The 44,984-nt window shown below is 53.9% G+C and carries 44 protein-coding genes, 1 pseudogene and 1 other annotated feature (1 of these 46 cut by a window edge); of the genes and pseudogenes, 13 read left to right on the plus strand and 32 right to left on the minus strand.

What is annotated here, in order from left to right:
* Nucleotides 1-2,514 carry the 5' portion of a magnesium-translocating P-type ATPase gene (mgtA, locus tag ACLJQD_RS19760; RefSeq protein WP_017442029.1) on the minus strand. The gene continues 213 nt to the left of window position 1, outside the view, so only the first 2,514 of its 2,727 coding nucleotides appear in the window; its start codon is at nt 2,512-2,514; its stop codon lies off the left edge, out of view.
* Nucleotides 2,515-2,733: 219 nt separating this feature from the next.
* Nucleotides 2,734-3,429: an MgtC family protein gene (locus tag ACLJQD_RS19765; protein WP_000392698.1), complete on the minus strand. Its 696-nt coding sequence runs from the start codon at nt 3,427-3,429 to the stop codon at nt 2,734-2,736.
* 505 nt (nt 3,430-3,934) lie between these two features.
* On the opposite strand from ACLJQD_RS19765, the gene ACLJQD_RS19770 reads away from it, so the two are divergent.
* Entirely contained in the window at nt 3,935-4,837 is a 903-nt protein-coding gene (locus tag ACLJQD_RS19770) for an EamA family transporter (protein WP_000535970.1), read from the plus strand.
* A 42-nt stretch (nt 4,838-4,879) separates the two neighbouring features.
* Here ACLJQD_RS19770 and ACLJQD_RS19775 read toward each other — a convergent pair whose 3' ends face one another.
* The 8 genes from ACLJQD_RS19775 to dagR all read right to left on the minus strand — a co-directional run bounded on the left by ACLJQD_RS19775 (nt 4,880) and on the right by dagR (nt 13,582).
* Nucleotides 4,880-5,809 (minus strand): Rpn family recombination-promoting nuclease/putative transposase, encoded by a 930-nt coding sequence (locus tag ACLJQD_RS19775; protein WP_000749536.1) that lies wholly within the window; start codon nt 5,807-5,809, stop codon nt 4,880-4,882.
* Between the two features lie 236 nt (nt 5,810-6,045).
* The gene (gene dagF, locus ACLJQD_RS19780; RefSeq protein ID WP_017442030.1) at nt 6,046-6,789 is read right to left on the minus strand and encodes a 2-dehydro-3-deoxy-phosphogluconate aldolase; all 744 of its coding nucleotides are present in this window, start codon (nt 6,787-6,789) and stop codon (nt 6,046-6,048) included.
* Nucleotides 6,776-7,885, minus strand: coding sequence for a D-glucosaminate-6-phosphate ammonia lyase (dgaE, locus tag ACLJQD_RS19785; RefSeq protein WP_017442031.1), 1,110 nt, complete (start codon nt 7,883-7,885; stop codon nt 6,776-6,778). The genes dagF and dgaE overlap by 14 nt, the downstream gene beginning before the upstream one ends.
* A 3-nt stretch (nt 7,886-7,888) precedes the next feature.
* Entirely contained in the window at nt 7,889-8,749 is an 861-nt protein-coding gene (locus ACLJQD_RS19790; RefSeq protein ID WP_001526325.1) for a PTS system mannose/fructose/sorbose family transporter subunit IID, read from the minus strand.
* On the minus strand, nt 8,746-9,495 hold the full coding sequence (locus ACLJQD_RS19795) for a PTS mannose/fructose/sorbose/N-acetylgalactosamine transporter subunit IIC (RefSeq protein ID WP_000380259.1): 750 nt from the start codon (nt 9,493-9,495) through the stop codon (nt 8,746-8,748). Before ACLJQD_RS19795 ends, ACLJQD_RS19790 begins: the two co-directional genes overlap by 4 nt.
* Nucleotides 9,496-9,640: 145 nt before the next feature.
* Nucleotides 9,641-10,126, minus strand: a complete 486-nt coding sequence (locus tag ACLJQD_RS19800) for a PTS system mannose/fructose/N-acetylgalactosamine-transporter subunit IIB (RefSeq protein ID WP_001284295.1) — start codon at nt 10,124-10,126, stop codon at nt 9,641-9,643.
* A gap of 10 nt (nt 10,127-10,136) precedes the next feature.
* Complete coding sequence (locus ACLJQD_RS19805; protein ID WP_000214106.1) at nt 10,137-10,562, minus strand: PTS sugar transporter subunit IIA; 426 nt, start codon at nt 10,560-10,562, stop codon at nt 10,137-10,139.
* Between the two features lie 221 nt (nt 10,563-10,783).
* Entirely contained in the window at nt 10,784-13,582 is a 2,799-nt protein-coding gene (gene dagR / locus ACLJQD_RS19810; RefSeq protein WP_017442032.1) for a transcriptional regulator DagR, read from the minus strand.
* Between the two features lie 196 nt (nt 13,583-13,778).
* Here dagR and ACLJQD_RS19815 point away from each other — a divergent pair, with 196 nt between their 5' ends.
* A complete protein-coding gene (locus ACLJQD_RS19815; RefSeq protein WP_017442033.1) occupies nt 13,779-14,072 on the plus strand; it encodes a YicS family protein in 294 nt (97 codons plus the stop codon).
* A gap of 105 nt (nt 14,073-14,177) precedes the next feature.
* Nucleotides 14,178-15,560, plus strand: a complete 1,383-nt coding sequence (locus ACLJQD_RS19820) for a glycoside hydrolase family 1 protein (protein WP_017442034.1) — start codon at nt 14,178-14,180, stop codon at nt 15,558-15,560.
* A 59-nt stretch (nt 15,561-15,619) separates the two neighbouring features.
* Here the strand turns inward: ACLJQD_RS19820 and nepI are convergent, their stop codons facing one another.
* A complete protein-coding gene (gene nepI / locus ACLJQD_RS19825) occupies nt 15,620-16,813 on the minus strand; it encodes a purine ribonucleoside efflux pump NepI (RefSeq protein WP_001004796.1) in 1,194 nt (397 codons plus the stop codon).
* A 215-nt stretch (nt 16,814-17,028) separates the two neighbouring features.
* Here nepI and ACLJQD_RS19830 point away from each other — a divergent pair, with 215 nt between their 5' ends.
* A complete protein-coding gene (locus tag ACLJQD_RS19830) occupies nt 17,029-17,388 on the plus strand; it encodes a type II toxin-antitoxin system RelE/ParE family toxin (RefSeq protein WP_017442035.1) in 360 nt (119 codons plus the stop codon).
* Nucleotides 17,372-17,695: a helix-turn-helix domain-containing protein gene (locus ACLJQD_RS19835; protein WP_001274842.1), complete on the plus strand. Its 324-nt coding sequence runs from the start codon at nt 17,372-17,374 to the stop codon at nt 17,693-17,695. The genes ACLJQD_RS19830 and ACLJQD_RS19835 overlap by 17 nt, the downstream gene beginning before the upstream one ends.
* Nucleotides 17,696-18,151: 456 nt before the next feature.
* Here ACLJQD_RS19835 and ACLJQD_RS19840 read toward each other — a convergent pair whose 3' ends face one another.
* The 8 genes from ACLJQD_RS19840 to rbsK all read right to left on the minus strand — a co-directional run bounded on the left by ACLJQD_RS19840 (nt 18,152) and on the right by rbsK (nt 27,128).
* Complete coding sequence (locus ACLJQD_RS19840) at nt 18,152-18,604, minus strand: DUF1198 domain-containing protein (protein ID WP_001519640.1); 453 nt, start codon at nt 18,602-18,604, stop codon at nt 18,152-18,154.
* 192 nt (nt 18,605-18,796) lie between these two features.
* Complete coding sequence (uhpT, locus tag ACLJQD_RS19845; protein ID WP_000879180.1) at nt 18,797-20,188, minus strand: hexose-6-phosphate:phosphate antiporter; 1,392 nt, start codon at nt 20,186-20,188, stop codon at nt 18,797-18,799.
* 142 nt (nt 20,189-20,330) lie between these two features.
* On the minus strand, nt 20,331-21,659 hold the full coding sequence (locus ACLJQD_RS19850) for an MFS transporter (RefSeq protein WP_000948173.1): 1,329 nt from the start codon (nt 21,657-21,659) through the stop codon (nt 20,331-20,333).
* 9 nt (nt 21,660-21,668) lie between these two features.
* On the minus strand, nt 21,669-23,171 hold the full coding sequence (gene uhpB / locus ACLJQD_RS19855) for a signal transduction histidine-protein kinase/phosphatase UhpB (RefSeq protein WP_017442037.1): 1,503 nt from the start codon (nt 23,169-23,171) through the stop codon (nt 21,669-21,671).
* A complete protein-coding gene (gene uhpA, locus ACLJQD_RS19860; protein WP_000633672.1) occupies nt 23,171-23,761 on the minus strand; it encodes a transcriptional regulator UhpA in 591 nt (196 codons plus the stop codon). Before uhpA ends, uhpB begins: the two co-directional genes overlap by 1 nt.
* A 74-nt stretch (nt 23,762-23,835) precedes the next feature.
* Nucleotides 23,836-24,849 carry an aldose 1-epimerase family protein gene (locus ACLJQD_RS19865; protein ID WP_017442038.1) on the minus strand — a complete coding sequence of 338 codons (1,014 nt, stop codon included), beginning with the start codon at nt 24,847-24,849 and terminating at the stop codon, nt 23,836-23,838.
* Between the two features lie 11 nt (nt 24,850-24,860).
* The gene (fucP, locus tag ACLJQD_RS19870) at nt 24,861-26,177 is read right to left on the minus strand and encodes an L-fucose:H+ symporter permease (RefSeq protein WP_000998359.1); all 1,317 of its coding nucleotides are present in this window, start codon (nt 26,175-26,177) and stop codon (nt 24,861-24,863) included.
* Between the two features lie 30 nt (nt 26,178-26,207).
* A complete protein-coding gene (gene rbsK, locus ACLJQD_RS19875) occupies nt 26,208-27,128 on the minus strand; it encodes a ribokinase (protein WP_000350272.1) in 921 nt (306 codons plus the stop codon).
* A 324-nt stretch (nt 27,129-27,452) separates the two neighbouring features.
* Between rbsK and ACLJQD_RS19880 the strand changes: the two genes are divergently transcribed.
* Nucleotides 27,453-28,238 (plus strand): DeoR family transcriptional regulator, encoded by a 786-nt coding sequence (locus ACLJQD_RS19880; RefSeq protein WP_000448642.1) that lies wholly within the window; start codon nt 27,453-27,455, stop codon nt 28,236-28,238.
* A gap of 1 nt (nt 28,239) precedes the next feature.
* Here the strand turns inward: ACLJQD_RS19880 and ilvN are convergent, their stop codons facing one another.
* The 3 genes from ilvN to ivbL form a co-directional block, all read right to left on the minus strand.
* Entirely contained in the window at nt 28,240-28,530 is a 291-nt protein-coding gene (gene ilvN, locus ACLJQD_RS19885; protein WP_001171826.1) for an acetolactate synthase small subunit, read from the minus strand.
* 3 nt (nt 28,531-28,533) lie between these two features.
* The gene (ilvB, locus tag ACLJQD_RS19890; protein WP_000168439.1) at nt 28,534-30,222 is read right to left on the minus strand and encodes an acetolactate synthase large subunit; all 1,689 of its coding nucleotides are present in this window, start codon (nt 30,220-30,222) and stop codon (nt 28,534-28,536) included.
* 106 nt (nt 30,223-30,328) lie between these two features.
* Complete coding sequence (gene ivbL / locus ACLJQD_RS19895; RefSeq protein WP_001541152.1) at nt 30,329-30,427, minus strand: ilvB operon leader peptide IvbL; 99 nt, start codon at nt 30,425-30,427, stop codon at nt 30,329-30,331.
* A gap of 522 nt (nt 30,428-30,949) precedes the next feature.
* Between ivbL and ACLJQD_RS19900 the strand changes: the two are divergent.
* The 4 genes and pseudogenes from ACLJQD_RS19900 to emrD all read left to right on the plus strand — a co-directional run bounded on the left by ACLJQD_RS19900 (nt 30,950) and on the right by emrD (nt 33,490).
* Nucleotides 30,950-31,064 (plus strand): annotated as a pseudogene (locus ACLJQD_RS19900) (hypothetical protein).
* A complete protein-coding gene (gene tisB, locus ACLJQD_RS19905) occupies nt 31,061-31,150 on the plus strand; it encodes a type I toxin-antitoxin system toxin TisB (protein WP_000117642.1) in 90 nt (29 codons plus the stop codon). Before ACLJQD_RS19900 ends, tisB begins: the two are co-directional and overlap by 4 nt.
* Before the next feature lie 92 nt (nt 31,151-31,242).
* Nucleotides 31,243-32,103, plus strand: a complete 861-nt coding sequence (locus ACLJQD_RS19910; protein ID WP_001531658.1) for a DMT family transporter — start codon at nt 31,243-31,245, stop codon at nt 32,101-32,103.
* A 202-nt stretch (nt 32,104-32,305) separates the two neighbouring features.
* Complete coding sequence (emrD, locus tag ACLJQD_RS19915) at nt 32,306-33,490, plus strand: multidrug efflux MFS transporter EmrD (protein ID WP_000828737.1); 1,185 nt, start codon at nt 32,306-32,308, stop codon at nt 33,488-33,490.
* Here the strand turns inward: emrD and ACLJQD_RS19920 are convergent.
* Entirely contained in the window at nt 33,417-34,502 is a 1,086-nt protein-coding gene (locus ACLJQD_RS19920) for a cellulase family glycosylhydrolase (protein WP_017442039.1), read from the minus strand. The genes emrD and ACLJQD_RS19920 overlap by 74 nt on opposite strands.
* 63 nt (nt 34,503-34,565) lie before the next feature.
* Nucleotides 34,566-35,489 (minus strand): DNA-binding transcriptional regulator DsdC, encoded by a 924-nt coding sequence (gene dsdC / locus ACLJQD_RS19925; protein ID WP_001541637.1) that lies wholly within the window; start codon nt 35,487-35,489, stop codon nt 34,566-34,568.
* 225 nt (nt 35,490-35,714) lie between these two features.
* On the opposite strand from dsdC, the gene dsdX reads away from it, so the two are divergent.
* A complete protein-coding gene (gene dsdX / locus ACLJQD_RS19930) occupies nt 35,715-37,052 on the plus strand; it encodes a D-serine transporter DsdX (protein ID WP_000543317.1) in 1,338 nt (445 codons plus the stop codon).
* A 17-nt stretch (nt 37,053-37,069) separates the two neighbouring features.
* Nucleotides 37,070-38,392, plus strand: coding sequence for a D-serine ammonia-lyase (gene dsdA / locus ACLJQD_RS19935; protein ID WP_017442040.1), 1,323 nt, complete (start codon nt 37,070-37,072; stop codon nt 38,390-38,392).
* 81 nt (nt 38,393-38,473) lie between these two features.
* Here the strand turns inward: dsdA and ACLJQD_RS19940 are convergent, their stop codons facing one another.
* From ACLJQD_RS19940 to ibpA, 7 genes are all read right to left on the minus strand, one after another.
* Complete coding sequence (locus ACLJQD_RS19940) at nt 38,474-39,004, minus strand: radical SAM protein (RefSeq protein ID WP_017442041.1); 531 nt, start codon at nt 39,002-39,004, stop codon at nt 38,474-38,476.
* A complete protein-coding gene (locus ACLJQD_RS19945; RefSeq protein WP_001113454.1) occupies nt 39,001-39,363 on the minus strand; it encodes a DUF202 domain-containing protein in 363 nt (120 codons plus the stop codon). Before ACLJQD_RS19945 ends, ACLJQD_RS19940 begins: the two co-directional genes overlap by 4 nt.
* A complete protein-coding gene (locus tag ACLJQD_RS19950) occupies nt 39,353-39,700 on the minus strand; it encodes a YidH family protein (protein ID WP_000703964.1) in 348 nt (115 codons plus the stop codon). Before ACLJQD_RS19950 ends, ACLJQD_RS19945 begins: the two co-directional genes overlap by 11 nt.
* Before the next feature lie 119 nt (nt 39,701-39,819).
* The gene (locus ACLJQD_RS19955; RefSeq protein ID WP_162267435.1) at nt 39,820-40,107 is read right to left on the minus strand and encodes a hypothetical protein; all 288 of its coding nucleotides are present in this window, start codon (nt 40,105-40,107) and stop codon (nt 39,820-39,822) included.
* Nucleotides 40,108-40,143: 36 nt separating this feature from the next.
* Nucleotides 40,144-41,805 (minus strand): putative transporter, encoded by a 1,662-nt coding sequence (locus ACLJQD_RS19960; protein ID WP_001279781.1) that lies wholly within the window; start codon nt 41,803-41,805, stop codon nt 40,144-40,146.
* Nucleotides 41,806-41,993: 188 nt separating this feature from the next.
* Nucleotides 41,994-42,422 carry a small heat shock chaperone IbpB gene (gene ibpB, locus ACLJQD_RS19965; protein WP_001246919.1) on the minus strand — a complete coding sequence of 143 codons (429 nt, stop codon included), beginning with the start codon at nt 42,420-42,422 and terminating at the stop codon, nt 41,994-41,996.
* Between the two features lie 109 nt (nt 42,423-42,531).
* Nucleotides 42,532-42,945, minus strand: a complete 414-nt coding sequence (gene ibpA / locus ACLJQD_RS19970) for a small heat shock chaperone IbpA (protein ID WP_001532742.1) — start codon at nt 42,943-42,945, stop codon at nt 42,532-42,534.
* Nucleotides 42,939-43,012: a sequence feature (ROSE (Repression Of Heat Shock gene Expression) occurs in the 5'-region of heat shock genes and acts as an RNA thermometer to modulate expression.), on the minus strand. (Overlaps the previous gene by 7 nt.)
* Before the next feature lie 242 nt (nt 43,013-43,254).
* Here ibpA and ACLJQD_RS19975 point away from each other — a divergent pair.
* Nucleotides 43,255-43,587 carry a YceK/YidQ family lipoprotein gene (locus ACLJQD_RS19975; protein ID WP_001581211.1) on the plus strand — a complete coding sequence of 111 codons (333 nt, stop codon included), beginning with the start codon at nt 43,255-43,257 and terminating at the stop codon, nt 43,585-43,587.
* A gap of 1 nt (nt 43,588) precedes the next feature.
* Here ACLJQD_RS19975 and ACLJQD_RS19980 read toward each other — a convergent pair whose 3' ends face one another.
* Nucleotides 43,589-44,815, minus strand: coding sequence for a DUF3748 domain-containing protein (locus ACLJQD_RS19980; protein WP_017442044.1), 1,227 nt, complete (start codon nt 44,813-44,815; stop codon nt 43,589-43,591).
* Nucleotides 44,816-44,984 lie beyond the last annotated feature (169 nt).

Below are 44,984 nucleotides of genomic sequence, written 5' to 3' on the forward strand. Positions count from 1 at the left end.
GATAAACGGTATTTTCTGCGTCCTTAGCATATGCACGACCAGTGTCTGCGAGAGCAGCCCCTCAATAAACCAGCCGGACTGAAAGAGCGCCTGCGCCTCTACGTTATTAGCCGCAAAAACGTACCACATCAGCGCAAAGGTTGTGATATCGAAAATAGAAGACGTTGGGCCAATCCATAGCATAAAACGACCAATATTTTTCGCGTCCCATTTCCGCGGCTTACGCAGGAACTCTTTATCCATTTTGTCCCACGGCAACGACAACTGCGAAATATCGTACATCAAATTCTGGATCAACAGATGAATCGCCAGCATCGGCAGAAACGGAATAAACGCGCTGGCTACCAGTACCGAAAAAACATTGCCGAAATTAGAGCTGGCGGTCATATTCAGATATTTAATGATATTGCCAAAGGTTTCCCGCCCTTTGATAACGCCTTCCTCAAGCACCATGAGATCTTTTTCCAGCAGAATAATATCTGATGACTCTTTAGCAATATCGGCGGCGCTATCGACGGAAATCCCCACATCCGCATCACGAAGCGCGGGCGCGTCGTTGATCCCATCTCCAAGAAAACCAACGGTATGACCATTTTTCTGTAGCGCTTGCAAAATACGCGTTTTTTGTAACGGCGTCAGCCGGGCGAATACTGCGCGTTTCTCCACTTCAGACCCTAGTTCGGCATCTGACATCGCCTCAACCTGGGTTCCGGTCAGGATATCGTGCGTATCAATACCCACTTCCAGACAGATACGCGCCGTCACGACCGGATTATCGCCGGTGAGGACTTTGACCGCCACGCCGTTATCCCGCAACGCGGCAATCGCTTTACCGGCGCTCTCTTTCGGCGGATCGAGAAAAGTGAGCATCCCTTCGATGGTAAGTTCGGTCTCATCCTCCACACTTAATGTCGGATTGTTCCCGGAGCCATCCAGCTTACGTGTCGCTATCAGCAATACACGGAATCCCTGCGCATTGTAATCTTCGGTTTTCGCCAGCAGCAGCTCGCGGCGTGTTTCCGTCAGCGCCACCACACGATCGCCTTCGCGAAGATGAGTGGCTACCATCATCATCTCTTCAACTGCGCCTTTACAGATCAGGCATCTGTCTCCATGCTGCGCATCCTCCACCAGGACCGATACCCGGCGACGTACAAAGTCGAATGGCAGTTCATCGCGTTTAATGAAGCGCGCTTTTGTCGATGGTGCGATTCGATCCTCGCCAAAACGCAGTATGGCGCGATCCATCACATTCCGGGCGCCGCTCTGGCTGCTACTATTCAGCCAGGCCAGCATCAATACCCGGCTGCTTTTTACACCGCTCACATCCAGATGATGCTCCAGAAAAATATTGTCCTGGGTTAAGGTGCCGGTTTTATCTGTACACAGCACATCCATCGCGCCGAAGTTTTGAATAGCGTTCAGGCGCTTGACGATCACTTTGCGCCGCGACATCGCAATCGCGCCTTTTGCCAGGTTGGAACTGACAATCATGGGCAACATTTCCGGCGTCAACCCCACCGCAACCGCCAGCGCGAACAGCGAAGCCTCTACCCAGTCTCCCTTACTGAAACCATTAATCAGCAGGACAACCGGCACCATGATCAGCATAAAGCGTATCAACAGCCAGCTCACGCTGTTGACTCCGCGATCGAAAGCCGTCTGGGTACGCGTACCCACAATGGATTTCGCCAGCGAGCCGAACCAGGTACGGCTTCCCGTCGCAACCACGACCGCTTGCGCTCTGCCGCTGGTTACATTGGTTCCCATCAGACAGATATTGCCCAAATCTAACAGGCTTTTATCTTTGTCAGGCAATTGCTCGCTGTCTTTACCTGCCACATCAGCCATAACATCGTATTTTTCTACGGGTAATGATTCACCACTAAGAATTGACTGACTGATAAAGAGATCGCGCGACGCCAGCAGTCGGACGTCGGCGGGCACCAGATCGCCTGCGGCCAGAAAAACCACATCGCCCGGCACCAGTTCTTCAATGGGAATCTCTTCCTGCACCGCGCCTATATTGCCCGGCCCACGACGCAACACCGTGGCGGTGGTGCGCACCATCTTTTTCAGCGCCTGTGCTGCTCTGTTAGTGCGAAACTCCTGCCAGAAACGCAATAACCCGCTCAAACTGACCATCGTCAGGATAATCAGCACGCCGGTGAGATCGGTCTCTTCACCACGGCGTAACGGGAGCCAGTAATCCGTGATGAAACTGACCCCTGCCAGTGCCATCAGAACGTAAATAAACGGGTTATTGAATGCCTGCAGAAGCTGAACCAGCACCGGAGGAACTTGCTCATGCGCCACTTCATTGCGCCCATACACTTTCAACCGTTCGCTGGCCTCCTCCGTCGTGAGGCCCTGACGATGGCTGTTCAGCCGCGCCAGTGTCTCCTCCGGGCTATGAAAAGCTTCCGCTTCGATCGGAAATACTTTTTTATGCTGCTTATCATTTTCTGACGCCGGGCGATTGAGTTTCCGGTTTTCAATGTTCATGTCAGTCATGATGAATCCCCAAAATTAAGGTGTAGTGTTTCCTGCATATCACGCCCAGGGAATAGTAAACTCACGATTTGAAGGTGAATGCCCGGGAGAATTATCTATGCATAAAAAAGAGTTATTGCTTACTCACTATTTTGAGTGGGTTTTATTTTATCGACTCGGGAATATCCATCATTCCCTCCTTATACGCCTGGCGTAATGTTAAAATTGAATAAAAAACTATTATTGACTATCAATGCTCCAGTGAATTGCGGTGATATTATCGTTATCACCTATTCTGGATATAATCAGTTCTCGCGTTTTACGATAATCAGCATGATCCACGAGCTCGGCACGAATTTCTTTATAGCCCTGTTCCTGAGCGGGGACCGAACCTAACCCTTGTAAACAGATCGCGGCCTCTTTTACGATATTCAGTAACCACTGACGAACCGCGCTCTCATCTTCTTTATTACAGGTTACTTTCAGGATATAACGTTTTTCTCCCTCGGCGGATACCGGGAGTTGATTTATACGCTGCGCCGCTTCACGCAATAAAATATTGGCACAAAGAATAATGATCGTCGCCGCCAGCGCATTTTTGAACTGCCCTAAGCCGCATAACACGCCGATGCCCGCCGAACACCATAGCGTTGCCGCAGTGTTCAGTCCGCGCACATTCATCCCTTCGCGCATGATGACGCCCGCCCCCAGAAAGCCAATACCAGAGACAATCTGCGCCGCAATTCTCCCGGGACTGTCTGGCGATGTCGTCATGGAGCTCAGAATAAAAACGGCGGCGCCTGTCGCCACCAGCGCATTAGTGCGTAATCCCGCCATACGTTGACGCCATTGTCTTTCCGCGCCAATCAGCGCGCCCAACAGCATAGCGGCCAGTAAATTCAAAATATAAGGAAACATTAACATACGTTCCTCCATTTTTTCTGGAAGAATAAGTACGTGCTATATTTAGCACACGACAAATTTCTGCCCTGAGGCAATTAGCGTCGTGTTGACGGCGGAGGAAATAAAGCGTGTTTAAACATGAACATGACGATTACCTCGCGACAATGCGCGTGTTGTAACATTATTGGGATGACAATCGTCACAAGGGGAGATTGCTGCCCACCGGTTCGGCAAGCAGCGCAGGAATAGCGTGCGTTAACTTGCCAGATGATTTACGTAAAAGTGACTGTCCAACATATTACTCCTGCATGAATTTGCGCTTATTATAGTCAGTCAATATGTTCTGTAAAGTGCAAAGGCGGGGATAGTGACGATTTGTTTAAGTTTGTTTGATATTTCCTATGGCAAAAAAATGACAATATTATGTCAATAACAGGCTCGTCTGAAATCATTAAACAATAAATTCCTGCTTAATACCGACGATAGCTCTGTTATGATGCCTGCACGTAAAAAAATAAAACAACATGACGAGGAAAAAATGGGTTCCACCAGAAAAGGGATGCTAAACGTCCTGATTGCCGCCGTATTGTGGGGGAGTTCAGGCGTTTGCGCGCAGTACATCATGGAGCAAAGCCGTATGTCGTCACAGTTCCTGACGATGATACGTTTGTTATTCGCCGGGCTGATACTGGTGACATTCTCCTTTATGCACGGCGATAAGATATTTTCAATTCTTAAAAACCGCAAAGATGCCCTGAGTCTGCTGATTTTCTCCGTGGTGGGCGCGCTCACCGTTCAGCTAACCTTCCTGCTCACGATTGAAAAATCCAATGCCGCCACCGCGACAGTGCTGCAATTTTTATCGCCGACCATTATTGTAGCGTGGTTTGCATTAGCGCGAAGAACACGACCAGGCATTCTGGTCTTAACCGCCATTCTTACATCGCTTATCGGCACCTTTTTACTGGTGACTCACGGCAATCCAACATCGCTGTCGATCTCTTCAGGCGCGCTGTTCTGGGGTATCGCCTCCGCATTTGCCGCCGCCTTTTATACGACCTGGCCTTCCAGGCTAATCGCCCAATACGGCACGCTGCCAGTGGTCGGCTGGAGTATGTCCTTTGGCGGCCTTATTCTGCTGCCCTTCTACGCTAAAGAAGGAACGCACTTTGCGGTGAGCGGCAGTCTGATTCTGGCCTTTTTCTACCTTGTGGTGATCGGTACGTCGCTGACGTTCAGCCTGTATTTGAAAGGCGCGCAACTGATTGGTGGCCCCAAAGCCAGCATTTTAAGCTGCGCGGAACCGTTAAGCAGCGCCCTGCTGTCGCTACTGCTGTTGGGGATTAGTTTTACCTTGCCGGACTGGCTGGGCACGCTGCTCATTCTCTCGTCAGTGATTCTGATCTCCCTCGATTCCCGTCGACGCGCGCGGGCCGCTTAACGCCGTTGATAATCACGATGACCGGGCGGAAGAGGGAAAAGTTTAATGGCGCTTTGCCTTAATCTCTTCGTCAGAAAGCCCGGTAATCATCAGCACCATCTCTCGCTCGATCCCCTGTTCCAGCATCGTATGCGCAATACGCAAGGCTTCCTCCTGCTTACCTTGATGTATACCTTGTTGCACGCCTTCACGCTTACCTTTTCTGCGCCCCGATTCACGTATTCTGTCTACGATCGTCATTAATCTCTCCTTGTGTTGGGGAACACGACGCGCCACCTCGCGGATAAACTTGCCAAAACGAGGCGTGCTGCCATGCTGTATTAGCAAATAATTAAACAGCGCTTTTAGCTGACTGTCATTAGCGTTTCCCGTAATCAGAAGTACCGCTAAGCGCTCGACCAATCCCATCAAGTCGCGTTGACGTATATGCTTTTGTACCAGCTCCAGCATCGCGATACGTCGATGCTGCATAATCTCGTTATCCGGCACCACCGTAATGTCTACCAGTGGAAATGCCGTCGCATAAAGCTGACGCGCCAGTGCAGGATCGTCAAACTCATCCAGCCAGCACAGCGAAAAGGGATACGGGCTTTTCGCGCCATGGTAAAACAGCATGGGAATCACCAGCGGTAACGTTTTATGGCCAGCATCCAGATGGCGCTGCATCGCGGCAGTCGCGTAACGCATTAACCGGAACGCCATATGCGCGTCCGGCGTACTCTGATGCTCTATAACGACATAGATATAACCGTCGCCTTCACACGTTTTTAGTGACCAAAGGACATCGGAATAAAACGCGCGTAAATTTTTCTCGATAAAACTGTCCGGCGCCAGTTTCAACGTCGTCAGATCGCAACGTATTCTTAGCGAATGGGGAAGATGAATATTGAGAAAATCCCGCGCGGTATCCGGATGGCGTAAAAACGTTTTAAATACCGCATCATGAGGCGTGGACGTGGGGCTTTTTTTCATGGCGATCCGTCACCTGAGGAATAAGATGACGCCACTGTACTCGCCAAAAATACAGACAGCATTCAGGAAAATTTAACCCTGCGAGGAGGCTCGAAAGGGAATCACTGACGGCTGCAATACGTACATTTTTTGCCCAGCCTGCTACGCATTATCGCCCGGTAGCGTAACGCTAACCGGGCCTACAAATACACGTCATCTGTAGGCCAGGTAAACGTAGAGCTCTTCGGCGATAAATCTCACACCAGCGCTTTGACTATCTCCATCAACCGAATGATGTCTTCGGGGCGCGTATTGCCGGTTTGCGGATCGATAATCGAGCTGTAAACATGCGGCATGACGCGCGGCACGCCTGCTTCCAGGCAGGTTTGCAGGATAATACCGAAATTATCCGGTGAGATACCACCGGTCGGCTCGATGAGCGTCATGCCGTGGCGGGCGGCGGTTGTCGCCAGCGCATAGAGTTCCGGTAACGACTTTTCGCCGCCCATCGGGAAAAACTTCGCCGCATGTGCGCCCATATCCTGCATCATGCGTACCGCCGCTTCACAGGAAACGCGGGCTGGCGTTCCCTGGCTGCTGCTGACGCCGGTAGAAATCACCACCTCGCCAGGCGTTCCCGTCGGGCTGACCAGGGCGTTAATATGTGTTTGCTCGCCGCCTGTCGCCGCCAGTGCGCCCGCTGCGAAGCCGCTGCCGGTAAAGGTCTGGTTAACGTGGGCCGGGTGAGTATGGGCGGCAATCATCGCCGCTTTGTAGTACTGCGCCGGGTCGCCTGCGCCCAGACCCACTGAGATAGACGGCACCTCCGCCATCCAGCGTTTCACCTCCGGCACGCCCTCTTCTACCGTAGCGAACTGCGCGGAAAGTACGCCAATGACCGCATGGCCTTCGGCGGCTTCATAGATAGCCTTCGCGTTGGCGATATCCTTTGCCAGCACGTTAATCGCTACCCGCTGACGATAAAAATTAATCTGCTGCATGTTCTGCAATCTCCCTGAGTCGCGCCACAATCAATGCCATTTCCCCTTCGGCTACCGTGCGTGGATCGAGGCTAAAAACCCCCTGATGAAGCTGATATTTGCGGGCGTAAATCGCTATCTCGCCGCCGCGCAACTGCGCTTCGACGTCCTGCGCATTCAGCCCCAATTCAGATGCGTTCACCCGCACACGAATACGCCAGATTGCACGCCCGGCCTCATCCTGTTCGATATCGGCATAAAGCCCATGGATGGCGGAAATCGCTTCCGCGATCGGCTGTAACTGTGCTGCGGTCACGGTCGTCTGGCCCTGGTGGTAATTCTCCAGCGCATACACCAGCCCAACCATGTTTTCCTTACCGATTTTCATCGCCCTGGCAATCCCCTGGTGCTGCGCTTTACACGCGGCAATCCACTGTTTCTTCCCGGTGATAAAGCCGGAGGTTGGCGCATTAAAGGCTTTCGCGCCGCTGTAGATAACCATATCCGCGCCGCTCGCCACCCAGCCGCGCAAATCCTCTTCCGCCGCGGCATCGACAATCAACGGCAGGTGGTTGGCCTGCGCCACCTGTACAAAATCGTCAATGCTCAACATGCCTTTCTGTACGCAATGGTGTGATTTCACATACAGTAGCGCGGCGGTCTTTTCGTTAATGGCGCTTTCCAGTTGCCAGCGGGCCGCCAGATTGCTCGACCCCACTTCCACTATGCGCCCGCCGCCAAGACGAATGGCGCTGGTGACTGGCGCGCCGTAGTCCACATTATGCCCGCGCAGCATCACTACCTCATTGGCCATACCGGTACTGTCCGGCATCAGGGCGACGCGCGCCCGATCGCCGTGGGTGATAGCGGCAGCGACGGCAATGGCAATACCCGCCGAGGCGCACGAGGTGATATAGCTATCTTCAGCACCCGTATAGCGCGATACCAGTTCGCCGGTTTTTTCCACCAGCGCATCAATCTCGACGAAAGCGGAAGCCGCGCGCGCGGTGGCCTGCATGACCTCCGGCGCGACGCTTGAGACGCCCAGAATGGTCATTTTGCCGCAGGCGTTAATGACCTTTTTCAACCCCAGTTGTTGATAGATATTCGGCGTCATGATTTACAGCACTCCCAACAACGAACAGACTATGCTCAGTGCGACAATCGACAGCAAAATGGTGGTGTAGCGCGGCCCTTTTTTTACCAGATAGAAGTAGATGGCGAATACCGCCGCCAGTGGCAGTAAGCCCGGCGCGATAGAGTCGAGGATCTGCTGAACCACCACTTCAGATCCTTTCAAGGCGCTAATTTTTAACGGCGTGGTGATTTTGACGTAGCTGGCGGAAAGCGCGCCCATCATGATCAAACCCAGCACGTTGGCCCCGTAGATCAGTTCTTTGATTCGCCCCCCTTGCAGCAGGCCGATAATCGAATCACGCCCCAGCGTATATCCTTTGTGGACCATGCCGTAGCTGATCGCCAGGGTGATCGCCGGGTAGAGAATCAGCGGAATAATACCGCCCATCGCGCTGCCATTTGCTGCGAACGGAATAAAGATCGCTATCAACAGCGGCATCACCGCCGCCCAGATAATCGAGTCGCCCATCCCGGCAAGCGGCCCCATCAGGCCAGTTTTAATGCCGGTGATAGACGAGTCGTTAATCGGCTCGCCGCGCGTTTTTTGTTCTTCCATGGCAATAGAGATGCCCTGAATCACCGCGCCGAAGGTCTGCTCGGAGTTAAAGAAGTTAAGGTGGCGTTTTAGCGCTTCTACCTGCTCCTCTTTTTGTGGGTAGAGTTTTTTGATGATCGGCGTCATCGAGGCGCAGAAAATCAGGCTTTGTAAGCGCTCATAGGAGCTGGAAACCTCGGCGCCCAGCCAGTAGATAAACCAGGCTTTGGTGATATCTGCTTTGGTCAGCGCCCCGCTTTCCCGCGCGCGCTCAACCAGTTCATGCTGCATTACGTCACTGCTCATCATGCTGCTCCTTCATTTTTCGCCAGGCCTTTAATCAGGAAGGCGACACAGGTGCCGAAGATGGCCATCGCCATGATGTCGACCTTGAGGTACAACACCGCGAAGAACCCGCCGATAAACCACGGCAGCAGGCTCTTTTTACCGATCACCATAATGGTGATGGCAAAGCCCAGCGCCGGCAGAATGCCGCCCATGATTTCAAAGGAGTGGGTTAACCAGTGCGGCATCAGTTTAAGGAAACTTTCCACCACATCCTGGCCAAAGTAGTTAGCGGCAAAGACCACCGGGAAGCGCAGCACCAGCCCCAGCAATGCCGGGTAAAGAAAGGCGCAACGCATGATGCCCGCCATGTTTGCCGTTTCCGCGTGTTTATCCGCCATATGCACCCAGGCGGCGTTCAGCGTGCGCCTCAGCTGATCGAGAAACACGCCAATCACGCCAAACGGGATTGCCAGCGCGATCGCCAGGTTTGGGTCCATACCGGCCTTCACCGCGATAGGAATGGAGATACAGGCCGCCAGCGCCGGGTCCGACGGCACGTTGCCGCCCGGCGTTGAGGTCACGCCCAAATAAACGAGCTGCATCCCTGCGCCGATGATCATCGCGGTCTGCATATTGCCAAGCAAAAGCCCGACAAATACCGCGATCACCACCGGTTGTAACAGCATCGCGGAGAAGGTGTAGCCGAGGCGTAAACGGGCAAACCAGTAATACAACCCCATCAGGCTTGCAAAGAGTAAGGTATCCATAGTGTTATCCTATACACTTCATCCTTCAGGCTGCCTCTTTGTTGGCTGCCTTCGCTCACCCCAGTCACTTACTTTAGTAAGCTCCAGGGGATTCACTCAGTTGCCGCCTCGATGCATCCAGAATGATTTTGTGTCTATTAAAGGGTTAGAATTTTTTCAGGATATCGTCGAGCGGCTGCGGCTTATCTTCCGGAATGGTCTGGAAAAATACCTGAACGCCACGGTTTTTCAGGTCGTTAAGAATGCCGACGTCTTTTTCATCCAGCGTAATATTCTGAAAAACCGCCTTGCGGTTTGGCCCGCCGCCGAGACCGCCAACCTGAATGCGGGTGACGTCAAAGCCCAGTTGTATGGCGTCCTGCACCGCCGCCAGTGAGGGAAAAAGCACCAGCACGTTACCGTCGCCAAGCTGATTTTCTTTCCATGCAGCGGCAAAACTCTGGTTGCCGAAGCAATCCACTTTGATATTTGGCGGCGCCGCCATCAGGTAGATATTTTTCATAAACGGATCGGCATCCAGTTCATCACTCACAACGGCTATCCGGTTCGCCTGAGATTGTCCAACCCACTTCGTGACAACCTGCCCATGAATGAGACGGCTGTCGATGCGGCATAAAACGATATTGGCCATGATGTTTTCCTTAGAGTGATTGTTGTAGCTGACGTACATGGGCGACCACATCCAGGCAGCTACTGCGCCCGGCCTCAACTAACTCATCCACGCAGGCGGTTAGCATCCCTTGTTCGCGCCTGTCCAGCGCCTCCAGCAGTAGCGACGCATTCAGTCCGGCAATCACTGCCACCGGATAATCGGCGCTTAGCCGCGCCGCGACGTTGGACGTCGTGCCGCCGACAAAATCCGTCAGGATCAGCGAGCCTTCCGGCAGCGTTTTCACCACGGCCTCGACGCGTTGATAAAACTCGCCCAGCGTATCGACAGGCATTAGCGCGATTTCCGTCACGCCTTTAATTTCGCCCGTGACCATACGCAGGCTGTTGCAAAGCGGTTGTCCCCAGCCGCCATGCGTCAGCAGCAGGATGTGGGGCAACGGTTGTGTGGTAGTCAAAATAATGGCCTCCTGGCGCAATTACATGAGAACACCGGCATATATTGCCCGGTGGCACTGCGCTTACCGGGCCTACAGGACGCTCCCGGTAGGCCGGATAAGGCGTTTACGCCGCTATCCGGCATAACGCATCATCAGAAGAGCAAAGGTTGTGCCAGAATTTGTGTCACGTGAGGAAGAAGAAAGGTCTGGCGAGGCGCTAAGCCCCGCCAGTAAAAGGATTAGCTATAGAGCAGTTCGTAGATATAAAAATATTCCGCATCCGATAAACGGATGGCGTAGGCGTCTTCGATCGGCAGAAAAGCGGATTTGATGACACTAAACGCGCGCGCGTCCAGATTCGGCTGACTTTCCAGCGCCATCTGTAACGGTTTACGGTTAATCACAATACGCTCTACCATACAGCAGCAGTGGATCAGGAAGCGCAGTGTCACCTGGCGGCTTGGTTTCAGGGAAAGCGAAGACGTCAGATGGTTAAAAACGCCCTCCATCTCTTTCAGAATACGCTGCGGGTTAAGCACGGAAATATGGTTGATGATGCTCTCCATCGTTAGCGCGCTGATAAAGCGCATGGCGCTGCGCTCCATCTCCAGGCGGCGTTCAGCGTTGGACAGATCGGGCGTTAACAGGCTCAACACCAGTTCCGGCCCTTGTTCGGAGAAAAGCTCTTCCAGCGAAATAAACGGAATATCCGGCAGCCCTGGCTGGAAAGTGCCGACAATCCCCGCCAGCCGCTCGCTGGCATTCAATGCCTGCTGAACGCGCTCCAGACTACGTACCTCGTTATAATCAAGGATCACCATCCTGGTGTCCTGCGACATCAGTTCGCCAAAGCTCTCCTCCAGCACCTTTTTGATTTTTTCCGCCGTTCCCATGCCGGTAATACAGGAGATGACCAGCACTTTGCCGCCGTTCTCCTGCTGCGGCGTACAAAGCTGGCAGGGGATATTTTTACTCTGCAGGAGCGCCGTCAACTGTGGTAAGTCGCTGGTTTCATAGCTTAAATCCAGCCCGACTTCCAGCAGACTGGTCAGCGTGATGTTCGGCATGAGCAAAACATCTATCTGGAATAACTTACTGATCGTACTGCCGAAATGGATCAATGAACCGATGTCCACCAACAGGATAAGCCGCCGATATTGGCGGGTTTGAATCATTTGGGTCAGCGTTTCCAGCGTGTCATGCACCGACTGTTCAAACGGCATGTCGATGGCGCTGAACAGCTCGCGCTCCAGCACGCGGTTGACATATTGCGCCTGGCTGGTGGCGGTGGTCGCGCCGTGGGCGATCAAAATAACCCCGCAGTCGGGGCTGGCATCGATGCGCTGACGATAATGGCGGCACTCTTTCAGGAACAGGCATAGCCAGACCACTTCCGTCGCCGGACACTGAATATGCAGCAGTTCGTTGATTTTCCGACACAGCAGCGTGGCGTTGTCATATTCGTCTTTGCAGCGATCCAGGATCAAACTGGAAGAGTAAAGCTGCGGGATCAGGCCGCGCTGCACGTAGCCTATCAGCGCCAGGAAGTGTTTACGCAGTGGGTTAACCAGATTTTCCGGCAGCGAAAATCCCAACACCTGCTCTACGCAGCCAATCAGCAGCGTCACGCGCTCTTCAATCTGGTCGCCATAGCGCGGCGGATGCGCCACGCTGTCGCGGCTGTAGAGACCGTATTCAAAAATCGAGCTGAGTTTATTTTTCAGGATCGCCAGCGTCTCCGCCGGGGGGACGTTACTGTTGCGCAAATTAACATACTCGCGCGTCAGGAAGCTGTAAAAGAGGTCGCTCTCTTCAATTTCCGCCCCGGTCGCCAGCGACGTCTTCAATGCGGGCAGCGTGCGCGCGTCTATATTTAGCCGCGCTTTACCGTCAAACAGAGTATCCACCAATAGACGCTGTTCCGGCGTTGGGTTAACCGACATCTCCGCCAGCCGCTTATCCAGCTGTAGCGTGTCGTTATGCTCGGTCATTCCCGATGCCCACGCCTGAGCGCAAAGAAACTGAATATCGCTTTTTAGCTGGCCGATATTGCCTTCCAGGGATTTATTCAGCAACCAGAGCAACAACGGTTTATCAATGCTGACCGTACGTTCTATTTTGCGGCTTTCCCGCTGTAAGAACCCCACGATCAGTTCGATCTGTTCTTCAACGGAGCGCTGGCGAATGCCCGGCAAATCAATGCATACCTGAATACGCCGCTGGAAAGTACGTAACAGCGCCGACCCGACCGGCTCGGTAGTGGCGCAAATCAGGCGTACCGAAATTGATCGCGGCTGGCTGCTCACGCCAAGCGGACGGTACTCGCCTTTATCCAGAATAGAGAACAGCTTTTCCTGCCCTTCATAAGACAGACGGTGCACCTCGTCCAGCAGCAGATAACCACCGTCCGCCTGCTCCACGAGGCCTGTTTTATGTTCATTCGCGCCGGTAAACGCCCCCTGCCGATGACCAAACAGATGCGAGGAGAGCAGTTCCGGGTTATGGGCGTATTCCGCGCAGTTAAAGTAGACCAGCGGCGGGATAGCGCCGCTCGCCTGTTCACAGGCGAAACGGTGCATCAGTTCCGCAAAAAAGGTTTTACCGACGCCGGACGGCCCGGTAAGCAGAACGTGTAAACCGTGCGGATAGAGCACCGCCGCACGGCCTTTTTCTACCGCATCGCGCAGGCTGCGATCGTAACCAATCAGGCTGGTAAACGGATCGTCGGGCGCGTAATGCTCTTCATGCGGCAGCACATCCGCCACCGACCGCACCTCGCGTTCAGACTCTTCCAGCTGTCGTCCCAGCAACGTTTCCAGCGCCTGGCGATGCAGAAAATAGACCGGGCGGCCACGGCTTTTGATTGCCAGGCCGTCATTCCATAACTGATTGAGATCTTTGCTGACGGAGTTACGCGCCAGCCCAAGATTGAAACCTATCGCCTCCGCCGTAAACGCCGTCTCCTGCGCCAAATCGGCAAGACATAGCCCGCGCGTCAGCCGTTCCAGCTCTCCCAGTACGATCTCAATACGTCTCATTACACTACCGCTTACGAAATAAAAGAGTAGTCAGAACATACACTATTCTGCCACGCAAGAAAGTGAAGGCGCAGCGAGAAACCGCCTTCCCACTTTTGCCTGACTTCAACGCCAACGGATAGCACGCCCCGATGAGTGAACGTCGCACGGTCTACACTTACTCTTGAAAAAGTGCAAACCGATAAGGATACCGTTTATGAAACGAAAAACGCTTCTGCTTATTGCCACACTTGTCGCGCTACCGGGCGTCACGTATGCCGACTCTCCGTTTAGCTCACTCCAGTCGGTGCATGAAAAAAATACGATTTTAAAGGATTTGCGCAAAATGTGTACGCCCAAAGGCACGCTAACCGATGAAGCCTGGGAGAAAAAAATCATGGCGAGCGAGGGGAACCAGCAGCATATTCGGGAGGCGATGATCGCGACAGAGCGCAACAATCAGCATAACTACTGGCAGGCTCTCGGTAAGGTGGAATGCCCGGAGATGTAGCACACCTTTTCCGCTTTTTGGTCGCGAAAATGCGGACTGTAACCGGTTTCTGTTCGCTAAAACCGCGTATTCTGGAGCGAATTTACGCGATCAAGGAGTACGACAATGCGATACCGTTTTCCCGATAACTTCTGGTGGGGCAGCGCCTGCTCAGCGTTGCAAACCGAAGGGGATAGTATGAATGGCGGTAAAAGCCAGACCACGTGGGATGTGTGGTTCGAGCGCCAGCCGGGTCGTTTTCATCAGGGCATCGGTCCAGCGGAAACCTCAACGTTCTATCGCCACTGGAAGCAAGACATCGCGCTACTGAAACAGTTAAAACATAACAGTTTTCGCACCTCGCTAAGCTGGGCGCGGCTCATTCCAGACGGCGTAGGCGAGGTGAATCCACAAGCGGTGAGCTTCTACAATCACGTCATCGACGAGCTACTGGCGCAGGGCATCACGCCGTTTATTACGCTGTTCCATTTTGATATGCCGATGGTCATGCAGGAGAAAGGCGGCTGGGAAAATCGCGACGTCGTAGAGGCGTTTGGTCGGTACGCGCAAACGTGTTTTACCTTATTTGGCGACCGCGTGAAGCACTGGTTTACCTTTAATGAGCCGATTGTGCCGGTGGAAGGCGGCTATTTGTACGACTTCCACTATCCCAATGTGGTGGATTTTAAACGGGCGGCCACCGTGGCGTACCATACCGTGCTGGCGCACTCGACCGCCGTGCGCGCCTGGCGCGCCGGGCGCTACGACGGTGAAATCGGCATAGTACTGAATCTGACGCCGTCCTACCCACGCTCGCAGCATCCCGCCGATGTGCAAGCCGCGCACCATGCGGATCTGTTATTCAACCGCAGTTTTCTTGACCCGGTATTAAAGGGAGAATACCCGGCGGATCTGGTGGCGCTGCTGAAAACCTATGACCAGCTGCCTGCCTGTCAGCCAGGCGACCGTCAGCTTATTGCCGACGGCAAAATCGATTTACTGGGGATTAACTATTATCAGCCGCGCCGCGTGAAATGCCGTGATACAGCGGTGAATCCGCAAGCGCCGTTTATGCCGGAGTGGTTATTTGACTATTACGACATGCCGGGGCGCAAGATGAACCCTTACCGCGGCTGGGAAATTTACGCGCCAGGAATTTACGACATCATTACCAACCTGCGGGATAATTACGGCAATCCGCGCTGTTTTATCTCCGAAAACGGGATGGGCGTTGAGAACGAGCAGCGTTTTGTGCAAGCGGGACAGATTCACGATGATTACCGGATTGACTTTATCTCTGAGCATCTTAAATGGCTGCATAAAGGCATTAGCGAGGGCTGTCACTGTCTTGGCTACCACATGTGGACCTTTATCGATAACTGGTCATGGCTGAACGGCTATAAAAATCGCTATGGTTTTGTACAACTGGATTTAGCCACCCAAACGCGCACGGTGAAAAAAAGCGGAGAATGGTTTGCCGCCACCGCAGAGCATAACGGTTTTGATTAAGCGTTTATTATTGCCGGATAACGACTAACGTCGTATCCGGTCTACAAATGGCAGCAATATCAACTCATTGGCGTAATACGGACTTTCGCCGCCACGACTAACGCCGTCAACAGCATCAGACCGCCGGAAAGCGCCAGCGGCGAAAGCAGCCCGAAATTGTCGAGCGCATAACCGCCCACCGCCGCGCCACAGGTATTTGCCAGTTGAATCACCGCGACCTGGATGGAACCGGCTTTTTCCGCCTGATCGGCAAGGGAACGAGTGATCCACGTTGACCATCCCACCGGCACCAGCGCAAACGCCAGCCCCCAGATAATCGCTATGACCGCCGCCACGGTTTTGTCGCCTCCCCACACAATGAGCGTCAGCGCGCTCAGCGCCAGTAGCAGCGGCGCACCGGCCAGCGCCAGTTTTACCGAACGTTTCAGGACATAAGATGAGAAAGAAGTGCCAACGAAGCTGGCAATACCAAAACTGAGCAACACCAGCGTCAGACCATCAACGTCAAAGCCCGCCAGATTCATATAGACCGGGCGAATATAGGTAAAGAAAGCGAACTGCCCGGCAAAAGACATAAAGATGGCGATCATCCCGGCCATCACGCCAGGGCGTTGCAACAGGCTAAACATATTCTGTTTCTGGTGAGAAGGTTCGCCCGGCAGCGACGGCAGTGATTTCACCACCCAGATGACGCACAGTACGCCCATCACCGCAGCGGCGTTAAAGACATTACGCCAGCCAATAATACCGCCCAAAAAACTGCCCAGCGGCGCGGCGATCACTAACGCGATGGAAACCGCGCCAAAAATCACCGACAGCGCTTTCGGCACGGTACGCGCGGGAACCAGTCGCATGGTCAGCGACGCCGACATCGCCCAGAATCCGCCCAGCGCCAACCCAAGACAGGCGCGGCCCAGCAACAGCAGCGTAAAGCTGTTGGCAAAGGAGACCATCAGACAAGAAGCCGTCAGCAAAACGGCGAACAGAATAACGATATAACGCCTGTCGGTCGCCTGAATAATCTGGGTAATGAACAGGCTGGAAAACATCGCGACAAACGCCGTAACGGTGACCGACTGACCGGCGACGCCCTCGGAGATCCCCAGATCCTGCGCCATCGGCGTCAACAGACTAACGGGCAAAAACTCAACGGTAATCAGGCAGGCGACACAAAACGCCACGGCAAAAACGGCTGACCAGTTAGGCCTGGCAACCCCATCAGCGCGGAATTTTTCTGCGATATTTTCATTCATTGTGGTTACCTGCGTCGTTTTAGTGCGGAAAATTCATGCAGTGTAACATTACAAAATGTGATCTGATTAACGTTTTAGCAACTGACATTGTTGCGCTGCATTTTGCGAGGCTGGTCGAGCGTTGAGAATTATCTTCTCTCGTTGCGTGCAAAACCAAAAGGTAAGACATAGTGTATCACCTAGTGCTATACTTTAGATTACAGGATGTCAACCTGATGCGAATCTTCAAAACCAGGTGGTTTAACAGAGAAGCGAAGTCCCACACGATAAAAGATGACGAGTTAAGCGAGGCCATCAACGCCGTACTGCAAGGAAAAGCAGATAATCTTGGCGGCGGAGTTTATAAAAAACGTCTCAATCAAAATCGCGATCGCGCAATCGTGTTGGCAAAGGGAGGCGAGCATTGGTTTTACACCTTCCTGTATGCCAAACAGGATATGGCCAACATTAGCTATCGCGAACTCGCGGGTTTCCGTGAGTTAGCAAAACACTATGCTTGCCTGACCGAAGATCAGATAACGGCACTCATTAATAACAAAGAACTGGTAGAGGTGCGCTATGTCAGCAAAAACTAAATTCAAAAGCCCTGCCTTTGAAGCGATTCATAGCGCGGCATCTGGATTATTTAGCGTGGATGCCATTCCCCAGGAGACAATGCGCAGTTTTGACACGGCCTGCTTAAGCAGCATCAAAGACCTGCAGCCACTTGAAATAAAAGCGTTACGAGAAGAACTCAACGTTAGCCAGTCGGTTTTCGCTCGGTACCTGAATACCAGCGTATCAACGGTTCAAAAGTGGGAAAGCGGCGCCAAGCGTCCCAGCGGGATGTCACTGAAACTACTTAATGTTGTCCAAAAACACGGGCTAAAGGTGCTGGTATGAGGGTTTTACCGATGGTCTGTTAAGACTAAGTCGGATGTCTGGGGGTGGGCAAATTCAGTGTGCCACTACAATGTTTTCATGGTGCGCACCTAAACATTTAGAGTTGTCTATAGACAATCATGTACAACTTCGAGTTTATGATAAGAAATTTTGAGACAGGAGGTATGGCAAGGAGTCACAGTTTTAGTGTTCAAAACAAGATCACATTTCCGTGATATATGTCACGAAAATGATGAGCTATAAGTCTCTGATGTTTTGGCGTCGTTAGCGGTTATTCGGTGCGTTACTTCTGTGGTTCACCCTTAGCAAATACGATGGCGGCTACGCTTTATTTGGCTAACGATGAATCGCGTCTCCAGGCCGGATAAGCGCAGCGCCATCCGGCCGTTAATCGTGGCTCGCCGCCCTTGCCAGCCTCATTCATCTCGTCTTTTGTTAACGAGATAGTGAAGAGTATCAATGCAGCCAGTGGACACCCTCTTCCGGCTGAAAAAAGGCGTTATAGCGCAGTTGAAACGCGTTGATCTCCTGCATATCAGGTTCCATTTCGCGCAAAAAGCCCAGCGCCAGCCGTACCTGCGTATCGGTGATCGGCGCGGCTAAACGCGCTTTTTGCAGCAACCGATGCCACCGTTGCAAATTCTGATCGCCGCCATCGACAATCACCATTTGCCAGATCAGTAACACCTGAGCGGCATTTTGCAAATGCGACTCATCAGGGCGATGCAGATACTGTAAAAATTCACCGCCCGCCGTTTTACCCATCTGATCAATCATCGATTCTATCGGCACTACATCAATATTCAGACGTTCGCTCAGGCGGCGAATCGCCCGGCGGGTATCCGATGTCAGTACCCGAAACCCCACAATAAACACCACCACAAACGTGGCCAGAATCAACCAAATCATGCGCACATCCGTCACCAAACAGGATGCCCATCATAACGGTAAATTTATAACTGTCGACGTTCTGGCCTGTCAGGATGTGATTTATTAACGCCTGTCTTCATTTACGCCAGACGCCGGATGTCCTGTCTGACGAACGCAAGGCATAAAAAAGCCCGGCGTTAAGCCGGGCAAAACGTTACCAAATGCACACATTTAAGCGATATTGACTTGCTGAATTTTTTTCTCACGGCGGATTTTGCGCTCTTCCATCACGGCGACCATCGCCATCAGGCAGATACAGCCGATCGCGGCGGCGTCCAGCGCGGCGAAGGTGCCCGCCCAGCCGGTCAGACCAAAAATAGGTGTGCCGTCGGCAATCATGCCCAGACCCAGCTTGGCAAAGCTATCGCCGATAAGATAAGCGAAGGTTCCTTTGATACCGTCCGCAGCGCCGATGGCTTTTTTCGGTACGAAACCGACTGCCGCCACGCCAATTAATAGCTGCGGCCCAAACACCAGGAAACCGAGCGCGAACAGCGAGGCCAGATAGACATACTGGTTGCTGGCGTGCTGGTAGACGCCGAGGGTGGCGATGATTAACGCCAGCGCCACACAGGCTACCAGCGCACGACGACCGTTCGCCAGGTCAGAGAGCCAGCCCCACAGCAACGTGCCGACCAGCGCGCCCACTTCAAACAAGGTAAAGCCCTGAATCGCCACCTCTTTAGAAAGTTTCAGTTCCTGGAAGGCGTAGACGGTTGACCACTGGTCGATACCAATACGCACCACATACAGGAAGATATTGGAGAAGCACAGCAGCCAGATCACTTTGTTTTTCAACACATATTCAACAAAGATCTGCCACTTGGTCATTTCGTTTTCTTCAGTCTCTTTGTCCTCTTCGCTGATCTCTTCGCCGAACAGTTCTTCAGCTTTACCCAGACCGTAAGACTCCGGGGAGTCGCTGCCAAAACGCAGACCGATAAAGCCAACAATCAGCGCGATAATCGACGGGAAGATAAACATGCCGATGACGTGACCGTCGAACAGGTAGTTGGCGCCGAACAGCGCCACGCCTGCCGCGCCCGCGCCGCCGAGGTTGTGGGAGATATTCCAGAAGCCGAGAAAGGTGCCGCGTTTACGACGCGGAGTCCATTTGGTGATGGTCGAGTAGCTGCACGATCCGCCGGTACTCTGGAAGAAACCGCTCAGGGCATAGAAAGCGATCATCAGAAACAGACTGGTTGACCCCGCGCCCATGCTGGCGCTGAAGCCGAGCATACAGATAGCGGAGAGGATCAACATAAACGGTAGAAACTGCTTGGTATTTTTACCGTCAGCGTAGTAGGAAACCAGCGTTTTCCCCACGCCGTAGGTGATCGAGAAGCCCAGGCCAATCATCCCCAGCTCGGTCATGCTCAACCCGTAGGTTGAGATCATGTCGTTCTGCGCGATGTTAAAGTTTTTGCGGATCAGGTACATGGTCAGGTAGCCGATAAAAACCACCAGATAGGACTGCATGAACGGCTTGAACCACATTTTACGCCGCACATCGAGCGGCAGATCCAGGGTCGGCTTGCGCACCTGGTTTAAGAAGGCCAGCATGGATTACTCCTGAGCTAATTTTTATACCTGCGAATGGCAGGCATTGTAAAAATCCACAGGAAAAGGGGCCTGCGACAGCGTCCAGGCAAAACCGGGAAAATTTCTTAGTTTTGCCCCATTCAGCGCAAAAAGGTGAGGTGCATCACGCTTCGTGGGTCTCGCGCGGGGCCTGAGCGTTCAGAAATGGCAGCAGCAATAGCGCGGAGATCCCCGCCGCGATGGCGATAACCGCAAAAAAACCGGTCCAGTGCCAGATCTCCAGCACTTTCGCTAACGGCCAGCCGGAAAGCGACGCGCCGAGATAGGCGAACAGGCCGACAAAGCCGGTGGCCGCGCCCGCCGCCTCTTTATGAGAGCACTCCGCCGCCGCCATGCCAATGAGCATCTGCGGGCCGAAGACAAAGAAACCGGTGGTGAAGAAACAGGCCGCCTGCATCACGTAGCTGGCGAATGGCATCAGCCACAGCGAACCCACAGAGAGCAGAATCCCGGCGGCGAAGATTAAATTCATCGGTCCGCGGTTACCGTTGAAGAGTTTGTCCGAGCCCCAGCCCGCCACCAGCGCGCCGATAAATCCCCCCAGCTCAAACATCGATACTGCCGTGTTGGCTGTGACCAAATCCACGCCCAGCGTCTCGGACATATACAGGTTGCCCCAGTCGTTGATCGCCGCGCGCACCACATACACTAAGACATAACACAGCGAAAGCAGCCAGATATAGGGATTCAACAGCACATATTTAGCGAGGATTTCTTTGCGGCTTAGCCCCGCACCCTCTTGCTGTTGGGCTACCTCCAGCGCATCGTGCCGCCAGTCGCCTACCGGCGGTAAACCAATCGCCTGCGGACGGTCGCGCAGCCGCCAGCAGAGGACCATGCCCACCCCGATGGCAAGCAATCCGGCCACCATCATTCCGACGCGCCAGCCATAATGCAGGGCGACAGCGGCCATAACGAGAGGGATCAGCGCCCCGCCGACATTGTGCGCGGTGTTCCATAACGCCCACCAGCCGCCGCGCTCGGTACGCGAGTACCAGGCGGTCAGCAAACGGGCGCAAACCGGCGATCCAAACCCCTGGAAAAAGGCGTTCAGCGCCCATAGCAGAGCAAAGGCCCACAGCGAGGTCGAGAAGCCGAACAGAATATTCACTACGCCGGTCGCAATCAGCCCGATGCCCATAAAATAGCGAGCGTTAGAGCGATCGCTAACGATGCCGGAGACAAATTTCGACACCCCGTAGGTGATGTAAAACAGCGTCGCCAGCAGGCCGATATCGCTGCGGGTCAGAATGCCGCTGGCAAGGATTTCCGGCGCGGCGGCGTTAAAGCTTTTACGGGTGAAATAGAACAGCGCGTAACCCAACCAAATGGTGATCAGGATATGCCGCCGCCAGTAGCGATAGCGGGCGTCAACCTCGTGCTTATCGGTGATGAGCGGCGCGTTGGCCGGGGCTTTTAAAAACGAAAGCATTATCCTTCCTTAAACGTAACGCTGGGGCAACGAGACGCTCACCCGCGTACCGTGGGTACAAGAGATGGTTAGCGTCCCGCCGAGCGCCGACACGCGTTCGCGCATTCCGGTCAGTCCGAAGCCCTGCTGGTGAGAGCCCGGCGGCAGGCCGCTGCCGTCATCCTCAATCACCAGGATCAGCCGCTCATCCTGCTGCCAGCCCTGGAGCGTCACCGCGCTGGCATTGGCATGTTTTACGATGTTATTCAGCCCTTCCTGACAGACGCGAAACAGCGTCACGCGCTGACTTTCACTCAGCGCCGTTTCGTCAATTCGCCAGTCGAGGTGACTGACAATACCGCGGCTTTCCAGCTCCATTTCGCGCAGCAGCGAACGGATGGCCTGCGCCAGCGTTAAGTCGTCTAGCTGGCGCGGGCGCAAGCGCCCCAGCAGGCGACGCACCGCGTCATACACGCCCAGCGAAAGCTGCTCGATAAGTTGCCCGCTCTGCTTCACGCCGCCGTTATCCGCCGCCAGTCGTTGCACAATGCCCGCCTGGGTTCGAATCGCGGTGATGGTCTGCCCGATGTCATCGTGCAGCTCACGCGCAACATCGCGCCGCACGCTCTCTTCGGTCTCCAGAAGACGCTCCGCCAGCCGATGGTTGCGCGCCAGCTCCTTTTGCAGCGACTGGTTCAGCTCGCGCAGGCGCTGAATGCCCGCGCCAAGCAGTAGCCCGGTCAGGCTTTGCGCCAACAGCGAAAGTAATAAATCGACGGGATGATCGTGCCAGGTCTGACTGGCGATCAGCGCGATAGCATTCATCAGCGTGGCAATGAGCGCGCCCTGCCAGCCATAATGCCAGGCGAGCGCGATAATCGGTAACGCCAGGCAGAACGGCGTGAAGCGCGAAAGTTCAGCAGGTAAACCCAGTTGCAGCCACAGACTGACGATAAACAGCAGCAGATACCAGATCAGATGCCGCCCGCGCCAGTTTACCGGCTGCGATACCAGCGATGGTCCCAGCGGCAGCCAGGTAGTGCTGGTGAGATAGTGCCAGAAAACCAGGCAGATGGGGGCCAGCGTCAGACCACCCGTGAGGGTCAGCAGTAGCGCGTTCCATGCTGCTTCCCCCTGCCCCAGCCAGGGCAGGGATTGCAGTAGCGCCGCGGCGGTGAGGGCCGCGCCCTGAAGCAATAACGTGCGCCAGTCGCGCTGATGGCGGTAACGCGAAGTCAGCGCCACGGGCAGTAGCGTCAACACACCACCGATCATCAAAAGCGGCAGATGGGCCAGCGCAACTTCCTGCGCTAACCAGTACACCAGCAGCCACTCCGCGCCCAGCAATACTGGCCAGTATCCGCGCGGACATTGCAGCATAAGTCCCAGGCGCAGGCCGAAGGGAAAGAGCAGCGCCGCCAGCTCCGGGCGCTCTACCAGATGCAGGCTGATACTCCACAGGCAGAACCACGCGGCGGAGAAGATAAAAAAGCAGGCAACAACGGTGATTAAACGGGAAAAAAAGGTGTTCATTACCAACCGTCAAACATGCGATGCGCCAGTTCAACGTCATTGCTGACGCCTAATTTTTCCAGCAGATTCGCGCGATGGACATGCACCGTTTTTGGCGACAGCCCCAGCTCGGCGGCAATCTCTTTTACCGCCATACCCTGGGCGAGTTTTTCCGCCACCTGACGCTCGCGTTTGGTCAGCGGATCTTGCCGACCCGCCGCCAGTTTCACGGCAATATCGGGGGTCAAATAGCAGCCGCCCGTCGCCACCGTATGCACCGCGGCGATCAGTTCATCCGGACTACAGCGTTTAGAGAGGAAACCGCGCGCGCCGGCGTTCAACGCCTGTTCCACCAGCGCCGGGCTATCGTGAACCGAGAGCATGATCGTCGCCATCCCTTTTGGCAGTTGGCTTAGCAGCTCCAGTCCGGAAATATCCGGCATCGAGATATCGCAGATACATACCTGTACGCCGCGCCCCGGTAAGCCTGCCAACGCTTCGCGCCCGGAACCAAATTCGGCGACCACCTGCAAATCAGGTTCCAGCCCCAGTAGCTGTGCAAAGCCGGAGCGGACGATAAGGTGGTCGTCGATAAGGGCAACGGTGATCATGGGTTCTGTCCTGATGGATAAAAAAAACGCGCTTACCTTAACGATAAGCGCGCGGCTGTTCAAGCCTTGAGCGGTCAGACAATGCCTGTCGTGACGGTGAACGTCCGGGTTTGCTGCGGTTCCAGTTGAAGCAAGGTTCCATTTCGCTGCGCCGCGAGAAAACCTTCAGGCCGACAGGTCGCGGGCAGGGCAAAGGCGGCAACCTGCTGATCGCCGTTATAAAGAATCCAGCGGGTCACGTAATTTAGCTCCGCGCTGGCGAAACGTGTCACGAACGTGGTGCCATCCGGGGCGATCATACTGAATTCCGGGGTATCCGTGTATCTGTCCAGTTCATCGGCGAAGAACACGATTTCCGGGTCGTAAAAGCCAGGCTCGTTGAGCGTTGCCAGCGAGGCTTCACCCTGCAAAAGTCGTTGATTAAACGCCAGCCACTGCTCCGTGGGTTTGACATGCGCCGGCACCGACTCGCGTAGCTTCAGCGCGGTATCCGGGATATTCTGACGGAACGTGGCGTTCGGCACATAGGCATAGTTCATGTGGCACATGTACTGTAGCGGCATGGCGACTGAAGCCTGGTTAGTCACTGTCATCTGAATATCAAACAGCGCGCTTGCTTTACGCATTACCACCGCAGGTTGCGCCTGATAATGATGACCGAACCCCATCACATACTCGTAGCGCCCGGTCACGCGCAGACTGTCGCCCTCTAACTCCAGCCAGGCGTCGTCCATGGCAGCGCAGGGCATCTCGCCGTGCAGCGGATGTGTATCTTCCGGCGACGGGCAGCCATTCGCCAATAGTCCGGAATGGAAAGCAAAGCAACCATACGTTGCCACCACTTCCGCAGCCGGCTTCGGCTGGCGGAACATGTTGCGCATAGTCAGATCATGACCGTCAAACTGCGCGTCCCAAATCATCTGCCCCATCCAGGGCAGAATCACCAGATGACCGCGGCTGTTTTGTATTTTCAGTCCTTCCACGCCGCTGGCGTAACGAAACGCCGTAACCGTAAAATCATCATTTTCCAGCAAGATACGCGGCTGCTCGCTAAAAAGCTCCCGCCATAATGTAATACGTGTTGTCATTGTCGATCTCCTCAGGACGCGGCGACTTCAGCCAGGTTGCCGCGCACTTTGCTTTCGCGCCAGAAGTAAACGCCAACGTAAACAAAGCACAGCATGGAAACCAGGAATGAGAGCTGTAGCGAGTGGAACATGTCCGCCACGTAGCCCTGAATCGCGGGAACCACCGCCGCGCCGACAATCGCCATCACGATGACCGCCCCCGCCATTTCGGTATGCTCGTTATCGACGGTATCGAGCGTTCCGGCATAAATGGTCGCCCAGCAGGGGCCAAACAGAACACTGACCAGCACCGCCACGTATACCGCGCTAAAGCTGGGCGCCAGCGCCACGTAGGCCAGGAACAGCGCGCCGATCACAGAGTAAAGGATCAGGACTTTTTCCGGGTTAAAGCGTGTCATCAGAATGTTGGCGATAAACTTGCCGATAAAAAAGCAGGCGAAGCTGTAGACCATAAAGGTTGAGGCATCGCGCTCATTGATATCGCCTAACTCCAGCGCCAGACGGATAGTGAACGACCAGACCGCCACCTGCATTCCCACATACAGGAACTGCGCCACAATACCGCGACGGAAGCGGGCGTTGCTGGCGAGATAGCGTAACGTATCCAGCGCCGAGGGGCGTTTATGACTCGCGGTTTGCGCGACTTTACAGGTCGGGAAACGCGTCAGCAGGAACAGTACCATCACCACTACCAGAACCATAATCATGTACTTATAGGGTTCCAGAGTGTTTTCCAGCATCAACACCTTGAAGTTGTGGACTTGCTCGGCATTCATGCCCGCCATCTGTTTTTCCAGGCTTTCCCCTTCGGAAAAGACCAGATATTTACCCAATAAAATGCCTGCCGCCGCGCCGATCGGATAAAAGGTCTGGCTGATATTCAGCCGCAGCGTGGCGTAGGCTTTCGGCCCGATCATCGAACTGTAGGTATTCGCCGCCGTTTCCAGGAAACTCAGGCCAATCGCAATGGCGAAAATCGCCGCGAGGAACATGGTGTAGGTCGCCATGTGCGACGCCGGAAAAAAGAGCGTACAGCCGACAATGTATAGCGTCAGGCCGATAAGTATCGCCACTTTATAACTGGTTTTTTTAATGACCAGCGAGGCCGGAATAGCAATTAAAAAATAACCGCCATAAAAGGCGCTTTGTACTAATGCCGAAGCAAAGTTGCTCAGCGAAAATACACTTTTAAATTGCGTAATCAGAATATCATTTAACGCGGCTGCGCATCCCCATAATGGGAATAAACAGGATAACAAAATAAACTGGAACAGAGGTGTCTTATTCAGATACCCGTCGGGCATCTGAACGATGTTTTTATCGTTCATAGTGCTACCTTTAACAGTGCAGGGTGATTGTTATTCGTTCAACGAAAGATACTCATTAAATTGCTCAATGCTTGGATAAGAGGATTGGGTGCCTTTCCCGGTGACGCTGAAAGCGGCAAAGAGGACGGCTTTTTTCATGGCGGCTTCCACATCCCCGCTCTGGACGTAGTAATGCGCGAAACAGCCGATAAAGGCATCGCCCGCGCCGCTGGTATCGACAGCGTTCACTCTAAACGCCGGAACATGGACTTCCTGGTCACGCGTCATCCACAGCGCGCCTTTCTCACCCATGGTGACGATAATATTGTTCAGCCCTTTATCTACCAGCGAACGTGCCGCTGCGCGGATATGGTCATAGGTATCCACTGGCATACCGGTTAATATTTCCAGCTCGGTTTCATTGGGTACAAAGAAATCGCATTTACAGGCATAAGACATATCTAATTCCCGTAATGCTGGCGCAGGGTTTAATAACACTTCAATCCCGTGTTTCTTGCCAAATTCTATTGCGTGATAAACCGTTTCCAGCTGAACTTCCAGTTGCAGAACAATAAGCTGGCATTTTTTTAAATCTTCCGCCGCGCGATCGATATCTTCCGGCGAGAGAAACTTGTTAGCGCCTTTGATGATCAGAATGCTGTTGCTGGAGTTGGCGTTGACGAAAATCGGCGCTACGCCGCTGCTGGTACACGGTACTTTTTCTACATACGTCGTATTGATCCCCCAGGATTCGAGATTACGAATGGTGTTGTCGGCAAAAATATCGTCGCCCACTTTGGTCAACATCAATACTTTTGAATTGAGCTTAGCGGCCGCCACGGCCTGGTTCGCCCCTTTTCCGCCGCAGCCGATTTTAAACGCCGGCGCTTCCAGAGTTTCCCCTTCTTTGGGCATCTGGTTGGTGTAGGTGATAAGGTCCACCATGTTAGAGCCAATAACCGCGATATCCATTTTACTCCCTCTCAGAAATCGTCACACGACAATGATATTAAAATAACATTATCATGTTACTTCCGTATCATTTGTGACTATGATCGCGATTAGAGGATCATTTTGCCATTTACTGCGTGAACAATCCCTGGCGGAACATACGCGCATCAAATCATTTTTAGGGTTACAATTTACTGAAAATTAACTATTTATTGTTATAAAACGCGAATAAACCCACTTTTATTTCCTGACGGCCAGACGTATAGTAGTGCCACACTGTAATGTTCTCAGAAACACATAAATGTTACTGATGGAACATAACAACATGATTTGCGGAGAGGGTGAATGGAGACCAAGCAAAAAGAACGTATCCGACGCTTGATGGAGTTACTGAAAAAGACCGATCGAATCCATCTGAAAGACGCCGCGCGGATGCTGGAAGTTTCGGTGATGACCATTCGCCGCGATCTCAGCCAGGATGATGACCCTTTACCGCTGACGCTGCTCGGCGGCTATATCGTCATGGTAAATAAGCCTACGTCTTCAACCAATATGCCGCTGCCGGCGAAAAAAACGCATCATCGGGACGACCTTCCCGTTGCGATCCTGGCCGCCGGCCTGGTGCGTGAAAACGATTTGGTTTTTTTTGATAACGGTCCGGAAATGCCATTAGTTATCAGCATGATACCGGATGATATTACCTTTACCGGGATTTGCTACTCGCATCGGGTATTTATCGCGCTGAATGAAAAGCCTAATGCCACGGCGATTCTGTGCGGCGGCACCTATCGGGCCAAGAGCGATGCCTTTTATGATGCCAATAATCCTTCGGCGCTGGATTCGCTCAATCCGCGCAAAGTGTTTATTTCCGCCAGCGGCGTACATGAACATTTTGGCGTGAGCTGGTTTAATCCGGATGATCTTGCCGCCAAACGTAAAGCGATGGAGCGCGGTCTGCGCAAAATTTTGCTGGCGCGTCACGCCCTGTTTGATGAGGTCGCGCCTGCCAGCATTGGTCCGCTTTCTGCCTTTGATGTCCTGATTAGCGATCGCCCATTACCGACAGATTATGCCGTTCACTGTCGGAATGGTTCCGTCAAAGTCATCACGCCTGATTCGGAAAGTGAATAACTTACTCAAAAAAGACGGCAATTTTATTGAACATGGTGGGATCGGACTGGTTTCGTACCACCTTCGCCACGTCTTCCAGTTTATCGATCTGACTGATCATCTGTTCAAGCCGCTGATCGTCATTGACCAGAAGCCAGATGCGGCTCTGATCGCTACCCTGAATCGGTAAACAGAGAATACCCTCAACGTTGAAAGCGCGTCGGGCGAACAGCCCGCAGACGTGGGTCATCACGCCAGGATGGTTGCGAACGGTCAGCTCCAGAATAACGTTATCATGTGATTGTTTCTGCATGGCTTATTCCCCTACCATCTCTGTATTTGCCGCGCCCGGCGGCACCATCGGATATACTTTTTCTTCTGCATCAATGCGCACATGGATCAACGCCGGTCCAGGACGACGAATGATAGCCTGCAACGCCGCCTGCGGATCGGCTTCGTTATTCAAATCACAGGTGTCCAGACCAAACCCGGCGGCAATCTGCATAAAGTTGATGCTTCCCGGATAGGTTGCCGCAAAAACGCCCTGTTTATAGAACAGACTCTGTTGCTGATGTACCAGTCCCAGCGCGTCGTTATTCATCAGGATAATTTTCACATCCAACTGGTTTTCACTGGCGGTAGCCATCTCCTGAATATTCATCATCAAACTACCGTCGCCGGAAAAACACAGCACCTTGTTGCCCGGATTCGCCAGCGCCGCGCCAATCGCCGCGGGCAGACCAAACCCCATGGTGCCCAGCCCGCCGGAAGTCAGCCACTGACGCGGACGGTTGAGCGGATAAGCCTGCGCGGTCCACATCTGATGCTGACCTACGTCAGTGGTAATAATCGCGTTGTCGTCCACACAGGCGGCGACCGCATTAATCAGCCCATAGTGACTAAGCGGGTTATTTTCCTGGGGAATACTGCAAGGGAATTCTTGCTGCAAGTCCGCCACCAACTGATGCCATGCTTCCCGCGGCTGTGCCTCGATATGGGGAATTAACTGTGCCAGTACATCATCGACATCCGCCTGAATAGCCACATGCGGCTGCTTAATTTTGCCTAACTCGGCGCGATCGATATCCACATGGATGATTTTGGCGTTCGGACAAAACTGCTCCGTTTTGCCAATCGCCCGGTCATCAAAACGCGCGCCCAGGACAATCAGTAAATCGGCCTCTTGCAGAATAAAATTGGTACTGCGCGCGCCGTGCATCCCCAGCATTCCTAACGACAGCGGATGCGCCTTAGGCAGCATTCCCAGCGCCATTAAGGTCATTGTCGTCGGCAGTTGCGCTTTTTCCGCCAGTTCGCGCACGCGTGTCGGCGCATTGATCACGCCGCCGCCCAGATACAGCACCGGACGCTTCGCCGCGTTAATCATTGCGGCGGCCTCGCGGATACTCTCCGCGCTAAACTCCGGCGGGGGTGATTTTTCCGCCGGCGACGGCAACGCATCCAGCTCAATTGTCGCCGTCTGCACATCTTTAGGAACGTCTATCCACACCGGGCCGGGACGTCCCGACTGCGCCAGACGAAAAGCATCGCTCATCACCTGAGGCAGCTCGTTGATATTTCTGACCAGATAGTTGTGCTTGGTGATGGGGATAGAGATACCGTAGGTATCCACTTCCTGAAACGCGTCAGTACCGATCATGGACGCCGGAACCTGCCCGGTAATGCAGATTAACGGAATGGAATCCAGGCGCGCATCGGCAATAGCCGTGACCAGATTGGTCGCGCCCGGTCCGCTACAGGCCATACAAACAGCAGGTTTACCCTCCGTTCGCGCCATCCCCTGCGCAATAAACCCCGCGCCTTGTTCATGGCGCGCCAGAATATGACGGATTTGCGTGCTTTGGCTTAACGCGTCGTAAACGGGGAGGATCGAACCGCCGGGAATGCCGGTGACGATACGAATCCCCTGGCGCTCCAGAAAATGAACTATAAATTCCGCGCCCGTAAAGCGCTGAGGTGTAGATGTTGTGCCCGAACTTGCCATGCTCCATTCCTTTTATTCTGAGCCGACGTTCCGGGAAGGTGTCTTAAACAAAAAACCCCGCCCGGTTTGCGCCGGCGGGGTTTTGGAATCGTGTGTGTTCCGGACCCTACGGCGCATTGCCGACGACCACCACCACACGCACGACGACCACTGCGCGAGATGGCGCAGTTGTTAGTAGGGTCGCGTTCAGCATGGAAGGGTTCATTAGGGGCCTTGTCTGTTTGTTATTAACACGTTTTATACAAGCACAGCGCTTTCAGCATGACAACGGAAAAATTTTCATCTGCACAAAAATGCGTCAGCGATCACATTTTTCTACGAATTTACACGCTTTGAGTATAGGCGTGATAAGCGTAGCGCCCTCCGGTAATCGCCGGGATTGATGATCACGCGTTTCACAATGCCGGAAAACAAAAAACCTCGCCGAAGCGAGGTTCTTACAGCGTAATGCGGGTGGTAGCCGCGAAGCACACTGTGTTATGTCAACAGCAGAAGTATACGCGTTCTGTGCAGAACGCGCAATTTCGGCGCGAATTTTGATGAATTTGAGTATGGATCAGAAGCTCCGTTCTGTCTATAAATTACTGTTAATTTATACAGTACTTAACTATAATGTCTTTGACACAATGTGTTATGCGGGGGCCGCATCGTAAACCGGCGCAACGAAGTCCTGGCTGAAACGGGTGGTGCCGTCAGCGCCTTAACCCCCTCGTGAGCACACTGCGTTATGTCAACACGCACACTATTCCTCGCAAAAGGGATCGCGTGCGCAACAGCTGGCAACAGGCAGCGGAAAGGTACGTCGGCTGGCAGTGCTCCTTAACCACAGGAGACGCGTATGAGCGTAGTGGATATCACCATTCTTATCCTGAAACTCATTGTTGCAGCACTGCAACTGCTTGATGCTGTTCTGAAATACCTTAAGTAATTCAGATTCAAGCCGCACCGAAGGGGAGCGGGCAACCGCTCCCCTTTCACCTTATCCGCTGGTCTTTCGCTTCCCGGGTATGTTACGTTTTTATGACACCCTCAACGACGCCTGACGCTATGACCCTTTCCGTTTTCTGCATTTTGCTGTTCGCCGCGCTGCTACATGCCAGCTGGAACGCCATTGTCAAAGCGGGAAACGATAAGCTCTACGCCGCGATCGGCGTCAGCGGTTCCGCGGCGGTCATGGCATTGATCCTTTTGCCCTTCTCGCCGCAGCCAGCTCACGCCAGTATCCCTTTTTTAGCGGCCTCTACCGCGCTCCAGGTGGTGTATACCGTCCTGGTGGCGAAAACCTATCAGGTCTCGGACATGAGCCAGACCTATCCTCTTATGCGCGGCACCGCGCCGCTGCTGGTGGCGCTCATTAGCGTTCTGTTTCTTGGCGACAGCCTGTCGTCGATGGCCTGGGTCGGCATCGCAGTGATCTGCATGGCGATACTTGGGATGGCCTGTAATGGCCGCGCCAGCTCTCAACGTGGTGTCGTGCTGGCATTAACTAACGCCTGTTTTATTGCCGGATATACGCTGGTGGACGGGACCGGCGTAAGACTCTCCGAAACGGCGCTGGGCTATACGCTATGGTCATTTTTTCTCAACGGCGCCTGCCTGTTAACCTGGGCGATGATTGCGCGGCGGCGGGAAGCGTCGCGTTATCTGGCGCAACAGTGGAAAAAAGGCATTTTTGGCGGGATTGGCACTATGGGATCTTATGGGCTGGCGCTATGGGCCATGACCCAGGCGCCGCTGGCGGTGGTCGCCGCGCTGCGTGAGACGTCGATTTTATTCGGCGCGCTGATAGCCTGGCTGTTGCTTAAAGAGAAAGTGGCCGGGCTACGTCTGGTGGCGGCTGGCGGGATTGCCCTCGGGGCGATTTTACTCCGTCTGTCATGATCGCCCAATGACAGCCGCAGACGTAACACATTCTCGGCAACATTTGTTGCCGCTTTTGTTTACATATCCTGCCGTTCCTTCGCCTGCCATTACTGGTCGCTGTCTGGCCTTCTTTTGCTGGTGTGATAGATTCCTCTCGCATTTATGGGAATGCGCAGCAAGTTATTCTTATTTTTTCTTTTTTTGAAAAGTAATCAGCGAAATGAAAAGGCAGAGAAACGTCAATTTGTTGTTGATGTTGGTGTTACTGGTGGCCGTAGGGCAGATGGCGCAAACCATTTATATTCCCGCCATCGCCGATATGGCACAAGCGCTAAACGTCCGGGAAGGCGCCGTCCAGAGCGTAATGGCTGCTTACCTCCTGACCTACGGCGTCTCGCAACTGTTTTACGGCCCGCTTTCCGACCGGGTTGGGCGCCGCCCGGTAATCCTCGTCGGCATGTCTATTTTTATGGTAGCGACTCTGTTCGCCATGACCACGCATAGTTTGACGGTGTTGATTGCCGCCAGCGCCATGCAAGGGATGGGAACCGGCGTTGGCGGAGTAATGGCGAGAACGCTCCCGCGCGATCTGTATGAAGGAACGCAACTTCGTCACGCCAATAGCCTGTTAAATATGGGGATTCTGGTCAGCCCGCTGTTAGCGCCGCTGATTGGCGGTCTGCTGGACACCCTGTGGAACTGGCGCGCGTGTTACGCTTTCCTGCTGGTGCTTTGCGCTGGCGTCACCTTCAGCATGGCGCGCTGGATGCCGGAAACCCGCCCCGCCGGCGCGCCGCGCACACGGCTGATCGCCAGCTATAAAACGCTGTTTGGCAACGGCGCATTTAACTGTTACCTGCTGATGCTAATCGGCGGGCTGGCTGGCATTGCGGTCTTTGAAGCCTGTTCCGGCGTGCTGATGGGGGCAGTATTAGGTCTCAGTAGTATGGTGGTAAGCATTCTGTTTATTCTGCCGATTCCGGCGGCGTTCTTCGGCGCCTGGTTTGCCGGACGCCCGAATAAACGCTTCTCAACCCTGATGTGGCAGTCAGTTATTTGCTGTCTGCTTGCAGGCCTTATGATGTGGATTCCCGGCTGGTTTGGCGTGATGAACGTCTGGACGCTACTCATCCCCGCTGCGCTGTTTTTCTTCGGCGCCGGGATGTTATTTCCCCTAGCCACCAGCGGCGCGATGGAGCCGTTTCCGTTCCTCGCAGGCACCGCTGGCGCGCTGGTCGGCGGGCTGCAAAATATTGGTTCCGGCGTACTGGCGTGGCTTTCGGCAATGCTGCCGCAAACCGGTCAGGGCAGTCTGGGACTGTTGATGACCCTTATGGGGTTGCTGATCCTGGCGTGCTGGCTGCCGCTGGCGTCACGGATATCGCATCAGGGACAGACGGTTTAACATTTCCCTCGCCCGGCTTTTTGCCGGGCGTTTCACATTCCGGCGCGATCATCGCATTGAGCAGGGGCTCCTGCGCCGGACGCCACGCTCCTTCTTCGCCGTCATAAAACTGAGTGTCCGCGTTTATCGCATACGGAATATGCGCTTTTTTCAGCTCGCAGGCCATAAAACGGGCAAACGCGAACTGTGAAGCGACCGGCGTGATTTTTATCGACTCTCCCGGCGCCCATCCGCCCACCCAGCTTGCATGGCCGGTCTTATGCTGCCAGCGAACCGCGGCATTAATCCGTGCCCGAATCGCCGCTTTTTCCGCCGCCGTGCCTGACGTCCACGGATATTTACCGCCGCTTTTCAGGGGTCCCCACGGGAAGATGTGCCACTCCGCCAGTACATAGTTCTGGCTTTGCGCTGGCAGTTTAAGCGCCGACAAATCCTCCGGCGCGGCGCGCATGCGGGGGGCAACGAAAATCATCCGCTGTGGGTCAATGGCGTGAATCAGGCGGATGGTTTTGTCATATACGCGATTCAGCGACGCCATATTATGATTGAGTTTGTCGGCAGGCTCATAAATGAGATCGAACCCCAGAAGCGGGGATGTCTGACCAAAATAGCGCGCGACCACGCTCCACCAGTTGATCAGCTCCTTTTCATGGCTGGCGCTGGGATCGGTTTTATACGCATCCGCCTGATAGGCAATAATGGGTATGACGCCATAGTATTCGCAGGCTTCTACCAGCTTACGCAAATGGATGAGGCGCGCTTCCGTCGGCGCGCCTGCCACACGGATACGGACATGCGTTAACCCTTTTGCCTTAAAATCCCGCACGACCAGCGGATCAAACTCGCGGATACCCCGTTCCGTTCGCGCCCAGTCAACATCCATCCCAACGCCAAGCTGCTGCGCATAGCGCGCCGCCGTCAAAGGCATCGGTTTCGCATAGACGACCGCGCTGGTCAGCATGAGAGAGGCAATAAGCGGTTTAAACACGACGCCCCCTAAAATTTTTACCACGGTGATAGCACGTATTTAGCATATTCACTCCCGGCAGGTGTAGCGACAAAGCGTAATAAATCTTCACACCTGTTCCTGCAACCAGCGAATAAATGCCTCGATTTTCGGCCACTGCCTGCCAGGCAGAGTGGTGACATAATAATGCTGATGACATTTCAGCCTCATGTCACCAAAAGGCGCAATCAGTTCTCCGCTGTCGAGACGCTTTTGCACCAGCCGTTTACGCCCCATCGCCACGCCAATGTGGTTCATCGCGGCAATCACCGCTAAATCAGAACGATCGAAGCCAATGCCGGATGAATCCGGCAAATTTACCGCAAAATGCTGCGCCCAACTGTGCCACTCATCGGTGCCCGAATCGTTACTCCACGCTTGTCTGTCGTGTAAGAGCGTACAGTGCCGCAGGTTATTCAGGTTGTCCTGCAAGGCGAAACGACGGGCATAATCCGGGCTGCAAACGGGCAAAATCGCCTCATCCATTAAAAAATGGTGCGTGAGCTGCGCCGACGGCGCATCGTCAAAATAGATAGCCAGGTCAATGCCGGCACGCTGTAGGTTAACGTTATCGTTGCCGGTCAGCATAGTGAGAGAAATTGACGGATAGCGACGGGTAAAGTCCCCCAGCGCAGGCACCAGCCAGCACTGGGCGATAGAGGGACGGGAATACACGGTCAACGTGCCGGACAGTTCCTGATTTTTGATATCGAGGATTTCCTGATTCAACGTATCCAGCGACGATTTCAGCGCCCAGAATACTCGTTTGCCTTCATGGGTAAGCTCCACTTTACGGTGAGAGCGGACAAATAGCTGGATTCCCAACTCGGCTTCCAGTTGATTGATACGATGGCTTACCGCACTTGGGCTTAACGACAGCTCATCTGCCGCCAGAGCAAAGGACTGGTGTCTGGCCGCGACTTCAAAAGTATAGAGTTTGGATAACTGCCAGCCGTTGAGTAAGCGGTTTCGGGTATCGCGAAGGGGTTCCATGGCAACCTCAGTCATCTTTTAATTTCCCGAAGTGTAAAAAAACACGCTGAAAAAATCCGCACATAGATGAAGCAAAATGAACCATATCGCAAAATAAAAGCAATATTAGATGGAAATCACATAGTTGATTCAATTTACATCATGTGAATGGCAAATTATATCGTTTGTCAGGGGGTGCTGTTTTTCTGTCCAATAAGAACAGATTAATCACAGGGTAGGTGAGATATGCACGCTCAAATCTGGGTAGTGAGCACGCTGCTGATCAGCATCGTGTTAATCGTATTGACCATCGTGAAGTTTAAATTCCACCCCTTCCTGGCGTTACTGCTCGCCAGTTTCTTTGTCGGCGCGATGATGGGCATGGGGCCGCTGGAGATGGTCACGGCGATAGAAAACGGAATAGGCGGTACGCTCGGTTTTCTGGCCGCCGTTATCGGTCTTGGCACCATCCTCGGCAAAATGATGGAGGTTTCCGGCGCGGCGGAGCGCATCGGGCTTACGCTCCAGCGCTGCCGCTGGCTCTCTGCTGACGTGATCATGGTACTGGTGGGGCTGATTTGCGGTATCACGTTGTTCGTGGAAGTGGGCGTCGTGTTGCTCATCCCACTGGCGTTTTCTATCGCTAAAAAGACCCATACCTCGCTGCTGAAGCTGGCCATTCCGCTGTGTACCGCGCTGATGGCCGTCCATTGCGTGGTACCGCCGCATCCGGCTGCGCTGTTTGTCGCAAATAAACTGGGGGCGGATATCGGCTCGGTGATTGTCTACGGTCTGCTGGTCGGACTGATGGCCTCATTGGTCGGCGGCCCGCTGTTCTTAAAGTTTCTGGGTAATCGTCTGCCGTTCAAGCCCGTACCGACAGAGTTTGCGGATCTTGAAGTGCGCGCCGAAAACACCCTGCCGTCGCTGGGCGCAACGCTGTTTACCGTTCTGCTGCCGATTGGCCTGATGCTGGTGAAAACCGTCGCTGAACTGAATATGGCGAAAGACGGCACGTTGTATACGCTGCTGGAGTTTATCGGTAATCCGATCACCGCAATGTTTATCGCTGTCTTTGTGGCGTATTACATACTCGGTCTGCGCCAGCATATGGGTATGAGCGCGCTACTTACCCACACCGAAAACGGCTTTGGCGCCATTGCGAACATCCTGCTGATTATCGGCGCGGGCGGCGCGTTCAACGCCATTCTCAAAAGTAGCGGGCTGGCGGACACGCTGGCGGTGATCCTCTCAAATATGCATATGCACCCGATTCTGCTGGCATGGCTGGTAGCGCTGATTCTGCACGCGGCGGTCGGCTCTGCGACGGTAGCCATGATGGGCGCCACCGCGATTGTTGCGCCCATGCTGCCGCTCTATCCTGACGTCAGCCCGGAGATCATTGCGATTGCCATTGGTTCCGGCGCCATTGGCTGCACGATCGTGACCGATTCCCTGTTCTGGCTGGTCAAGCAGTATTGCGGCGCTACGCTGAATGAAACGTTTAAATACTATACGACGGCCACGTTTATCGCATCTGTCGTTGCACTGGCTGGCACATTCCTGCTTTCCTTTATCATCTGATCGTAAAGAGACGTACTATGGAAAACATACAAAAGCTCATCGCCCGGTATCCTTTGGTCGAGGATCTGGTCGCCCTCAAAGAAACCACCTGGTTTAACCCGGGCGCCACCTCTCTTGCACAAGGTCTACCGTATGTCGGCCTGACGGAGCAGGACGTAAACGCCGCCCATGGCCGTCTGGCGCGCTTTGCGCCGTATCTGGCGAAAGCGTTTCCGCAAACCGCTGCCGCTGGCGGCATGATCGAATCTGACGTGGTCGCTATTCCGGCCATGCAAAAGCGGCTGGAAAAAGAGTATGGGCAAACGATCGACGGTGAAATGCTGTTAAAAAAAGACAGTCACCTGGCAATCTCTGGTTCCATTAAAGCGCGCGGCGGCATCTACGAGGTGCTAACGCACGCGGAAAAACTGGCGCTGGAGGCGGGTCTGTTAACCACCGACGATGACTATAGCGTGTTGCTTTCGCCGGAATTTAAACAATTCTTCAGCCAGTACAGTATCGCCGTCGGTTCAACCGGCAATCTGGGGCTATCGATCGGTATCATGAGCGCCTGCATCGGTTTTAAAGTGACGGTACATATGTCTGCCGACGCCCGCGCCTGGAAAAAGGCGAAGCTACGTAGCCACGGCGTGACGGTCGTGGAATACGAAGATGATTACGGCGTGGCGGTTGAGCAGGGTCGTAAAGCAGCGCAATCCGATCCAAACTGTTTCTTTATCGATGATGAAAACTCTCGCACGCTATTTCTGGGCTATGCGGTAGCGGGTCAGCGTCTGAAAGCGCAATTCGCGCAGCAGGGACGCGTCGTTGACGCCAGCCACCCACTGTTTGTTTATCTACCGTGCGGCGTTGGCGGCGGCCCTGGCGGCGTCGCCTTTGGCCTGAAACTGGCGTTTGGCGACAACGTCCACTGTTTCTTTGCCGAACCGACCCATTCACCCTGCATGTTACTCGGCGTTTATACCGGTCTGCACGATGCCATCTCAGTACAAGATATCGGTATTGATAACCTGACGGCGGCTGACGGCCTGGCGGTAGGTCGCGCTTCGGGCTTTGTTGGGCGGGCAATGGAGCGTCTGCTTGACGGCCTCTATACCTTAGACGATCAAACAATGTACGACATGCTGGGCTGGCTGGCGCAGGAGGAAGGAATTCGACTGGAGCCATCAGCTCTGGCGGGGATGGCCGGGCCACAGCGCATTTGCGCCGCCACCGAGTATCAGCAAAGGCATGGATTCAATCAGACGCAGCTCGGCAACGCGACGCATCTGGTATGGGCAACCGGGGGCGGCATGGTGCCGGAGGATGAAATGGAACAATACCTGGCAAAAGGACGCTAATACTCGCTCAGTGCCGGAAAGACGGCAGCGCCATCCGGCACGCCATCGCCTGATGGCGCTACGCTTATCAGGCCTGTGACGTTAACGCAGCATCGCCATCAACTCCTCAGGCGAGCGATGCTGTTTCAGTAAATCCCGCATCACCCGCATATGCGGCGAGGAGTAGTTAAAAAAGGTCTGGTAGCCCTCGCAAAGCTGATTTTTCCCCTGGCTATCCCGATGCTCAGGGCATCCGCCGCCGCAAAATCGTAATAAAGAGCACTTCTGACATTCAGCGCTTAGCGGCGCCTTGTCCGGCGCTTCAACGCCATCCTTGCCGCCGCACCACTGCTGTAGCGTCTCATCAAAAAGGCGGACCGAGATACGCTGAATATCTTCACGTACCCAAATATCAAATACGCTATTTAAAAACCGCCCCCAGTCTGCTGAACACAATGAATCCTCGGTCAACATTCCGTTCCGGTCATGTTCCAACAATGGGATAAAATGGACATTGCGAATGCCGAGCCGTTGTAAGTTACGGTACAGTTGCTGAGGGCGCTGGCTATTCTGGCGATTTACGACGACCTGAATCTGGTCATCACTCACGACAATGTCCTGACGTCCTGTCATATAAAATTCCCGATAAATGCAATAAGTTGGCGAATATGGGTAACAGCAAACAGGATTGCGAGCGACAACACCGCGAGGGAGATCAAAAATTTGTCACGCACGACATGAGTTTCGGAAAAATCGCTATGCGCGACATCCATCAAATTACGACTCAGGGTATAACGCCAAAGAATCACCGCCACTATCGCCAGAACGCTGATTGACACCCAGAACAAGAACCCCGCCTGATGCCAGTGGTGCCTGACGGCTAACGCCATTAACGCCCCGTATCCCAGCAGCGTGCGAAACCAGGCCAGCGACGTACGCTCCGGTTGCAGTCCCGGATCGTTCTGCCGACGGGCTTTACGACTATCCGGCATACAGTACCAGCCCCATCACTATCACCGCGACAATCATCAAAATAACGCTGATGATCAACAGGCTATGGGTATAGGGCAAATCCTCTTTCAGACGCATCGCTTTTTCATTACGTAACCAGCGTAGATAGCCATAAATCGCCAGGCCGCCCGCAAACAGACACAACAGTAGCGCCAGCAGTTCACGGATCACCGGCGTGGCAAAATCCGGGGCGAGCTGATCAAGACCGACGCCTGCCGCCAGAAATCCCAGCGAGGTGCGAATCCACGCCAGAAAGGTGCGCTCATTTGCCAGTGAGAAGCGATAATCCGGCGCTTCTCCGAGGCGGGAAATCTTCATGACGACTCCTTTTACGTTCTTATGTATTCCCGTTCGTTTTCAGAATACCACTCACGTTGTTGCTGATATGCTTCACATTATCCCGCAGCAAGGGAATCTTATTGCAAAATAACTGTAGTTCACTGGTGATGCGTTTTGGCGCAACCGCGCTCATTGCCGCTATTTTTCATTTCAGTTGCGACCTTTTTCAACGCCACCGCCAGGAAAGGCATTATTGCCGGATTAAAAGCTGAAAAACCACCCGTCGCGACGAAAAAAAAGGCGATGAAGATTGATAACCAACTGAAATAAAATGGAATTATGCTCATTGCCATTACGCTGATTAGCACGTTCATTGAGGAAGGAGATAAGAAGAAGAGCAGAAGTGTGACCGGTGCGGCGCGCGTTATCCAGCCTGGATTTAACACAGTGCGTAGGCCGGATAAGCAACGCGCCATCAGGCGCTAACCCATTCCCCAAAAAATCACCGCCAGCAGTTGTGGCGTGATAATACGCAGGAACATCACTAACGGATAGACGGTCGCGTAAGAGAGCGCCGCCGCGCCGCTGGTGGCATGAAGATTGTTGGCAAATGCCAGCGCTGGCGGATCGGTCATCGAACCGGCCAGCATCCCGCATAGCGTCAGATAGTTCATTTTGGCAAAAATCCGCGCCAGCAAACCGACGGTAATCAGCGGAATAGCGGTGATGAAAATACCGTAGCCAATCCAGCTTAATCCTTCGCCCTGCGTCAGCGTATCGACAAAATCGCCGCCGGATTTCAGCCCAACGACCGCCAGAAACAAAACGATGCCTAACTCACGCAGCGCGAGGTTGGCGCTCGGCGGCATAAACCAGTACAGCTTACCGATGCTGCCGATACGCCCCAAAATTAGCGCCATGATCAGCGGCCCGCCAGCCAGCCCCAGTTTTAACGCGACCGGGAATCCCGGCACAAACAACGGGATTGACCCAAGCAGAACCCCTAATCCGATGCCGATAAACACCGGCAGCATCTGCACCTGCTGGAGTTTTTGCTGCGCGTTGCCGACCACATTGGCTACCGCATCAATCGAGGCTGGACGCCCCACCAGATTGAGAATGTCGCCAAACTGCAGGCTAGCGTCGCTGCTGGCGACCAGCTCAACGCCCGCGCGGTTAAGACGGGAGATAACCACGTCATAACGCTCTTTAAAGTGCAAATCGCGGATACGTTTGCCGAGCACTTTTTCGTTGGTGACGACCACACGCTCGACGCGTAAATCCGTGCCACGCGTCGACAACGAGGTGTCCACTTCCTTGCCGATCACCAGTTGCGCGTTATGCAGGTCGGTAGATTGGCCGACGAGGTGCAGCAGGTCGCCTGCCTGGATAATCGTCCCCGGCGACGGCACCATCAGCGTGTCGTCGCGTTTCAGGCGTGAGCAAATGATTTTATCGCTGTTCAGGATCGGCACATCCTGAATAGCCATATTATTGAGGTTCGGATTCTCGACACGGATATTCATTGTTTGAATTAATGAATGACCGTTAGCGAGAGAGGATTCGTGCTTCTGCGCTTCCGCCTCGACGTTAACGCGAAAAATCAGCCGCATCAGCCACATGGTGAGCAAAATACCGCAGATGCCAAACGGATACGCCATCGCATAGCTCATCCCCATCTGATCCACCAGATCCACTGGCGTTCCCAGATCGCGCAGGATTTGCTGACCCGCCCCTAACGCAGGCGTATTGGTGACTGCGCCGGAGAAAATCCCCAGCACCACCGGCAGCGGAATAGCGAAAATTTTATGCAGAATCGCGGTGACCAACCCGCCCATAATCACAATCAGAATGGCAAACAGATTGAGGCGCAGCCCGGAAACGCGCAGCGAGGCGAAAAACCCCGGCCCCACCTGTATGCCGATGGTATAAACAAAAAGGATCAGGCCGAATTCCTGGATAAAGTGCAGCATATCGCCGCTCAGCGTCACCCCAGCCTGATCGACGAAGTGGCCGACGATAATACCGCCGAACAGAACGCCGCCAATACCAAAGCCGACACCGCGCACTTTAATGTTGCCGATCCATAAACCGACAACCGCCACCAACGCCAGAACGCTGACCGTCAATGCGATATCACTCATCTTTTCTTCCCTGTGAGTAACATTTCAATTTATAGGGATTATGACTGAACCGTTAAGGCATATATACAGCATGGCGCACATTCTCATGTTACAAAACCGCCCAGACGTCCTGACTTCGGCAGCGTCTTACCCTTTTTCGTGGCATAAAAAAGCCCCGCCATCTCTGGCGGGGCAAGGCAAGGAGCTCATTAGCTATTTAATGCGGAGCGTTCGTTAATGGCGATACGCTGCGGCGCAATGGTTTCCGGCTCGTTGCGGGTTAAATCAATATGCAGCAGGCCGTTGGTAAACGTCGCGCCGGAAACTTCCATATTCTCAGCCAGCGTAAAGCTCAGGCTAAAAGGCTGCATGACCAGGCCCTGATGTAACCATTTGGGCTCGTTTTCCGGCTGTTCCGGCGTGCCTTTCACCGTCAGGCGCGTGCCTTCCAGTTGAATATCCAGATCTTCCTGACGAAAACCGGCTAACGCTAAGGTAATGCGATAATGGTTATCGTCGCTTTTTTCGATGTTATAGGGCGGGAAGCTCTGGCTTTCGCCGCTGTTTTGCAGCGCATTGGCCAGCTTGTCAAAACCGATCCATTGACGCAGCAGTGGGGATAAATCGTAGTTACGCATAATCATTTCTCCTTCTAAGAAGCGAGTTTTTACCTTCACACTTTACGTGCGAATATGCTCCCTGACGGCGAGCATGGGATGACAGGCCGCGCAACGCGACCCGACGGAATCAGTTAATTTCGATACGGCGCGGTTTGTTCGCTTCCGGAATCACGCGCTCCAGTTCGATATACAGCAGCCCGTTGACCAGGTTTGCGCCGCGAACGTGAATGTTCTCCGCTAACTGGAACTTACGTTCAAAGTTACGCTCGGCAATGCCCTGATACAGGTAAGTACGTTCTTTCTGCTCGTCCGCATGAGCGCCTTTTACCACCAGTAAATTATCCTGGGCAGTAATCTCCAGTTCGCTTTCCGCGAAACCGGCAACGGCAATGGCGATGCGGTAGTGGTTTTCGTCTACCAGCTCAACGTTGTACGGAGGGTAGCCGCCATTACTTTGGCTTTGGTTATTTTCAAGCAGGTTAAACAGACGGTCAAAACCAATGGCAGAACGGTACAGCGGGGATAAATCAAAGTTACGCATAATCATAAACTCCTGAAATCAGCGAGAATGTCAGACCTTCCATCATGGACAGGCCAGGATTGCCAGAACACCCATCAGGCGTGCCCTTCTATTCACTACGTCTTATAAATGGGTCTGAATACGTACTTTTCAAGTATTTTAATCCGACTTTTTTTTGCAGTTTATTGGCTATTGCATAGACTGGTTGGGACAGCACTGATTGTTAAAGTGCGATTACCGCCACAGTGCCACGTACTGGTGATGTTATTTTTAGCAACGGATCGCTATAACTCATCATGCAAATAACGACAACCAACAGATGAATGAGTGATGATAAAAAACGTGTGGTTAACGCTGATAATATGGAATGGGATGCTTTTATTAAGCGGTTGTTCAAGCGTCATGTCGCACACCGGCGGTAAAGAGGGTACTTATCCTGGCACGCGCGCCAGCGCTACGATGATCGGTAACGATGAGACAAACTGGGGCACAAAATCGTTGGCTATCCTGGATATGCCGTTTACCGCCGTGATGGATACGATCCTTCTGCCGTGGGACATCTTCCGCAAAGACAGTTCGGTAAGATCGCGCGTAGAGAAAAGCGAGGAGGAGACGAAAATGACCAATGCCGTCATCCCCCCGGCGAAGATGCCTCCTCCCTGATTTATCGCCCGGTTTCCGTCACCCATAGCTGACGGAAACCTTTCACCTCTTCCATCCATGCGACGTGTCGCCCATCCGGTGAAAAAACGACGGCGTCCGCAGACGGCGGGTTGTCGTGCCTGGCGGTTAAGAAGTCGATCCTCCCACTTTGTGCGTCGCAGCAGGCAATCCGGTTTTCCAGCACCAGTCCCAGCCATTTACCCGACGGATGCCAGTTAAACGCTGACTGTACGCCGGTCGCATGATGCGTTAACTGCCGGGGCTCGCCTCCCTGCGGCGATATCAGCCACAGTTGCGCTACGCCGTTATCGTCCCGCATCAAAAAGGCGATCGCCGTCGCCTGCGGATTACTGCGGACCCAGTGGCGTGGTTCGTTAGTGAGCCCAGGGTAAACACGCTGGTGAGTAAAGGTAAGACGCCGCTGAACTACGCCCAACGGCGGCGATGGCATCGTTGATTCGGTTCCCGTCAGCGGCGTGTCGCCTGCTTGTTTCCAGCCGTTTTCATGACACGGTAAATCGACAATAAACAGCTCCGGGACTTTTTGGCCCGTCAGCGACAGCGTATCGCCAATAAAGGCGATCTGGCGGTTGCCCACCCAGCCCTCTTCATAGGCGCGGTTAATGTCATCGCTGCCAGGTCTCGGCGCAGGCGTCGTGCGGCTAACCAGTACGCACCAGTAGCTACCGCTGTATTCGCGCGGATGCTGAACCGGCACCGTTACCGGCCCATACGGCACGGCCACGCCGACATTACGCAGATCCAGCGCCGGATCTCGCTCATGCAGAACGTGGTCATTATAGGTAAAACTCACCAGCTCGCCGTTCGGGCTAAACACATGGACGTGGCTGCCGCCGCGCAGCGCGCCGGGAGTATACGGCGCAGTAATATCCATCGCATCGAGGTTAGTCACGCCCCCCGGCGTTGCAATAACGCCCCGGCGGTGGTGGAAATCGTAATGCCACGTCTCATCAGGGTTTTCAGGGCCATGAATAAACACATAGTGATTGTCGGCAGGATGCACCGTCACCACGCCGACATGCGCGCCCTGCACGGCGCGATAAATCACCTCCACGTCGCCGGTATGCACATTGACACGCTCAATAGTCTTGCCCGTAAATGACGCGCCTGAAGGCCGTACATCAAAGACCAGCCACTGGCTGTCAGGTGTCCAGGTATTGGTGTTGGTAAGCTGGTGATGGCGCGGCGTAAAGGTGATTTGTTTCATAGGATGTCCTGATAAGAGACGATGCTCGTCATCATACTTCACACGGGCTTCACTTTCAGGCTTTAGCGTATCGTTGGGATAGCCAGGCCCGATGGCGCCACGCCACCGGGCCGTCAGGGTCTTATTTCTCCTGCGCCAGCCGGATACTGCGCTCTATCACCGCCCGCCG

Source organism: Salmonella sp. SAL04214 (assembly GCF_046550615.1).
Lineage (GTDB): Bacteria > Pseudomonadota > Gammaproteobacteria > Enterobacterales > Enterobacteriaceae > Salmonella > Salmonella enterica.

Excerpts from the sequence above, each read along its gene's own strand:
- ACLJQD_RS19910 (WP_001531658.1), top strand. The coding sequence starts at position 31,243 with ATGACACCCTCAACGACGCCTGACGCTATGACCCTTTCCGTTTTCTGC.
- ACLJQD_RS19940 (WP_017442041.1), bottom strand. The coding sequence starts at position 39,004 with ATGACAGGACGTCAGGACATTGTCGTGAGTGATGACCAGATTCAGGTC.
- ACLJQD_RS19790 (WP_001526325.1), bottom strand. The coding sequence starts at position 8,749 with ATGATGAGCAGTGACGTAATGCAGCATGAACTGGTTGAGCGCGCGCGG.
- ACLJQD_RS19770 (WP_000535970.1), top strand. The coding sequence starts at position 3,935 with ATGGGTTCCACCAGAAAAGGGATGCTAAACGTCCTGATTGCCGCCGTA.
- ibpA (WP_001532742.1), bottom strand. The coding sequence starts at position 42,945 with ATGCGTAACTTTGATTTATCCCCGCTGTACCGTTCTGCCATTGGTTTT.
- ACLJQD_RS19815 (WP_017442033.1), top strand. The coding sequence starts at position 13,779 with ATGAAACGAAAAACGCTTCTGCTTATTGCCACACTTGTCGCGCTACCG.
- ACLJQD_RS19850 (WP_000948173.1), bottom strand. The coding sequence starts at position 21,659 with ATGCTTTCGTTTTTAAAAGCCCCGGCCAACGCGCCGCTCATCACCGAT.
- ACLJQD_RS19950 (WP_000703964.1), bottom strand. The coding sequence starts at position 39,700 with ATGAAGATTTCCCGCCTCGGAGAAGCGCCGGATTATCGCTTCTCACTG.
- ACLJQD_RS19945 (WP_001113454.1), bottom strand. The coding sequence starts at position 39,363 with ATGCCGGATAGTCGTAAAGCCCGTCGGCAGAACGATCCGGGACTGCAA.
- ilvN (WP_001171826.1), bottom strand. The coding sequence starts at position 28,530 with ATGCAGAAACAATCACATGATAACGTTATTCTGGAGCTGACCGTTCGC.
- ACLJQD_RS19795 (WP_000380259.1), bottom strand. The coding sequence starts at position 9,495 with ATGGATACCTTACTCTTTGCAAGCCTGATGGGGTTGTATTACTGGTTT.
- ACLJQD_RS19800 (WP_001284295.1), bottom strand. The coding sequence starts at position 10,126 with ATGGCCAATATCGTTTTATGCCGCATCGACAGCCGTCTCATTCATGGG.
- fucP (WP_000998359.1), bottom strand. The coding sequence starts at position 26,177 with ATGAACGATAAAAACATCGTTCAGATGCCCGACGGGTATCTGAATAAG.
- ACLJQD_RS19975 (WP_001581211.1), top strand. The coding sequence starts at position 43,255 with ATGATAAAAAACGTGTGGTTAACGCTGATAATATGGAATGGGATGCTT.
- uhpB (WP_017442037.1), bottom strand. The coding sequence starts at position 23,171 with ATGAACACCTTTTTTTCCCGTTTAATCACCGTTGTTGCCTGCTTTTTT.
- ivbL (WP_001541152.1), bottom strand. The coding sequence starts at position 30,427 with ATGAACCCTTCCATGCTGAACGCGACCCTACTAACAACTGCGCCATCT.
- dsdA (WP_017442040.1), top strand. The coding sequence starts at position 37,070 with ATGGAAAACATACAAAAGCTCATCGCCCGGTATCCTTTGGTCGAGGAT.
- dagF (WP_017442030.1), bottom strand. The coding sequence starts at position 6,789 with ATGCAGCAGATTAATTTTTATCGTCAGCGGGTAGCGATTAACGTGCTG.
- dgaE (WP_017442031.1), bottom strand. The coding sequence starts at position 7,885 with ATGACGCCGAATATCTATCAACAACTGGGGTTGAAAAAGGTCATTAAC.
- ibpB (WP_001246919.1), bottom strand. The coding sequence starts at position 42,422 with ATGCGTAACTACGATTTATCCCCACTGCTGCGTCAATGGATCGGTTTT.
- ACLJQD_RS19830 (WP_017442035.1), top strand. The coding sequence starts at position 17,029 with ATGCGAATCTTCAAAACCAGGTGGTTTAACAGAGAAGCGAAGTCCCAC.
- dsdC (WP_001541637.1), bottom strand. The coding sequence starts at position 35,489 with ATGGAACCCCTTCGCGATACCCGAAACCGCTTACTCAACGGCTGGCAG.
- ACLJQD_RS19880 (WP_000448642.1), top strand. The coding sequence starts at position 27,453 with ATGGAGACCAAGCAAAAAGAACGTATCCGACGCTTGATGGAGTTACTG.
- ACLJQD_RS19840 (WP_001519640.1), bottom strand. The coding sequence starts at position 18,604 with ATGATTTGGTTGATTCTGGCCACGTTTGTGGTGGTGTTTATTGTGGGG.
- ACLJQD_RS19775 (WP_000749536.1), bottom strand. The coding sequence starts at position 5,809 with ATGAAAAAAAGCCCCACGTCCACGCCTCATGATGCGGTATTTAAAACG.
- dagR (WP_017442032.1), bottom strand. The coding sequence starts at position 13,582 with ATGAGACGTATTGAGATCGTACTGGGAGAGCTGGAACGGCTGACGCGC.
- ilvB (WP_000168439.1), bottom strand. The coding sequence starts at position 30,222 with ATGGCAAGTTCGGGCACAACATCTACACCTCAGCGCTTTACGGGCGCG.
- dsdX (WP_000543317.1), top strand. The coding sequence starts at position 35,715 with ATGCACGCTCAAATCTGGGTAGTGAGCACGCTGCTGATCAGCATCGTG.
- nepI (WP_001004796.1), bottom strand. The coding sequence starts at position 16,813 with ATGAATGAAAATATCGCAGAAAAATTCCGCGCTGATGGGGTTGCCAGG.
- ACLJQD_RS19765 (WP_000392698.1), bottom strand. The coding sequence starts at position 3,429 with ATGGAGGAACGTATGTTAATGTTTCCTTATATTTTGAATTTACTGGCC.
- ACLJQD_RS19865 (WP_017442038.1), bottom strand. The coding sequence starts at position 24,849 with ATGACAACACGTATTACATTATGGCGGGAGCTTTTTAGCGAGCAGCCG.
- ACLJQD_RS19835 (WP_001274842.1), top strand. The coding sequence starts at position 17,372 with ATGTCAGCAAAAACTAAATTCAAAAGCCCTGCCTTTGAAGCGATTCAT.
- uhpA (WP_000633672.1), bottom strand. The coding sequence starts at position 23,761 with ATGATCACCGTTGCCCTTATCGACGACCACCTTATCGTCCGCTCCGGC.
- rbsK (WP_000350272.1), bottom strand. The coding sequence starts at position 27,128 with ATGGATATCGCGGTTATTGGCTCTAACATGGTGGACCTTATCACCTAC.
- emrD (WP_000828737.1), top strand. The coding sequence starts at position 32,306 with ATGAAAAGGCAGAGAAACGTCAATTTGTTGTTGATGTTGGTGTTACTG.
- uhpT (WP_000879180.1), bottom strand. The coding sequence starts at position 20,188 with ATGCTGGCCTTCTTAAACCAGGTGCGCAAGCCGACCCTGGATCTGCCG.
- tisB (WP_000117642.1), top strand. The coding sequence starts at position 31,061 with ATGAGCGTAGTGGATATCACCATTCTTATCCTGAAACTCATTGTTGCA.
- ACLJQD_RS19980 (WP_017442044.1), bottom strand. The coding sequence starts at position 44,815 with ATGAAACAAATCACCTTTACGCCGCGCCATCACCAGCTTACCAACACC.
- ACLJQD_RS19820 (WP_017442034.1), top strand. The coding sequence starts at position 14,178 with ATGCGATACCGTTTTCCCGATAACTTCTGGTGGGGCAGCGCCTGCTCA.
- ACLJQD_RS19960 (WP_001279781.1), bottom strand. The coding sequence starts at position 41,805 with ATGAGTGATATCGCATTGACGGTCAGCGTTCTGGCGTTGGTGGCGGTT.